The 57,671-nt window shown below is 39.1% G+C and carries 54 protein-coding genes and 6 pseudogenes (1 of these 60 cut by a window edge); 15 read left to right on the top strand and 45 right to left on the bottom strand.

Going from position 1 to position 57,671, the window contains the following annotated elements; translation table 11 throughout:
• Together NE257_RS09950 and NE257_RS09945 are read right to left on the bottom strand one after the other, a co-directional pair.
• Positions 1-1,128, bottom strand: partial view of an ABC transporter ATP-binding protein gene (locus NE257_RS09950; protein WP_251886470.1) — the 5' portion only. It extends 594 nt beyond the left edge of the window; 1,128 of the gene's 1,722 nt are visible here — the first part of the coding sequence; it begins with the start codon at positions 1,126-1,128; its stop codon lies beyond the left edge, outside the window.
• A 205-nt stretch (positions 1,129-1,333) separates the two neighbouring features.
• The gene (locus tag NE257_RS09945) at positions 1,334-4,501 is read right to left on the bottom strand and encodes a DEAD/DEAH box helicase (RefSeq protein WP_251886369.1); all 3,168 of its coding nucleotides are present in this window, start codon (positions 4,499-4,501) and stop codon (positions 1,334-1,336) included.
• Between the two features lie 221 nt (positions 4,502-4,722).
• Here NE257_RS09945 and NE257_RS09940 point away from each other — a divergent pair.
• From NE257_RS09940 to NE257_RS09930, 3 genes and pseudogenes are all read left to right on the top strand, one after another.
• A pseudogene (locus NE257_RS09940) lies at positions 4,723-5,649 on the top strand (ISL3 family transposase); the annotation flags it as partial.
• A gap of 387 nt (positions 5,650-6,036) precedes the next feature.
• Positions 6,037-7,284, top strand: coding sequence for an IS110 family RNA-guided transposase (locus tag NE257_RS09935; protein ID WP_251886367.1), 1,248 nt, complete (start codon positions 6,037-6,039; stop codon positions 7,282-7,284).
• Between the two features lie 137 nt (positions 7,285-7,421).
• Positions 7,422-7,811, top strand: a pseudogene (locus NE257_RS09930) (transposase); the annotation flags it as partial.
• Positions 7,812-7,934: 123 nt separating this feature from the next.
• On the opposite strand, the gene NE257_RS09925 reads toward NE257_RS09930, so the two are convergent.
• The gene (locus NE257_RS09925; protein ID WP_007207216.1) at positions 7,935-8,558 is read right to left on the bottom strand and encodes a lysophospholipid acyltransferase family protein; all 624 of its coding nucleotides are present in this window, start codon (positions 8,556-8,558) and stop codon (positions 7,935-7,937) included.
• Positions 8,559-8,685: 127 nt separating this feature from the next.
• Here NE257_RS09925 and NE257_RS09920 point away from each other — a divergent pair, with 127 nt between their 5' ends.
• Both NE257_RS09920 and NE257_RS09915 read left to right on the top strand, forming a co-directional pair.
• Positions 8,686-9,426 (top strand): tRNA1(Val) (adenine(37)-N6)-methyltransferase, encoded by a 741-nt coding sequence (locus NE257_RS09920; protein WP_251886366.1) that lies wholly within the window; start codon positions 8,686-8,688, stop codon positions 9,424-9,426.
• On the top strand, positions 9,416-9,688 hold the full coding sequence (locus tag NE257_RS09915) for a GIY-YIG nuclease family protein (protein WP_007207218.1): 273 nt from the start codon (positions 9,416-9,418) through the stop codon (positions 9,686-9,688). The genes NE257_RS09920 and NE257_RS09915 overlap by 11 nt, the downstream gene beginning before the upstream one ends.
• Before the next feature lie 13 nt (positions 9,689-9,701).
• On the opposite strand, the gene NE257_RS09910 is transcribed toward NE257_RS09915, so the two are convergent.
• From NE257_RS09910 to NE257_RS09835, 16 genes are all read right to left on the bottom strand, one after another.
• Positions 9,702-10,367 carry an ABC transporter ATP-binding protein gene (locus NE257_RS09910; protein WP_251854957.1) on the bottom strand — a complete coding sequence of 222 codons (666 nt, stop codon included), beginning with the start codon at positions 10,365-10,367 and terminating at the stop codon, positions 9,702-9,704.
• Between the two features lie 10 nt (positions 10,368-10,377).
• Positions 10,378-11,442: an ABC transporter permease gene (locus tag NE257_RS09905; RefSeq protein WP_251886365.1), complete on the bottom strand. Its 1,065-nt coding sequence runs from the start codon at positions 11,440-11,442 to the stop codon at positions 10,378-10,380.
• A 141-nt stretch (positions 11,443-11,583) separates the two neighbouring features.
• Positions 11,584-12,273: a hypothetical protein gene (locus NE257_RS09900; protein ID WP_251869656.1), complete on the bottom strand. Its 690-nt coding sequence runs from the start codon at positions 12,271-12,273 to the stop codon at positions 11,584-11,586.
• 17 nt (positions 12,274-12,290) lie between these two features.
• Positions 12,291-12,641: a fluoride efflux transporter FluC gene (locus NE257_RS09895; RefSeq protein WP_251886364.1), complete on the bottom strand. Its 351-nt coding sequence runs from the start codon at positions 12,639-12,641 to the stop codon at positions 12,291-12,293.
• The gene (crcB, locus tag NE257_RS09890; RefSeq protein ID WP_251852298.1) at positions 12,638-13,012 is read right to left on the bottom strand and encodes a fluoride efflux transporter CrcB; all 375 of its coding nucleotides are present in this window, start codon (positions 13,010-13,012) and stop codon (positions 12,638-12,640) included. Before crcB ends, NE257_RS09895 begins: the two co-directional genes overlap by 4 nt.
• A 57-nt stretch (positions 13,013-13,069) precedes the next feature.
• Complete coding sequence (gene efp / locus NE257_RS09885; RefSeq protein ID WP_007207224.1) at positions 13,070-13,633, bottom strand: elongation factor P; 564 nt, start codon at positions 13,631-13,633, stop codon at positions 13,070-13,072.
• Between the two features lie 450 nt (positions 13,634-14,083).
• Positions 14,084-14,908 carry a MetQ/NlpA family ABC transporter substrate-binding protein gene (locus NE257_RS09880; protein WP_251886363.1) on the bottom strand — a complete coding sequence of 275 codons (825 nt, stop codon included), beginning with the start codon at positions 14,906-14,908 and terminating at the stop codon, positions 14,084-14,086.
• Positions 14,909-14,916: 8 nt separating this feature from the next.
• Positions 14,917-15,588 (bottom strand): metal ABC transporter permease EmtB, encoded by a 672-nt coding sequence (emtB, locus tag NE257_RS09875; RefSeq protein WP_251886362.1) that lies wholly within the window; start codon positions 15,586-15,588, stop codon positions 14,917-14,919.
• Positions 15,585-16,307: an ATP-binding cassette domain-containing protein gene (locus NE257_RS09870; RefSeq protein WP_251886361.1), complete on the bottom strand. Its 723-nt coding sequence runs from the start codon at positions 16,305-16,307 to the stop codon at positions 15,585-15,587. Before NE257_RS09870 ends, emtB begins: the two co-directional genes overlap by 4 nt.
• 9 nt (positions 16,308-16,316) lie before the next feature.
• Positions 16,317-17,333: a lipoate--protein ligase gene (locus NE257_RS09865; RefSeq protein ID WP_251886360.1), complete on the bottom strand. Its 1,017-nt coding sequence runs from the start codon at positions 17,331-17,333 to the stop codon at positions 16,317-16,319.
• Between the two features lie 175 nt (positions 17,334-17,508).
• The gene (locus tag NE257_RS09860) at positions 17,509-18,168 is read right to left on the bottom strand and encodes a SpaA isopeptide-forming pilin-related protein (RefSeq protein ID WP_251886359.1); all 660 of its coding nucleotides are present in this window, start codon (positions 18,166-18,168) and stop codon (positions 17,509-17,511) included.
• A 116-nt stretch (positions 18,169-18,284) separates the two neighbouring features.
• Positions 18,285-19,598, bottom strand: coding sequence for a helix-turn-helix domain-containing protein (locus NE257_RS09855; RefSeq protein WP_251886358.1), 1,314 nt, complete (start codon positions 19,596-19,598; stop codon positions 18,285-18,287).
• Positions 19,599-19,801: 203 nt separating this feature from the next.
• Positions 19,802-20,650: a GH25 family lysozyme gene (locus NE257_RS09850; protein WP_251886357.1), complete on the bottom strand. Its 849-nt coding sequence runs from the start codon at positions 20,648-20,650 to the stop codon at positions 19,802-19,804.
• A gap of 64 nt (positions 20,651-20,714) precedes the next feature.
• Positions 20,715-20,927 carry a DUF2922 domain-containing protein gene (locus NE257_RS09845; RefSeq protein WP_251852285.1) on the bottom strand — a complete coding sequence of 71 codons (213 nt, stop codon included), beginning with the start codon at positions 20,925-20,927 and terminating at the stop codon, positions 20,715-20,717.
• Positions 20,928-20,951: 24 nt separating this feature from the next.
• Positions 20,952-21,161: a hypothetical protein gene (locus NE257_RS09840; protein WP_040366015.1), complete on the bottom strand. Its 210-nt coding sequence runs from the start codon at positions 21,159-21,161 to the stop codon at positions 20,952-20,954.
• Between the two features lie 77 nt (positions 21,162-21,238).
• Positions 21,239-21,721 (bottom strand): sigma-70 RNA polymerase sigma factor region 4 domain-containing protein, encoded by a 483-nt coding sequence (locus NE257_RS09835; protein ID WP_251886356.1) that lies wholly within the window; start codon positions 21,719-21,721, stop codon positions 21,239-21,241.
• Between the two features lie 190 nt (positions 21,722-21,911).
• On the opposite strand from NE257_RS09835, the gene NE257_RS09830 reads away from it, so the two are divergent.
• Together NE257_RS09830 and NE257_RS09825 are read left to right on the top strand one after the other, a co-directional pair.
• Positions 21,912-22,652 (top strand): hypothetical protein, encoded by a 741-nt coding sequence (locus tag NE257_RS09830; RefSeq protein WP_251886355.1) that lies wholly within the window; start codon positions 21,912-21,914, stop codon positions 22,650-22,652.
• Between the two features lie 200 nt (positions 22,653-22,852).
• Positions 22,853-24,490: a LysM peptidoglycan-binding domain-containing protein gene (locus NE257_RS09825; protein ID WP_251886354.1), complete on the top strand. Its 1,638-nt coding sequence runs from the start codon at positions 22,853-22,855 to the stop codon at positions 24,488-24,490.
• Positions 24,491-24,823: 333 nt separating this feature from the next.
• On the opposite strand, the gene NE257_RS09820 is transcribed toward NE257_RS09825, so the two are convergent.
• From NE257_RS09820 to NE257_RS09805, 4 genes and pseudogenes are all read right to left on the bottom strand, one after another.
• Positions 24,824-25,750, bottom strand: a complete 927-nt coding sequence (locus NE257_RS09820) for a metal ABC transporter substrate-binding protein (protein ID WP_251886353.1) — start codon at positions 25,748-25,750, stop codon at positions 24,824-24,826.
• Positions 25,747-26,583, bottom strand: a complete 837-nt coding sequence (locus NE257_RS09815) for a metal ABC transporter permease (RefSeq protein WP_251886352.1) — start codon at positions 26,581-26,583, stop codon at positions 25,747-25,749. The genes NE257_RS09820 and NE257_RS09815 overlap by 4 nt, the downstream gene beginning before the upstream one ends.
• Positions 26,580-27,305 (bottom strand): metal ABC transporter ATP-binding protein, encoded by a 726-nt coding sequence (locus NE257_RS09810; RefSeq protein ID WP_251886351.1) that lies wholly within the window; start codon positions 27,303-27,305, stop codon positions 26,580-26,582. The genes NE257_RS09815 and NE257_RS09810 overlap by 4 nt, the downstream gene beginning before the upstream one ends.
• A 136-nt stretch (positions 27,306-27,441) precedes the next feature.
• Positions 27,442-27,624 (bottom strand): annotated as a pseudogene (locus NE257_RS09805) (UDP-N-acetylglucosamine 2-epimerase); the annotation flags it as partial.
• Between the two features lie 263 nt (positions 27,625-27,887).
• Here NE257_RS09805 and NE257_RS09800 point away from each other — a divergent pair.
• Positions 27,888-28,736: a MurR/RpiR family transcriptional regulator gene (locus NE257_RS09800; RefSeq protein WP_251886350.1), complete on the top strand. Its 849-nt coding sequence runs from the start codon at positions 27,888-27,890 to the stop codon at positions 28,734-28,736.
• A gap of 90 nt (positions 28,737-28,826) precedes the next feature.
• Here the strand turns inward: NE257_RS09800 and NE257_RS09795 are convergent, their stop codons facing one another.
• The 7 genes from NE257_RS09795 to galU form a co-directional block, all read right to left on the bottom strand.
• Entirely contained in the window at positions 28,827-30,776 is a 1,950-nt protein-coding gene (locus NE257_RS09795; protein ID WP_251886349.1) for a glucose PTS transporter subunit IIA, read from the bottom strand.
• 17 nt (positions 30,777-30,793) lie between these two features.
• Positions 30,794-31,693: an N-acetylmuramic acid 6-phosphate etherase gene (murQ, locus tag NE257_RS09790; protein WP_251886348.1), complete on the bottom strand. Its 900-nt coding sequence runs from the start codon at positions 31,691-31,693 to the stop codon at positions 30,794-30,796.
• Complete coding sequence (locus NE257_RS09785; protein ID WP_276532321.1) at positions 31,690-32,754, bottom strand: DUF871 domain-containing protein; 1,065 nt, start codon at positions 32,752-32,754, stop codon at positions 31,690-31,692. Before NE257_RS09785 ends, murQ begins: the two co-directional genes overlap by 4 nt.
• 203 nt (positions 32,755-32,957) lie before the next feature.
• Complete coding sequence (locus NE257_RS09780) at positions 32,958-33,551, bottom strand: VanZ family protein (protein ID WP_040366020.1); 594 nt, start codon at positions 33,549-33,551, stop codon at positions 32,958-32,960.
• A gap of 494 nt (positions 33,552-34,045) precedes the next feature.
• Positions 34,046-34,318, bottom strand: coding sequence for a GNAT family N-acetyltransferase (locus NE257_RS09775; RefSeq protein WP_251886346.1), 273 nt, complete (start codon positions 34,316-34,318; stop codon positions 34,046-34,048).
• Positions 34,319-34,398: 80 nt separating this feature from the next.
• Positions 34,399-35,445, bottom strand: coding sequence for a hypothetical protein (locus NE257_RS09770; RefSeq protein ID WP_251886345.1), 1,047 nt, complete (start codon positions 35,443-35,445; stop codon positions 34,399-34,401).
• Between the two features lie 95 nt (positions 35,446-35,540).
• A complete protein-coding gene (galU, locus tag NE257_RS09765; RefSeq protein WP_251886344.1) occupies positions 35,541-36,416 on the bottom strand; it encodes a UTP--glucose-1-phosphate uridylyltransferase GalU in 876 nt (291 codons plus the stop codon).
• Between the two features lie 67 nt (positions 36,417-36,483).
• Here galU and NE257_RS09760 point away from each other — a divergent pair, with 67 nt between their 5' ends.
• Positions 36,484-37,932 carry a nucleotide sugar dehydrogenase gene (locus NE257_RS09760; RefSeq protein ID WP_251886343.1) on the top strand — a complete coding sequence of 483 codons (1,449 nt, stop codon included), beginning with the start codon at positions 36,484-36,486 and terminating at the stop codon, positions 37,930-37,932.
• Positions 37,933-38,088: 156 nt separating this feature from the next.
• Here the strand turns inward: NE257_RS09760 and NE257_RS09755 are convergent, their stop codons facing one another.
• A complete protein-coding gene (locus tag NE257_RS09755; protein WP_251886342.1) occupies positions 38,089-39,459 on the bottom strand; it encodes an FAD-dependent oxidoreductase in 1,371 nt (456 codons plus the stop codon).
• 376 nt (positions 39,460-39,835) lie between these two features.
• Between NE257_RS09755 and NE257_RS09750 the strand changes: the two genes are divergently transcribed.
• Complete coding sequence (locus tag NE257_RS09750; RefSeq protein ID WP_251886341.1) at positions 39,836-40,195, top strand: YxeA family protein; 360 nt, start codon at positions 39,836-39,838, stop codon at positions 40,193-40,195.
• 48 nt (positions 40,196-40,243) lie between these two features.
• Here NE257_RS09750 and pepT read toward each other — a convergent pair whose 3' ends face one another.
• From pepT to NE257_RS11630, 3 genes and pseudogenes are all read right to left on the bottom strand, one after another.
• A complete protein-coding gene (gene pepT, locus NE257_RS09745; protein ID WP_251886340.1) occupies positions 40,244-41,464 on the bottom strand; it encodes a peptidase T in 1,221 nt (406 codons plus the stop codon).
• A gap of 32 nt (positions 41,465-41,496) precedes the next feature.
• Positions 41,497-41,967 (bottom strand): annotated as a pseudogene (locus NE257_RS09740) (peptide ABC transporter substrate-binding protein); the annotation flags it as partial.
• Positions 41,968-41,991: 24 nt separating this feature from the next.
• Positions 41,992-42,438, bottom strand: a pseudogene (locus tag NE257_RS11630) (divalent metal cation transporter); the annotation flags it as partial.
• A gap of 472 nt (positions 42,439-42,910) precedes the next feature.
• On the opposite strand from NE257_RS11630, the pseudogene NE257_RS09730 reads away from it, so the two are divergent.
• A pseudogene (locus NE257_RS09730) lies at positions 42,911-43,459 on the top strand (IS30 family transposase); the annotation flags it as partial.
• A 146-nt stretch (positions 43,460-43,605) separates the two neighbouring features.
• Here the strand turns inward: NE257_RS09730 and NE257_RS09725 are convergent.
• From NE257_RS09725 to NE257_RS09680, 10 genes are read right to left on the bottom strand one after another with little or no spacing between them, the layout of a single operon-like run.
• On the bottom strand, positions 43,606-45,000 hold the full coding sequence (locus tag NE257_RS09725) for an oxaloacetate decarboxylase subunit alpha (RefSeq protein ID WP_251886339.1): 1,395 nt from the start codon (positions 44,998-45,000) through the stop codon (positions 43,606-43,608).
• Positions 44,960-45,541: a citrate lyase holo-[acyl-carrier protein] synthase gene (citX, locus tag NE257_RS09720; RefSeq protein WP_251886338.1), complete on the bottom strand. Its 582-nt coding sequence runs from the start codon at positions 45,539-45,541 to the stop codon at positions 44,960-44,962. Before citX ends, NE257_RS09725 begins: the two co-directional genes overlap by 41 nt.
• Positions 45,534-47,066 carry a citrate lyase subunit alpha gene (citF, locus tag NE257_RS09715; protein WP_251855283.1) on the bottom strand — a complete coding sequence of 511 codons (1,533 nt, stop codon included), beginning with the start codon at positions 47,064-47,066 and terminating at the stop codon, positions 45,534-45,536. Before citF ends, citX begins: the two co-directional genes overlap by 8 nt.
• Before the next feature lie 2 nt (positions 47,067-47,068).
• Entirely contained in the window at positions 47,069-47,956 is an 888-nt protein-coding gene (citE, locus tag NE257_RS09710) for a citrate (pro-3S)-lyase subunit beta (protein ID WP_007207275.1), read from the bottom strand.
• Positions 47,944-48,252 carry a citrate lyase acyl carrier protein gene (gene citD, locus NE257_RS09705; protein WP_040367106.1) on the bottom strand — a complete coding sequence of 103 codons (309 nt, stop codon included), beginning with the start codon at positions 48,250-48,252 and terminating at the stop codon, positions 47,944-47,946. The genes citE and citD overlap by 13 nt, the downstream gene beginning before the upstream one ends.
• 2 nt (positions 48,253-48,254) lie before the next feature.
• The gene (citC, locus tag NE257_RS09700) at positions 48,255-49,262 is read right to left on the bottom strand and encodes a [citrate (pro-3S)-lyase] ligase (RefSeq protein WP_420871130.1); all 1,008 of its coding nucleotides are present in this window, start codon (positions 49,260-49,262) and stop codon (positions 48,255-48,257) included.
• A 3-nt stretch (positions 49,263-49,265) separates the two neighbouring features.
• On the bottom strand, positions 49,266-49,400 hold the full coding sequence (locus NE257_RS09695; protein ID WP_007207278.1) for an OadG-related small transporter subunit: 135 nt from the start codon (positions 49,398-49,400) through the stop codon (positions 49,266-49,268).
• Positions 49,401-49,419: 19 nt separating this feature from the next.
• On the bottom strand, positions 49,420-50,535 hold the full coding sequence (locus tag NE257_RS09690; RefSeq protein WP_251852268.1) for a sodium ion-translocating decarboxylase subunit beta: 1,116 nt from the start codon (positions 50,533-50,535) through the stop codon (positions 49,420-49,422).
• A gap of 21 nt (positions 50,536-50,556) precedes the next feature.
• Complete coding sequence (locus NE257_RS09685) at positions 50,557-50,943, bottom strand: acetyl-CoA carboxylase biotin carboxyl carrier protein subunit (protein WP_251886337.1); 387 nt, start codon at positions 50,941-50,943, stop codon at positions 50,557-50,559.
• A 15-nt stretch (positions 50,944-50,958) separates the two neighbouring features.
• Positions 50,959-51,303, bottom strand: coding sequence for a hypothetical protein (locus NE257_RS09680; RefSeq protein ID WP_251886336.1), 345 nt, complete (start codon positions 51,301-51,303; stop codon positions 50,959-50,961).
• A gap of 386 nt (positions 51,304-51,689) precedes the next feature.
• On the opposite strand from NE257_RS09680, the gene NE257_RS09675 reads away from it, so the two are divergent.
• From NE257_RS09675 to citG, 3 genes are all read left to right on the top strand, one after another.
• A complete protein-coding gene (locus tag NE257_RS09675) occupies positions 51,690-53,084 on the top strand; it encodes a CitMHS family transporter (protein WP_251886335.1) in 1,395 nt (464 codons plus the stop codon).
• Between the two features lie 359 nt (positions 53,085-53,443).
• A complete protein-coding gene (locus tag NE257_RS09670) occupies positions 53,444-54,139 on the top strand; it encodes a GntR family transcriptional regulator (RefSeq protein ID WP_007207283.1) in 696 nt (231 codons plus the stop codon).
• A complete protein-coding gene (gene citG / locus NE257_RS09665; protein WP_251886334.1) occupies positions 54,132-54,992 on the top strand; it encodes a triphosphoribosyl-dephospho-CoA synthase CitG in 861 nt (286 codons plus the stop codon). Before NE257_RS09670 ends, citG begins: the two co-directional genes overlap by 8 nt.
• Here citG and NE257_RS09660 read toward each other — a convergent pair.
• Entirely contained in the window at positions 54,989-55,699 is a 711-nt protein-coding gene (locus NE257_RS09660; protein WP_251852263.1) for a response regulator transcription factor, read from the bottom strand. The two genes, citG and NE257_RS09660, sit on opposite strands and share 4 nt — an antisense overlap.
• 50 nt (positions 55,700-55,749) lie before the next feature.
• Here NE257_RS09660 and NE257_RS09655 point away from each other — a divergent pair, with 50 nt between their 5' ends.
• A complete protein-coding gene (locus tag NE257_RS09655) occupies positions 55,750-57,552 on the top strand; it encodes a sensor histidine kinase (RefSeq protein ID WP_251886333.1) in 1,803 nt (600 codons plus the stop codon).
• Positions 57,553-57,671 lie beyond the last annotated feature (119 nt).

Here is a 57,671-nt window from a genome sequence, read left to right as displayed (position 1 = left end):
ATTACAGACTGTCGTTTTCCCAGAACCACTTTGTCCGACAAAAGCAATCGTTTCTCCTTTTTTGATGGAAAAGGAAACATGGTCTAAGACTGGATGCTGTGGATCATAGGCAAATGATACATTGTCGTAGTGTATATCCCCAGCTAATTTTGTGACAGGTTTCGCGGTTGGTGAGTCTTGAATTGCTGGTTTGCGGTTAATCTCTTCATTTAAACGTTTGAAGCCGGCAATTCCTTTTGGGTAACTCTCAATCATAATATTGACTTTCTCAATCGGTCGCACAAAGACATTAGACAACAAGATAAAACTCACAAATTGCCCACTAGTCAGCTCACCGCGCAAAGTGTAGTATGACCCAAATACCAATGCAAACAAATTCATTAGGCGAATCAGAAAATAATTATACGCTGAACTAATACCCATCACACGATAAAACGTGTGTTTGGACTGGCGATACAACTCACTCAGATGATGAAATCGTTGCTTTTCATGCGCTTCATTGGCAAAAGATTGTGTTACACGGATGCCACTGACTGATGCTTCAATCCCCGCATTAAATTCACCGAGATTTTCATAAATCTCAGTATTGACAGTCGTCATCTTCTTATTAAAGAAATACATGGAAAATGTAATAAAGGGCACCAGTAGAATCATGGCAATCGCCAAGGAAGCATGCATTCGAAACATTAAGTAAAATGAACCAACTAACGTCATAATTGTTATAAAGACATCTTCGGGCCCATGGTGAGCTACTTCGGATATTTCAAACAAATCCGTCGTCAACCGACTCATCAATTTACCAGTCTTCTGGTTGTCGTAGTACTCAAATGATTGCTTTTGTAGATGAGAAAATAACTTCCGTCGCATGTCTGTCTCGATGTTCACACCTAATGCATGACCGAAATAGACGACAATATATTGCAAGAACGTATTCAAAATATAAAACAATAATAAGCCCAAACAGGCTAGTAAAATATAGCGGAAATTATTATGTGGCATAATATCATCGATCACCACATTCACAGCGACAGGAAATGCTAACTCAAGCGCCCCTGCCAATACAGCACAGCCAAAATCTAATAAAAATAAGCCCTTATAAGGCTTGTAGTACGCAAAAAACTGTTTCATGACACGCAATAAACACACTCCTTTTCTTTCTCAATGATTATACCTTAACTGAGAATAATCACCACCTTCACTTGCTTGGCGAAAAAAATAAGGTCGTGGCAAAAGCAGATCCATCGGCTTTAAGTAAAAAATCCTCAAAAATTTTAAAATCAATTTTTGGGATTTTTGTACTTATCGCTCGGATCTATGCGCTTTTGTCACACCTCTATTCGTCGCCCATGCTTAATATCAAACGAATATCTTCTTCAGTCATTTGTTGTAGTTGCGCTTCGTTTCCTTGGATTACTTTTTGAAATAATTCTCGTTTTTCATTTTGCAAATCATCCATTCGTTCTTCAATTGTGCCTTCAGAAATCATGCGCCAAATTTCGACCACTTGCTTTTGACCCATCCGATGCGCACGACCTGCTGCTTGCTCTTCAACAGCAGGATTCCACCAAAGATCATAGAGAATCACGGTGTTGGCTCCTGTAAGATTCAGTCCCGTGCCGCCAGCTTTTAAGGAAATCAAGAACACATCAGCTTCACCTTCATTAAAGGCATCGACCATCTCAATTCGATCTTTCGACGGCGTACTACCACGCAAGTAAAAATGACTTAGTCCCATCTCATCTAACTCATTGGCAATCAAGCTCAACATACTTGTAAATTGAGAAAACAATAAGACTCGACGCTTGTTTTCCTTCGCTGCAAGCAATAAATCTTTAACTTGCTCTAACTTACCTGAACCACCTTGATACTCGTCCACAAAAAGTCGTGGGTCGCAACAAATTTGGCGCAAACGGGTCAATCCAGCCAAGATACTGATACGGTTCTTTTTAAAGGTGCTCGAGTCCATCTGACTAATTTCTTCTTGCATTTGCCGCAAGTAGGCTAAGTAGATCGTCTTTTGGTCGGTCGTCAGTGTGCTGTAATAATTCATCTCAATCTTTTCAGGCAAATCACTCAATACCGTCGCTTTGTCTCGTCGAAGCACAAACGGCTGAATCATTTGTGCAATCTTTTCGGCTGAAAATTGACGGTATGCTGCTTTAGCTGGGAAGAATCCTGGCATAATCAATTGGAATAACGACCACAATTCATCCAAGTTGTTCTCAATCGGTGTCCCACTTAATGCGAAACGCTGACGAACAGATAGCGAGCGCAGTGCTTGAGCTGTCTTCGTGCCACTGTTTTTCACCATTTGCGCTTCATCTAAAATCAAATACTCTAATGCAAGCGCCTGATACTGGTCTATATCTTGACGCAGACTAGCGTAAGAAGTGATGTAAATATCTGCTTTTTGCTGCAACAACGCTTCACGTTCTTCTTTGGTGCCATTCACTACGACTGCATTCAAACTTGGTGCAAACTTACGAATTTCTTGTAACCAATTGTACGTCAAGCTGGCAGGTGCGACAATTAGTGCTTGTAAAGATTCGTTTGCTTGCTTTTCCGATAATAAGTAACAAATCGCCTGCAATGTTTTACCAAGTCCCATTTCATCGGCCAAAATCCCGCCAAATTGATAGGAACTTAACATTTTTAGCCAACGATAGCCGGCCACCTGATAATCGCGCAACTGCGCATTTATGCCTTGAGGTAACTCGACCGCAAATAACTCTGGATGGACCAGATTTTGCGTCATTTGCGTAAAGTCATCACTGTATGAGACGTTCGTGCCCAATACTTGCTGGACATGGATACTTTGATTTTTCGGTAGCTGAACGACCCCATTCTCTAGCTGAAAGCCCGCGCGCAATTGGGCAAGGACTTGTGCCGTTTGTTGGAATGCTTCTGTTTCTAACGATACGACTTGACCACTTTCCAACGTATAAAACTGATCGTGCTTCATCAGACTGCGTAACATCGCATCAATTTCATGATCTTGAATCCCGGTCACATCAAAACGAATCGACAACCACGAAGACTCTTCATCCACCAAGACATCCGGCGCTAAAAACTTGCCATCCAAATACAATTCACGCAACTTTTGACCAATCTTCACTGTCCCCATTTGGCGTAATTTCGGAATATCCACTCGGAAAAAGTGATACAATGCCTCACCTGTCGGAATGGGTCTTTGCCAACTCGTTTCATCTTTTTCAAAGCCTAGTGTAGCCAAAAGTGTTAACACAGCTTGCTCATTTTCTAAGTCACGCAAGACTTGTTGCGTACGTATTGGTTTGACAGATTCTTTGTCATCGGTTGAAAAGATCGAGTCGCCATATTGAAAGTGCACTTTTGTATCGATCATGCCGCGTCGTTTGCGCAAATAAAACGTCACCTGTAATGCTTCTTCCGTCACCAATTCTTGGACTTCTTGAGCCACAGTCACTTGACCAACCGTCCGTAAGACGGGGACAACTTGGCGAAAGAGACTTGAGAAATGCTCACGATCAAATGATACTTCCGGCTCTGGCAATCGTTTGATTAATTGTTCAATCGTAGTATAGGCAGTCAGTTGTTCATCAGATAGCCGATAGAGATGCCCATCTTTAAGCGCCCAGTGATAATAACGATAGACTTTATCAAACGCATCTGCTACATCTAAGACTGCTTTATCCCCTTGCTTTTTGATAAAATACAATAATGGTGCCTCGTGAAACTCAGCCGTCATAGTAGTCCACTCAGACGGTCCGCTAAATTGAAAAGGGACCGTCTGTAACGTAGCAAGGACACTTTCTGCTTGTTCTACCGGTAATAGCAAATACTTTTTGTCTAATTTCCCTTTTACTTGCAAACCTTGTTGGCCAAGTAGTTGTTGAGTTTGCGCAATCGCTTGTAAACAATCAAGTAACGCAACCGTCTTTGAATCAAAGGCTTGCTTAGCTAATAAGAATGTATGTTTTTTATTGGCTACATATTTCTTCTCTTCACTCACCATTTGCAAAAATTTATAAATATTTTTCACAACATATTTGCGCTCTTCTAGTAGCCCTACTTTAATCGAAATCCCCAAAACATCCATATCATCGTGGTAAGGGTTCGTAGGCAATGACTCAAGTAAGACTTCTATCCCTAGTTTCGGTGCCAAGACTGGTTTTGTCCGCTCGTGAAGATTTTTTAACCCATTCGCAAATAAATCGACTGGTGAAAAAACGCGAGGAGCCGTAGTATCGTCCTTTGGCAACTGCCGAGTCTTGCCCTGCTGGCGCAAGTATAGCTCAGCCGCTACCGTATGCTTGCAGTATTTATGTTCTTCCCAGTACGGACACTGGCAAAAATCTTCTTCTTTAGCTGTCGCATCAAGTTCTACTTGATACAATTCACTCCCCAAAACTTCTGCATGCCAGACTTGCTGCGCGGGATCAGGTGTGATAGAAAGAACCCGGCCACTTTCTAAATAGGCCCTTCCTTTACCGATGATGCGTTCTGGAATACTCCATTTCATAAAGATGTAGCTCCTCCCGTAAAAATGATTCTTTCTCTATTATACCACCAAGCAAGACAAATACAGAAAAACTTACTTATAAATGACAAGAAAAAAAGGTTCTATAATATTTGGTGTTGTTACTCAAGCTGAGTAGTGACGCCAAATATTTTTTTATAACAAAAAGACATCTGGTTGTCCTATAATTAAATCGGCAAAAACAATCATAGGAGGATAACCAAATGTCCATAAGTAAGAATATCAAATGTACGGATGAAAAGACAAGTCATTCTATCAAACAAATTTTGAACATCAAAGATTCCCATATTACCTTTTCAAAAGATGCCATTAGTAAAGAGCGCGTTCATGGCCGTATGGCCAATGTATTTACCGGCTTATTAACTGGAGAAGCGCATCGTTGCGAATATTGTGGGTTTGATTCTGTCATCCGTCATGCTTATCATGATAGTTGGATTCAGTTGCTTCCGTATCAAGAAGTACCAACTTATCTACACCTGTACAAACAGCGTTTTCGTTGTACTCTGTGCCATCATACGTTTTCTGCCAAAACCTATTATGTAGCGGAAAATTGTTACATTTCGCAGGCCTTAAAATTTGCGATTGCTGTGGATTTGAAGAAAAAGATCTCAATGAAGGATATTGCACAGCGGTATTTTGTTTCCACAAAAACCGTTGAGCGCGTCTTAGACAGCTTCTTTGAAGAGCCACGTAAAAAAATCAATTCTCTTCCCAAGCATCTTCTAATTGATGAATTCAAAGGAACGCGTGATTGTGAAAGAGCTATGTGCTTTATTATTAGTGATGCTGATACTGGCAAAATCTTTGATATCTTAGATGATCGGCGCAAATTCAAGTTACGAGCATACTTCCAACGGTTTCCCTTAAAAGCCAGGAAACGTGTGACACACATCGTGATGGATATGAATGCCTCTTACGATGCAGTGACGAAAGAAGTCTTTCCCAATGCGCGACTCTCTATCAATTTCTTCCACATCATCCAACAAATGACGCGTGCATTTAATACCCAACGAATTCAGACAATGAAGCAACTAAAGAAAAGTGACCCACAAGCGCAAAAAGATTACCGAAAGCTGAAAAAATATTGGCGAACAATCCTAAAGAAAAATACAAAACTAAACTACACCTCCTCGTAAAATATATTTTAGATACCTTTTAAGGTTCTTATTCTTCTAAATCTAATTTCCTTCAAAAATAACATCTATGGAATCTCATTTCGATATTGTTGGGTTCTTAAGATACAATTGTCAGTGGAAAGGATCCACATGGGAATGTGCTGTCACCTCCTGTAGTTTTATCTACGTTCAGAATCTTGCAACCCAGACCGTTGATGACACTGCCAACACACTATCTGTTTGGACAACTGACGAGCGTTCACATTAGTAGAGTGAATGTTGCGGTTCTCTGATGTTGTCCCTATATTCTCGTATGCGAGGTTGTGGGAAGCAACGTGTATCTTGGGAAGCCCACAGTATCGAAGCATTTTCCAAAATTACTTGAAAGGAGGTCCTTCCAAAATGAAATTATTTGTAGGTATAGATGTTAGTTCTGAAACGTTGGATACTTGTTTCTTAAATGATGAACTTGATGTTCTTCATGAAGAAAGTTATCCAAATGATACTCTTGGTGCGTTTGACCTTAAAACACAGGCCATTAAGCTCCATAAGCGTTTTGATTTCCAGTCCATTGTCATTGGCATGGAATCAACTTCCATGTATAGCTTTCATCCAGCCATGTATTTCCAAATGGATGATGAGCTTAAGGAAATTGGTGTTCACACTACCATTGAAGATCCACACCGTATCAAGCAATACACAAAGATGTATGACATGGATAAGACAGATCCGATTGATGCCTTCATGATTGCCGATTACTTACGTATTCAGCGTTACATGAACTCTCCTGTCAGAGAAGAAAAGTATATGGCTTTACAACGCCTGACAAGAGCGAGGTATCAAATGGTGAAGCAACTAGTGGAAACCAAGCAACACTTCATTGAAAATCTTTCTTATAAGTGCAATACACTCAAGAAAGAGTTGCGTGACTCTGACGGTTCTACAACAATCTTTTCAGCTACGATCATGAGTCTACTTACAGACGACATGAGCTTAGATGATATGCTTCAAATGCCTTTAGAAAATTTTGCTCAGTTACTTCAAGAAAAAGGACGAAACTTTAAAGACCCTGAAGCTTTGGCAAAAACTATTACAAAAGCCATCCGCTCTTCTTATCGACTAGGTGCTGTTATGGATGAGTCAATAGACATCGTCCTTGGAATTCTCGTAAGAGAGATCCGCAGCCTAGAAAGTGCAATTAAAGACTATGAAAAGGCAATTATTGACCTTGTCGAATCAATCCCAGAGTATCAATATTTGACAAGTATTCCAGGTGTAGGCTTAGTTTACGCAGCTGGTATGCTTGCCGAAATTGGGCAAATTGAACGATTTGATGATCAAGCTAAATTAGCGAAATACGCTGGTTTAAACTGGAAACGAAGTCAATCTGGACGTAGAGAATCTGAACACACACCTCTAACCAAGAAAGGCAATAGATATTTCCGATATTACTTAGTTGAAGCCGCCAACTCTGTAAGAAGACATCTGCCTGAATATCGTGCGTTCTACCAAAAGAAATACGCTGAAACACCCAAACACCAACATATAATAGCCATCGTCTTAACTGCAAGAAAATTTGTGCGATTGGTGGATACGCTACTACGTAATCACCAACTTTATACGCCACCAAGGGGGTATGAAGATAAATAACAAAAAGTTATTTACGCATTCACTTGGATTCAGTCTGTGAAAACGCTTCATTTGGCTAGTCTTATTTAAGTGCGCTCAATTTACGATACATAGGGAAGAATTATTTCAACTTTTCTGTTGACTTATTACCACTATGCTTTAAGCAATTTCCCCTCTTCCAAGGGAAATACATGACGGAGTCGGAGGTGCTTGATTACCTACTCTCTATAGATAACCAACTACGACAAAGCTATGAAGTCTATCAAGAGTTATTAGCTGCTTTTGATGCAAAAGATTTTACTGAATTTTTCAATCTCATTGAATCATTGCCACATTCCTTGAATGATGGGCTTAAAAAGACAATTTGTTATCTGAAAAAGTACACAGAAGCCATCACAAACTCCTTAAAATATCCCTATTCAAACGGAAAATTGGAGGGAAAGAATAACCTCATCAAAGTAATCAAAAGAATTGCTTTTGGATTTCGGACTTTTCGTCATCTCCGGATGCGTGTCCTGATTCAACAGAACATCTGTGAAATCATTTAATAACGCAAAAAAGGAAATGCCAAAGCATTTCCTAACATACGATTTGAGCAAAACAACAGCAATTGACAAAGAGCCGAAAAAAACAGGTCGGGCATTTTCGCACCTTCCTGCTTTCTTTGTTACTTATTTTTCTTCAATTTTGTAAACAAAATCGGGATTTGCTGCTTGATCGATTGCTGTGAATGCGGTTTGGATTCGTCGCTCGACTTCAAGCATGCCGGCATCATTCATTTTGGGAATATCACTAATATCAATCGGCTCACCAAAGCGAACAATGACGCGTTTGCGCTTAAACAACTCTTTGAGCGTCAATGGTCCTTGGTAGACACATGGCACCACGCGGACTTTCGCCATCTTTGCAATCAAGGCCATGCCTCCTTTTAGATCCGTCGAGTGCCGGGTCCCACTTGGAAACATAATCAAGCTCAGATCCGTGTTCTTTAAAATTTTGACAGGTGTCTTGATTGCACTTGGCCCAGGATTTTCGCGATCCACAGGAAAGGCATTCGCATGACGCAAAATAAAAGACAATACTGGATTTTTAAAGAGCTCTTTTTTCGCCATAAACGCAAACTTCTTCGGTCGTGCCGCCACAGCTAAGTACAATGGGTCCCACCACGTACGGTGAGGCGCAACCAAAATATAATTTTCATCTTGCGGAAGTGCTTGGCGATTTTGATAGCGGGCGTTGCCGTTAATAACAAACAAAATCACGCGCACCAACCCGCGCATAAACGTAAAAAACATCGTGTCGTTCCTTTCTCTCTTTTAACAGTAGTATGCAAGAAAAGGGCTTGATTGACAAGTCTTTTTCTCAGTTGCTTCTTTGAAAAAACAAGGTATAATGTTGAACGTAGTCTTCGGAGGTGAAAAAATGGTTCAATTATATGCGAATGAACGTATTGATCAACTATATGCAGATGATATTAAAATTATTCAAAGCAAGGAAGTTTTTTCCTTTTCATTAGATGCGGTTTTGCTAGCCAATTTCCCGCGCATTCCTAAAAAAGGACGGATCGTCGACTTATGTGCGGGCAACGGCGCAGTCGGCTTATTTATTAGCCGAAAAACCAATGCCGAAATCATCCAAATCGAATTACAAGAACGCCTAGCTGATATGGCGCAACGTAGCATTCAACTTAACGACTTAGCCAATCAAATGAAGATTTATACAGCCGATTTAAAAGATAGCTTAGCCTTTGTTGCCCCGGACTCGGTCGACTTATTGGTCTGCAATCCGCCTTATTTTCCTCATCAGCCACAGAGCGTCAAAAATCCCAATCCTTACTTGGCGATTGCTCGACATGAAATCCATACAAACTTAGAAGAAATCGTTGCAATGAGTAGCAAATTACTCAAAACTAACGGCCGCTTGGCATTGGTCCATCGTCCAGATCGCTTTTTAACGATACTAGATGCGATGCGTCGCCAACGCCTTGTACCTAAGCGCGTCCAGTTCGTCTATCCCAAAAACGGCAAAGACGCAAACATCTTACTCATCGAAGCCATTAAAGATGGAAAAGAAGAAGGCTTTAAAGTCAATCCGCCGCTCTTTACCTATGATGAAGACCAGGCCTATACGCCAGAGATTCGGCAGATGCTTTATGGCAACTAAGCATTATTTCTATGTACTCCTATGTAAGGATGGATCGTACTATGGCGGCTATACGACAGATCCGGATCGCCGCTTAAAGGAACATAATGATGGCATTGGCGCGAAGTATACACGCCTCCAGTCCCGTCGCCCACTGACGATGATCCACACGGAATGCTTCGCCACTCGCAGTGAAGCCACCAAGGCCGAAGCTGCTTTCAAAAAACTAGCACGTAAGCAAAAAGAACGCTACCTACAAATAAATAAAAAGAGAAAAGAGTAAACGAGCGACTCGTTTACTCTTCTGTTAATTTCCCATCTTGCATACGTAACACGCGATCACATGCTTGAATTAAGCGCGTGTCGTGGGTCACCATTATTGTCGCTTTGTTTTCTTGTTTTGTTGCCTCTGCAAGTAGTTCCACTACTTCAAACGCACGATCAGAGTCCAAGCTAGCAGTCGGTTCATCCGCTAAAATTACAGTCGGCTGATGATACAATGCACGCGCAATCGCGATACGCTGCCGCTCCCCTCCAGACAATTCACTCGGGTATTTGTTTACAAGTCGCTCAACACCTAGTCGCTCCAATAACATCTCTCGTCGCTCGCTTTGTTTTTTCTTAGTAATGTCGTCTACTAATTGAAATTGTTGCTTGACCGTCAAGAATGGTACCAGATTCGACGACTGCAAAATAAAGCCGATTTCATCGAATCGCCGGCGTGCACGTTTCTTTTCTGATTCACTGCTAAAGGACGCACCATTAATCAATACTTCCCCTGTAGATGGCGTCTGCAAGCCACCAATTATTGTTAATAAGGTACTTTTCCCCGATCCAGAAGGGCCGATAATCGCCACAAACTCTCCAGCTTCAACGGCTACGTTCGTTTCTTTTAATGCATCAATGGTCTCATCGCCATCGATGAACTGCTTGGTAATTCCTCGTAATTCAATTGCACTCATCTGCTTCCTCCTAACCGATTGCCTGAATCGGATCAATCGTAACAATCGTCCGCACTGAAAAGGCCGATCCGATTACTGCTGTGACAATCATCAAGATAGCTGATCCTAGTAAAAAATACCAATTATTTTCATAAGGAACCGCCGCTGGTAAAATAAACGACCCACCGACACTAATCACCAAGCCTAAGATAGTACCGACTGTCGCCAAAAGAAACGTCTGGACCATAATGGACTTTGCGATGTATCCATTGGCAATTCCTTGCGCCTTCATAATGCCAAAAATCGTGCGTTTTTGCATCGTCAAGACATAAATAAAAATGCCAATCACGATTGCGGCAATCAGTATCAATGCACCAATCATAAAGCCAAACGTCAAGACTTGCGCACTATATCCTGGTAAATCATTAATAAAATCAGCCACGGACACATTGGTCAATTGGTCGTTATCATAGCTTGTCACCTTCCCGCGATAGACAATAGCATTTATTTTCGCCTCGCCCTCTGGAAAGCTCTGATCATAGCGAATCTTCTCAAAATTGGCCAAAGAAAGATACACTACTGGCGCCACATTAAACTGTGCATTTTTGGTAAAGCCGACGATTTTCACCGTCTGATCACTTCCTGAAAGACTTAACGTATCACCGAGCTTAAAACCATCTTGCTTTAAGGACTCATCGGCCACTACCTCTCCATCTGCAGAAAAAAGCTTTCCTTCTGTAATCTCAGGTCGTAAGAAACTCTCTTTGTCAATCGCAAAAAGACTGACACTCGCCTTCTCATCGCTATCAGCTTTTGAAGCAATAGCGGATAGTTGTGCAAGATAGGTCTTATCCGTTGCTTTGACATTGGCTAACTCTTCTTCAGAAAACGTTGATAGATTCAAGCTATTATCCGAATCTTTCGCCAGCAATAACCCATCTATCCCCCATGTATCGACGGCTGTGCGATTTTGTTGGGCGAGCCCATATGATAGTCCCGTTAAGAAAAATACCAAGAAAGCCACTAAAAAAATGACCCCCGCTACCAATCCATACCGTAATTTCGTATGACGAATCTCATTCCAAGCTAAAAACATGCTTTCACATCCTCACTTTTTTTCTTCCCATAGCATAGCATGCGGCTCCTTTCTTCGCTATTGATTAGCCTAACTGAGAATGATTCTCTAAAAAAAGAACCAGCGACTCCGCTGATTCTCATCTTACCTTATCAAAGCAACCTACTTATTTGCTGCCCATTCATTTTGGTTCACAGTAAAGTCTTTACTCATTTTGCCATCTTTTTGTTCGTATACGACTGACTTTTCCGACATCGGCAAGACAACTTTGGTCAAAAAATTATTCGTTTCCGAAAAAAAGCCCAATTGTTTAAAGCCCGCAGCACTCGCTTTCAAATGATATTGAACCCCTATCAACTTGGCTGTAGCATTCTCCTGAAACTCAGGTGTCGTGCGTAAATAATACTGCTGGGCACCCACTTTAAAATATACTGATCCATAAGCATACCCCAGATACTCGATCTCTCGTTCCACTGGTTTTGCTTCATAGATACCTAGTTTTTCGATGCCTGCTATGTTTTGGATATGCGTATAGGCAGTCATCGTCGCTCCATCGTAATATTTATAGCCAATAAATGCCCGTTCACGATCACGAATATTGGGTTGCACATCTGGCATGTATGTATAATACGCACCATAATAGCTATTTCCCACAAGATACACCACTCCACACATAAGTAGCATGCCACCAAAAATAGCTACCGAACGCCATTTATGCGATTTTACATACAATAAAAAAATACATAAAAATAACAAACAAACGACAGCCAATAATAATAGACTCATCACACCCGTGTGATAAAAGAATTCTGCGTGACGCCACTTTTCAGGTGTAAATACCTTTCCAATCAAACCTTTCCCCCCTTATGCTATACAAATGATCCGCAAATAATCCCCAAAAAGCTTGCCAATAAACCTAGCACATACGTACTAATAAAGTACCAACGAAACAGCCGTTTATTTTCTTTTAACAATAAAAATAGTTCAAAATTCATCGTCGAAAATGTGGTATAGCCGCCCATAAGACCTGTCCCAAAAAACAGATACATCGTATGGTTCATCTGCATCCCGACAAAAAATCCTAAAATAAATGCTCCAGTCAAATTGATAAGCAAGGTCGCCTTTGGAAAAGGGTGCGGACGTTTCTCAAAGAAGCGATTTATTGCATAACGACAAGCAGCACCTAAAGCCGAACCAATCCCAACAAGTAAGAGTGTCATTCGCTCACCCTCCTTCTTACAATCACTTCACCTAACCACACAAAAAAGAGCCCTCCAATAATCGATGCAGCCAGATAAAGAAATGCTAGTCCGTATGCTTGTTGCTGAACAAGCTGAACAGCATCCAAGGCAAAGGAAGAAAAGGTCGTTAACCCTCCACAAAAACCAGTCCCCACGCCTAGTATTAGGCGACCATTTACATCACGATCGACCATGATGTGCTTTACCAACCAACTAAATAAAAAACACCCCAGGTAATTAGCAACCAACGTCCCGATTGGAAAAAGATCAATCTTCGGTAATTCAATCGCTAGCCAATAACGCAAAATGCCACCAAAAAAAGCAAAAAAAGCGACAATAACATAATTCATATCGATTTCTCCTAAAAAAAGACTGAGAAAATCCGCTCTCAGCCTTTTTGATTTTAATTATTTGTTGGCACGTTTTACGTAAGTACCTTCTGTCGTATTGATTTCAAGCGCTTCGCCCGCTTCAACAAAGTCTGGTACGTTCACAACTAAACCAGTTTCCATTGTAGCTGGTTTACCTGAACCAGTAACAGTCGCACCTTTGATTGATGGTTGTGTTTCTTGTACAGTTAGCACAACCGTTGTTGGTAATTGAATACCAATCACTTCGTCACCGAAAAATTGGATTTTTACTTCCATATTTTCCAAAATATATTTCATTTCTTCTGCAACTGTATCGACTGGGATTTCATATTGATCGTATGTTTCTAAGTCCATAAAGTTTGCTGTGTCGTCCATTGTATACAAATATTGTACTGTTTTTGTATCAATGTGTGCTTTTTCAAACTTTTCTTCAGGTCTAAACGTTGTATCATATGTCGCTCCAGAACGTACATCGCGAAGTTTCATACGCATAACTGTATTCCCTTTACCTGGTTTGTGGTGACTTGCTTCCAATACTTTGATTAATTTACCATCTTGAACAAATGTCATACCAGCTCTTAAATCACTTGCTGTAATCATGTTTAAACGTCTCCTTTATATAAAAATAGTCCTTGTCCATTGTAACAAAAAGGAACAAATTAAGCTAGTATTCTCAGCTCTTTACTAAAAGAGGTTGTGGAAAAAGCGTTTTGCTCCGAGCAATAAGACAGAAATCTCGAAAATTGTTCCTCAAATTTTTGAGGATTTTTGTCTTATTGCAACGAGAGCTGCTTTTGACACACCGTTTAAAAGAGGTTGTGGAAAAAGCGTTTTGCTCCAAGCAATAAGACAGAAATTCCGAAAATTGTTCCTTAAATTTTTGAGGATTTTTGTCTTATTGCAACGAGAGCTGCTTTTGACACACCGTTTAAAAGAGGTTGTGGAAAAAGCGTTTTGCTCCAAGCAATAAGACAGAAATTCCGAAAATTGTTCCTTAAATTTTTGAGGATTTTTGTCTTATTGCAACGAGAGCTGCTTTTGACACACCGTTTAAAATGAAGGGATTAACGTATCGCTATGATCTTTTTCTAAAAACTCTTTTACTTCATCGCTTGTCATCGCTTTTTTCAATGCTTTAATTTTAGCAGAGTCTTGGTTGTCTTCACGAGCAACTACTTGAATAGAAAAGCGTGTATCGATTGTTTTTTCTAATAACAAAGCATCACTTGGTTTTAAACCGATTTTGGCGATGTATGTCGGATAGTTGTAGACCATCGATACATTTGGTTCACTATAAGCTTCCGCCAAATTCAGTAAATCGACAGATAAAAAGTCAAAGTTCTTAGGATTTTCCGTAATATCTTTGACTGTCCCATCTGTACCGACACCATCTTTTAAAGTAATCAAGCCATAATCAGCTAAGATTGCTAGCGCACGTCCTTCATTCGATGCATCACTTGGAATCGCTACTTTGGTTCCAGAAGGGATGTCATCGACTGATTGATAATCTTTTGAATAAAAGCCGACTTTTGCATCATAGATTGGTTGGATAGCGACCAAATTCGAGCCTTTTTCTGAGTTGTATTTTTCCATAAAGGGCTTGTGTTCGGCAAAACTCGCATCTGCTTCTTTGCTCGCTACCATATCATTGTATGCGACATTGTCATTAACTTGAATCAATTGAATGTCCCAGCCATCTTTTTTCGCCACTTCTGCCGCTACTTTTACGACATCGGTCATTGGTGTTGTTTGTGATGCTACTTTAATCACTTTGTCTTCACTATCAGAACTACTGGTTGAGCTTGACTTTGACCCACATGCTGCCAAACTAACTGCCATACCTAGTGTTACAAATCCCAAAACTATTTTTTTCATCGATTCTCCTACTTTCGTTTGTCTAATTTTCTTGCTAATAGATTGCCGATTAATTGAATCAAAAATACTGTGACAATCATCCAAATAATTGCGACATACATAATGCCGTACTCATAGCGTTGATAGCCATAACGAATGGCAAAGTCACCAATCCCGCCACCACCGACGATTCCCATCACCGTCGAATAGCTTACCATACTCACTGTCGTAGTCGTAAAAGCCAGTACAAGCCCACTTCGCGCTTCGACTAATAAAAAATGCCACACATATTGCCATCCTTTTACTCCCAGTGAATCAGCCAAAAGTCGAATATCACTCGGGACATCTAGCAATACTTGTTCGACCAAGCGAGCAAAGATGGCCACCGCGACAATACTTAGTGGCACGGCTGCTGGGATTGGGCCAAATGCGAATCCTATCAACCACCGAGTAAATGGAATTAACGTCGCAACGAATAATAAATATGGAAACGACCGAATCAACGTAATCACCAAATTGATCAGCCAATACATACCCGAATGACGCTTACTTAATTGCGGATTAACCAAATATAATCCAATCCCTAATGGCAAACCACCTAGTAAACAGATTGTCAAAGAAATCCCCATCATGACACCTGTTTCTTTTAATGATGTCACAAGCTCTGGCCAATAATATTGAATGGTCTCAACTGTGGTCATTCACTCATCCTCCGTTTCACAAGCGTCAAGTACGATTCTTCGGATTCTCGTAGATTGGTCGGTTGATTCGCAATTTCTCCTAACAGATGACCATCCTCCATCACCAAGACGCGTGTGCAGACTTTCTTGACTGTCTCTAGCTCATGACTGACAAAGACGACGGTCAAATCCCGTTCACGTTGCACGTTTTGCAATAATCGGAGCATTTCTTCGGTATTGGCTTCATCTAGTGAACTGGTCGCTTCATCACATAGTAAGACGCTTGGCTTACGGACGAGTGCTCTAGCGATAGCTACACGCTGCTTTTCTCCACCCGATAAGTCTTTTGGATAGCGTTTGGCTTTGCCAGAAAGTCCCACAAATTGTAACAATTCTTCTACAAGTGTCGGTTGTTTCTCACCGACTAACTTTAAAGGCAACGCGACATTTTGCTCGACGGTCAAATTATGCAATAGATTGTATTGTTGGAAGACCATCGCTACTTCTTGTTTGACTCGTCTCAAGTCCTTATTGTTAAACTGACTGCCCACTTTGCCCATAAAAGAAATCGTTCCATCAGAAGGCTGTTCCATAAAATGCAGCAAACGCAATAAGGTACTCTTGCCCGAGCCGCTTTTGCCAACGATTCCCAAAAACTCCCCTTTCGCTATATGAAACGAAAGATCCTCAAGGGCGACTGTCTGGCCGTACTGCTTCCCCACTTTAGCTACCTTGTACATAGCGCCCTCCTAATCAAATAATAAATCCAAACACGCTTGCTTGGTGAAATGAAGTATATACTCTTCCAATCGTTGAGTAGCTAAAAATGCTTGCACCGTCTCATAGACAAAAGGTAGACCAATCATCGCCTGCTCCAACTGCTCAATTGGCAATACGCCAAAGAAGTCACCTGAAAAATGAATGCTCGTAATTTTCCCTGCTTGCGTGGCCATTTTTACATCGACGATCCCGACATTCGGTATCCGCGTACGCATGTGGCGATCAAAATCTGGTGTCTCTCCATAAATCCATTGATCGTTTGCATACTTTTCATCAAACAAGACCTGAATGGCTTGGCGATCTTCCGCTGTCAATAGCAACTGTTTATCTGAAATATCAGTAAGTTTTGTCACTTGGTACAACTCACATAATAATTGCTCGCGAAATTCTTCAGTAGTGAGTTTTTGCCATTTTGCATCGAGATACGGTCGGACATTGGTGACATTTTTACGGACTGATTGCGTCGCTTTTGACGCTATCTTTTCTTTTGCCACCGTCAGTAATTGATCGAGCACCGACACATCCACATCATACATTAGCGTCCCATGCGAATAGGTACGACCATTTTTGGTATACATCGCATTGCCTGAAAATTTTCGACCTTCGATATACAGATCATTACGCCCACCTGACGTTGCCTGTGTCGCTCCCATGCGATGCAATGCTTCTAAAATCGGCTGCGTCACACCTTGATAGTCACCAAATGTCGTCGCATTTTTTTGCGTTACAAAACTAAAACTCATATTACCTAAATCATCATAGACTGCCCCACCACCAGATGTTCGGCGTGTCAGGACAATTCGATGCTCACGTAAATAGCGAAGATTAATTTCTTCATAGACATTTTGGTTGCGACCAATTATAACACATGGCTCTTGTATATATAACAGAAGAAGAGGTTCATCCACATTGGCATGATCCATTAAATATTCTTCTGTAGCTAAATTCATTCGAATATCTTTACTTTCCATTAGATGATATCGCATACAATTCCTCCTTTCAAAATAATTTCAGGAATGAAACGACAGCTACCTGTTTCTTTTTCCATATAAAACTGTAACATTTCAAGTAATAGGCTGCAACTGTTTTTTCATAAACACATAAAAAAACCAAAAGAAGATTTACTTTACAGAAATCTTCTTTTGGCTTACCTCATGTTACTTAGACATTTGCTGTATCGTGTGACTTTTTATACCAGATAATCGCACCAACCATCAACGCAGCACCGATAGCTAAGAAAGAATAGGTTCCTGTGCCACCAGTTGAAGGAAGGACACCTTTTTTCACGTTCAAGATTTTTGTTTCATTTTCTTTTGTAATTGCGTAGGTCCCATGACCGTCTTCATTCGTGACTACAGAAAAGGCTGTCTCAGGAGTGTCAGGAAGTACATATCTGTCTCCCGTTGCCGTTTCAATTAAAGTATAATTTCCTGTCTTCAATCCTGTCACTGATAATTTACCGTCTGCCTGTGATTCAATCGTTGTTTTAGCCCCATCAGTTGTATCTGACAATACACATTCATTTGAAGCATTTAATTTAAAGGATAATAAGTTATCTGATTCATCTTTCACTTCAAACTTCACTCCTGCCAATCCAGCTTTAGAGTTTGCATCTTGTTTAATAAAGTTGTAGCCACCAGTGAAGACTTCAGGTGTTGGTGTATCAGGCTCATTTCCTTTTTTCGTATCTGTATCTACCGAAACCTTATTCACCATACCTTGATCTATAGGTACTACTGAAGTAACCATCATATTGTATTTAATAACTAATTCCTTCAGCAATGAATCACTATTGTATTTCAAGCTATCTGAAAGAAACATGACAAAAAACCTGACGCACTTCAGATAGATAATGGTTGAAAGTAGCGCTAGAAATAGATCGTTCTAAAAATTGATACAAGTCAGTCTACTCCTTTGACAGATAGTAATGGTATTACTTATTTTTTTCTTAACCATGTCAGAAAAGATAAGTAATCAACGGAAGACACAAAATCACTAATCAAAAATTGCTTTTCTTTTGGAATGTCATCCAATAAATCAGTCGTTGCGATATAGGCATTAACTGGTAATTTGCATTTATTTTCATCGTTAAATATTTTGAGAGTACTGTCTTCATTGAAATACCCAAGTAACGGAATCATTTGTTGATAAATGTAGTTTGTCCTACGGATACCAACGGAAGAATAGACGAATAAATGAACTGTCTTTTTCCTTTGAAATCCCAATAAGTCATCATCTGCTACAAAGTAAAAAACCATCTCATAACGTTTCATTAAGTCGACTCTCACAAATTTTGACGCGCGATAAATAAAATTATTAATACTGTCTGTCCTTTCTGGATAAGCAATTCGGTATTTTAGGTCAAAAAACTTCATTCTTAGTGGTAAAGTATTAACATTATAAGGGAAAAACTTAATTTGAAACCCGACACAAGTCGCTAATTTAATAATTGCCTCTCTGGTCGTATTAGACAACTGTTCTTCTGGAAAACATGCTTCTAAAACAATTCCGATTCTTTCTTTTACTTGCTCACTAACTTGACTCATTACCCTGGTGAATTGCTCAAACAACTCTGAAAGAGGTCGATAGCGATGTCCGTTCTCATCTAATTTTTGATCATAGCAATGATATAAACAATTAGTCAGGCAAACTGTTTGAAAAAAATATACTTCAAATGGGTCATTAGCATATGTATATGATGAAAAATCATAGTTCATAATTTCCTTTATCTCACGTTCCTTACCAAATGAATACAGTAATTCTTCTAGTTCATGTCTTGACCAAAAATAAGATAGCCCTATGTAAGAAAATAAAAAGCTAAACTGAAACTCGTCTTCTGCCTTTATTCGATAGCCATTTCTTACAATAATCGTCACATGAAACCTTTCTAAATCCTCTTTTAAATTAGCAATCAAGCGTGCAAAAGAGGCATCGCTTGTGTTGAGTTTTTTCTTATAAAAATACGCTGCATTACCCGGATATAAAAATAACAAACGTAGTGCTTCTATTTTTTTTGATCTTGAAATAATCTCTTCAGCTACTTTTGTGAGTGAATATGAATTATACCTATCTCCTGATTCATAGTATTCATTGTATAATTCAGTAATCTCTGCTAAATATTGGGATAGTGTGGAGTTTGAAATATTTAGTTTTTTTGTGACTACCTCTCTTGGAAATTCATCCCCGTATACATGCAAGCGCTCTGCCACTTGTAACTTTTTTCTCAAATAGCCTTCTAAAAAAAGCAACATCCTTCTGTCACCTCTATTTTAATGGTTTTTAAGATTTTTTCAGTAATATTTTCTTTTGTATATAAAATGATAACACAACGTTATCTGGACAACAATAATACTTTATATAAATAATGAAAACCAACATTAAATAACAAAATGTATAAAAAAGATTCAAAGCTAGTTCGTGAAATCTAGCTTTGAATCGTGTTTAAATCTCTTTGTTATGTGAGTAATTTCCCAAACCCTTTAAAGTCTCCTAGTGCAAGATAGCCTTTTGTGCCATCCGCTCGTGGTTGCTCGCCCCATACGTAGCCATCTGCAAAATGAATATTTTGAATCACTACTTTGGACTTCTTAGGTAAGAGCGCGATGGTATTACTAGCCACACTTGGTTTTGCTCGTAAATATATAGGATAGTCTAATTGAAATGTACGCACGGTTAATGCCCCCTTTTGCTCTGATTGTATAGGTATCGAACTTCCAAATAATCGTTCAAATGGTACACCGTTTAGACGATTGAGATCGAGTGGACCGTCATAGCCTTTCAGACGACCGTTGGATGTGTATTGATGCAACTGATAATATTTCGTGGCGGTCGGAAGTGTTCCTTCGAATGTACCGGTATTTCTTCCATACGTTGGTATCCAGATTGCATCGAAAGGATCTGTATCTAGTTGAAATTGTTGGTACAGGTGATTGGCAATATAGGCTCCTACTTTTTGGACCCCACATGCTTTAAGTGTCTGTCGATAGACTTCGCAACCTTGGCGCATATTAGCCATTGATTGTTCTTCGACATCTAGCCACCAAAAGACCGGCTGATAGGCATGTGCTCTTTGGTAAAAAGTACGTGCTTCTTCTTTCATTTCTTGAATGGAATGGCCGCGCACCCAAGCATAGACAGCACACGGAATACCCAATGCTTGAAATTGTGCTAAATGCTTTTTGTAGGCGAAATCCTCATAGTTTTTCCCGTATTGGACTCGGACAATGACCCCTTTGACTTGCTTGGCTAGTAGCGGATAGTCAATTTTGACAGGCTCTTGCCACTCTGAGATATCGATAATCATGCTTTTCCTCCTAAAAAGACTGACCACACAGTCTTCGAGTATGCTGTGTGGTCAGCCAAGTGTCTTAGAACAATGGTGTTTCGATTGTTTCGACGTATTTCGCTGAGTTGACTTGCTGATAAAGCGCAATGCCATTTCGCTCAAACAAGTTTAATGCGATTAAGTCTTCGGCTGCTTTGCGTACTTCTTCTTTCGTTAAATCTTCGGCGGCTGTTTGTGGCACCCATGAGTGTTTGCCACCTTCACTATTTAAAAAGACAATCGTTAATTTTTTCATGTTGGTTTTCTCCTTTATGGTTTATTAGTCTTGAAGCATTTGGTATTCGATTGTTTGGTATGTGCCAGCTACTTCGGCAGCGCCTTTGGTCAATGATGCCACGATACCGCTTAATGCTAACACCGCTTCATCCGGTTGATCTGCTTTGACATTACTAAATGTTTGTTTGATCGTGCTTTGTGTCTCTAAATCGGTCAATTCTACTCGAATCGTTCCTTTGTTGTGTACTTTCATGTTTTTTCCTCTTTTCATTATTTGATTGGTAAGCCGCGCGCCTTACACCTATATAAACGAAATTTTTTTTGCAAATGTCAAAAGGATTGGAAAAAAAGTTTAAATTTTTCTCGTAGAATTTGACGATAGTACGATTTCATCTGTCTGGAAAGCGGGCGTCCGCCTAATAGAGCAGTCAGCCTTTCTTGATCCTTCTCATCCAATTGTGTATAGAATTCTTGAAACGCCAATTGAATTTCTAGTTCATTCAGCGCTTCGAGCTTTGCTGGTACTTCTAGCCCTTCTTTTGCAAGATCCACTAGATTTTCGCGTTCTTTTTGTTTCCGCTGAAAATCAATGAGCGACCAATAAAGCTTCTTATAGAGATACGAAAGTGGAAAAGCCTCTTCAAATGATTGAATATCCGTATAATCGACCGCTAATAATACGAGTTGCCAGCGTGCTTCTTGCAAATAATCTTCAAAGTTGGGATGGTGACTGTGTACGCCACACCGATACGTGACTTTACGAATCAGCCCTTCATATTTTTCTACTATTACTGGTGCAATTGTCTCCTTCATCTTTTGACTCCTGTATTCGTATTCCTCGAGGTAAGACCAGTATAGAAAAATAGGAGTTTTCTTTTAGGCGTCAATTTTTATTTATTTGGATAAATTTTATGATTACGCTTTCATTTTGGCGTAAATTATGCTAAAAATGGAAATAGAATATTAAATATGTATTGTGATTTTATCAAAGGAGTGTGTGTCATTGAACCCAGCTTACCCATCATCCGAACTAACGATAGAATGCTTGATTGCGTTTGCTCACTCGTTTATCAATCATTCTGACCTTTCTTCCAGCGAACCAATACGTTCTTTACCCTTTCGGAACAATCCTTTCCTATTATCTGAAGAAATACTTGCATTGTACCCAGTTGAAATAACCTCGCAAATGTATACAATCGTGGTCTATTTTGACAAGTGGCAACTCATGTGTCGCTCACCCCTTGACGTTGTTAACGACTGGTTGCGCCAGTTTCAATTTGATTATTCGCGCTTTTGCTTATTATTTGAGGGCTTTGAAAGAATGCAAAAATATTACACCCCAGCTTCTGATTCGAATTACAGCTTAATGCCGATTGGTACCGCTAAAGACAAAAGAACAACATGGATCAATGCCCATCAAATACAAAAAATCCAAGAGTCTAAATACATCACGCGGGTACAGCTACTCAATGGTCTAAGTCTACCCACAATCAAGAAAGAACATTCCTTAAAAAAGAATATTCGTAGCGCCGTCATTACTGCCCATTTTTTAAAAGAGGCAGACTCCTTGTGGTATGGTTTTAAAAACCAACATAAATACTTGCAACCTGAAAAGCTGAATCTCTCCTGTAAATCACTTGCGAGTATCCTCGTCAATCAAGAAGACTTTCTCTTTTCATCAGAAGAAATTACGACATTGCAACAAAAAATTGTAGAACAACGACAGCAACTCTTACTAAAATGAAAGTTAATTTGCTTTTTCTTCATCTATTATTCAAAATAAAGAAACAAACAGCAAATTTAGAATAAATAACCAAAATTACATTTCAAATAGATTACAATCATAAGTCAAATGGAAAAAAAATGTTCACACTTTCTTTAATCAGTTTATAATAAGCTCAGGCTTAAGTTTATCTTAAGAAAAAAAGGGAGTGAACAATGTAAATGAATAAAAAAATTATTGCAACAGTAGCCGCGACGACTTTAGGAGGCGTTTCACTTCTTATTGAAGATCAAGTCGTAAAAGCTGACGATACAACATCAAGTAATCAGACTGCGACAACCAATACAGTGACGCACACTGTCAAAGTGGGGGATACCCTAAATAAAATCGCAGCTACTTACCAAACGACAGTCGCGAACCTTGTAAAAACAAATGGCATTTCAAATCCGAATTTAATTATTGTCGGCCAGACATTGACAGTGAGAGGCACTAGTTCTACGACAGCTACCTCTACTTCAGATTCAACTTCTACGACAGATACCACGACAACAGGTACATATACAGTAAAATCCGGTGATACAGTAGCAAAAATTGCGGCAGCATATGGTGTTTCCGTAAGTGATATTAAAAGCTGGAATAGCTTAAGTAACGTCAACTTAATTCTTGTCGGCCAAACTTTATCAGTCAAAGGTGCTACAAGTACTGCTACGACGCAACAAACAACGAAAACAACTCAAACAGCAGCAAACTCTACCACGACCGCTACTGCAACTGGTACGTACACAGTAAAATCTGGTGATACGCTATCTAAAATTGCGGCAGCATATGGTGTATCCGTAAGTGATATTAAAAGCTGGAATAGCTTAAGTAACGTCAACTTAATTCTTGTCGGCCAAACTTTATCAGTCAAAGGTGCTACAAGTACTGCTACGACGCAACAAACAACGAAAACAACTCAAACAGCAGCAAACTCTACCACGACTGCTACTGCAACTGGTACGTACACAGTAAAATCTGGTGATACACTATCTAAGATTGCGAGTCAGTTAGGGACAACTGTTGCGAACATTCAATCGTTAAATAACTTGAGCAATGTGAATGTCCTTTATGTGAATCAAACATTAAAAGTATCTGGCACTGCGTCAACTGCTACCACATCAACAAGCACCACAACGACAAGTACGGCTACTTCGACAACAACGAAAACAAGCACAACCGCTGCAACATCGACTGCCGCTGCAAAAATAACGACCTCAACAAATGGTCAAACCGTCTATACAGTTCAGTCAGGTGACACGATTGCCAAAATTGCAAACTCGTTTGGCGTATCTGTTTCACAATTGACACAATGGAATAGCTTAGCAAATAGCAATGTCATCTATGTCAATCAAAAATTAGTTGTTGCAAGTACTTCAGCTGCTACGACAACAAGCACAGCAAAAACGATCACTGCCACTGCAAGTAGTACGAATACAACCGCTTCGAACACAACAGCAAAAAGTTCAAGTTCGACAGCAACGACTTCAGCAGATAGCACGTTAAATGCACTAAATGCTTTACGCGCCTCAAAAGGCCTAAATCCAGTAAGTTGGGACGCAAGCTTAGCTGCTGCCGCAACGCAACGTGCCCAACAAATTCTAGCAAGCAATTATACGATTCCAAATGACCACTGGAGTACAGCCGGTGAAGTCTTAGCCTTTTACTATAGCACTGGAACAGATGTCATTAATGCTTGGTACACTGAGCGCAATATGATTAGTGCTACTGGTACTGGTCACCGTGATTGGGAATTGGATCCATCTACGACCAAAGTTGGTTTTGGTTATGCTGGCCAAGTCATCGTCGGTCGCTCAAATTAACTCATTCTGTCATTCCGTCCGATAGGCTCGCCTATCGGATTTTTTTGTATACAATAGGTTATGACAAGCGCGGTTAGCTCCGAGCAATAAGCTCAGAAATTCCGAAAATTACTCCTCAAATTTTTGAGAATTTTTGACTTATTGACGAGAGAGCTGCGTTTGGCATACCGTTTATCGAGGTTATAACAAACGCGCTTAGCTCTAAGCAAAAAAACCAGAAAATCCAGAAGGTTGAGAAACGCCTTCTGGATTTTCTGGTTTTTTTATAACTCTTCCTGTCTCACGGTTTTCTTCGGATAGAGCTACACAAAACTATTAGGCTCTTTTTCACCATTATTGCATCAAACCTTCTGCAATCTTTCTAAGATTCCATTCCATCATCGCATAATAGCTGTCGCCTTCTTCTCCTTTTTTCGCAATCGAATCCGTAAATAATTCAGCATAGATTGGTAATTCGGTATCTCTAGCTACCGTCTGCATTGGACGTGCATTGACACTGCTTTCGACAAATAATACAGGTACCTCACTTTGGCGTAGGGTTCGAATTAAGTCAATCAGTTGACCAGGTGTGCCTTCTTCTTCCGTATTGATTTGCCAGATTGAGGCAGAAGGAACGCCATATGCTTTTGAAAAATAGTTGAAGCTCCCTTCGCTTGTGACGATGAGTTTTTTTGACTCGGGAATGCTTGCAAACATCGACTTCGCCTGTTCATCTAATTCTTGTAACTTAGCGACATAGGTACCTAGCCTTTGTTGGTAGTAGCCCGCATTGCCTGCATCCTTATTCTGTAACTGTCTGGCAATGACTTGTGCGTAATTGATGCCATTCTCTAAATTTAACCAAGCATGCGGGTCTTCTTTTCCTTCTATCTTTTCGCCAGATAAGTAAATCACTTCAATGCCGTCACTGGCCGCAAAATAATCTCGATTTTTCACTTTATTGGCATTCGTCATTAATTTGGTGAACCATCCGTTGCCACCAGTCTCTAAGTTGATCCCGTTGTAAAAAATGACATCTGCTTTGGCCACTTTCTGCACGTCATCTGCGAGCGGCTCGTATTCATGCGGATCCTTGCCGACAGGAACTATGCTATGTAGCGCAATTTTGTCTCCACCTATCGTTGCAGTGATATCGGCCAAGATTGAATTCGTGGCGACTACTTGTAGCTTATCAGCTGACTCTTCACTTTGCTTTTGCGTACAGCCACTAATGACTAGCAAGAAAAAGACACCTATGATTCGCAGCCAATTTTTTCTCATCCTTGGACACTCCTTTTCCGCTGACGTTGCTTAGGTGAAATAAAAAAACTAATGACAAAAAAGGCAGCAGCTGTTAACACAATACTCGATCCGGCTGCGACATTAAAGCTATAGCCGATAAATAGCCCAATGACAGAAGAACAAGCTCCGATTGTCGCCGATAGCATTAGCATGATTTTCAAGCTAGTCGCATACAAATATGCCGTGGCAGCAGGCGTGATTAGCATTGCCACAATCAATATCGTACCGACACTTTGCATCGCTGTCACGGATACTAACGTGAGTAGAACCATCAGTAAATAATGGAAAAACGACACATTGATCCCCATCGCCTGCGCCATAACTGGATCAAAAGAGGTAAGCAATAATTCTTTAAAAAAGAGCACCACGAACGCCAACACAACAGCCGAGACAGCGATTGTCACCCACTTGTCGCTATCTTGAACTGCCAAAATATTACCAAATAAAATGTGGAACAAATCAGTCGAACTATTCGCCACCCCAATCAAGATGACACCGAGTGCTAAAAAAGAACTAAACGTGATACCAATCGCCGTGTCACCTTTGATGATACTATTCCCCTTAATATAGGTAATCATGATGGATGCGATGACCCCAAAGACTATCGCACCGACAAAAAAATTGATTCCAAATATATATGAAAGGGCCACTCCTGGTAAGACTGCATGCGAAATGGCATCTCCCATTAACGACATACCTCGCAAAATAATAAAACAACCGACCACACCTGAGACGACCCCGATGACAATCGCTGTAATGAGCGCATTTTGCAAGAAGTGAAATTCTAGTAAGCCTTGAAAAAAATTAGTCATACGTCCTCTCCTCCGATCATTACCATTTCGCCATATGCCCGTCTGAGATTAGCGGTCGTAAATGTCTCTGCCGTTGGACCGAATGCGACGATTTTTTTATTCATCAGTAAGACATGGTCAAAATAATCAGGTACTTTACTTAAATCATGATGGACAATCAAAATAATTTTCCCCTGCTGCTTTAGCTCATGGAGTAAATCTATAATAATTTTCTCACTGACTGAGTCAATGCCAACAAATGGTTCATCTAAAAAAATGTACTCTGCATGCTGTACGAGACAGCGCGCAATGAGCACGCGCTGAAACTGTCCACCTGACAATTCACTGATTTGCCGTTTAGCAAACTCTGCCAACCCGACCTTTGCCAATGCTTCATCGACTTGCTGCCAATGCTGTTTTTTGACTTTACGAAATAGACCGACTTTATTATATGTACCTAATGAGACACACTCTCTCACAGTAATCGGGAAGGTCGCATCGATTTGGCTTTTTTGTTCCACGTATGCCACATGCTTCCGCCCTTTTTTCGCTTCTTCTCCAGCAATCGTGACTGTCCCCTTGGAAGGTAATAGAGCTAAGGTAGCCTTCAATAGTGTGGACTTGCCCGCACCATTCGGACCAATAATTCCCATAATCATCGGCTCAGCGATTGTTAATGATACGTTTTCAATAGCTGTAGATTGCGCATCATATGCGACGGATAGATTAGTTACTTGAATCAATTTCTTCACTCCTAACTGATAAATATTCTCAATTGAGTATTTTTAGGATAACCTAAAAATACTTTCAGGTCAATAAAAAAAAGAGAAACTCATTCCTACTTTGAGTTTCTCTCTTTATTTGATTGGATAGTTACTCATCTAAGTCCTCGTAAGGTACAATCTGAAACAAAGACAATACTTGATCCAGCATCTCGTGATGCTGCGCTGTGACTACTACTTGCGCCTCAAAGCGCTCATCTTCTTCCAATACTTTGATAATTGGTGCCATTTTAATTGCCTCAGGACGTGTGCCAAATATTAACATTACTTTCTTCTTCATCGTTATAGTCCCTTTCTGCTAGTACTTCTCACTGAGTAATTACTTATCCAAAGTTAGTGTAACACAAATTTTTGACAATCTCCTATAACTAACGTTTTCGTTCGTTTCTCTTTATAAAAAGTTACATGATTGATTCATCTGTCACTTATTGACTTATACTTGTCATTATAGTGCTTTAGGCTGATTTGTGTTATAACTATAAGAACAAGAAAACGTTTATATGACAACAGAACTTATGAAAATGATAGATAAGGAGAATAGCCATGAGTGTCCTTTTACGTATGAATAGCTTCAAGCATTCTTTTTCTCCGGCTGAGTTAAAGATCTTTCAATACGTCGAAAAAAATCCAGAACAAGCCTCTCACATGACTGCAAAGCAATTGGCACAAGCAGCTAACGTCAGCGCCCCGTCCGTTGTTCGTTTTACAAAAAAAATTGGCTACACAAGTCTGACGGATTTTAAAATCCAACTCTCTTCTGAATTACAATCGAGTAAGGAGGTTCCAAGTAGCTATGCAGATGTCCAGCCTAATGAATCCTTCCAATCAATTAAAGAAAAAATTACCACCAATGCTCAAATCAGCTTAAATGAGACGGCCTCGATTTTAAATGAAGATACCTTCGAGAAGGCAATTGCACTATTAAAGCAAGCTCCTGCTATTTTGACATTTGGAGTAGGGGCTTCGGCTCTGACAGCTCAAGATATTGTGCACAAATGGTCTCGTATCGGTCAATTTGTCTTTCATGAACGAGACATTCATTTGTTTTTACCGCAAGTGATTAACGCACCAGCTCATAGCTTACTCTGGCTAATTTCAAATTCAGGAAAAACGCCCGAATTGCTTTATCTAGCTGAGATTGCTCAAAAAAGACAGCTACCTATTCTCACCTTGACCCAACTGGGAAATAATCCCTTGCATGAGCTAGCCACTGTCGGCCTACAAACAGCCCGTCCCATGGAAGCCGAAAATAGAAGCGCTGCTACCAATTCTATTTTGTCCCAGTTTTTGACAGTGGATACTTTATTTTATTTATATATCAGTCAAAATCAGCAATACACCAAGCAAATCAGCGAAAGCAAACAGACAATGGAAGACTACAAAAAACATTAAAAAGGGGGTATGACGAACTGGCGTCATACTCCCTTTTAATGAATACGTTGTAGTTCACAAGCCGATTTATCCGCTTGTGAACTACAGTTATTACAAACTAATTTTCAATAATTCTTCGTTTGGCGATACTTCTTTTGAATGAACTGAACTGATTGTTTTTATTGATTCCATATTGGTTACAATCACTAACATTTCATTTGCTTTATTTGCTTCTTTAAGAGCTGTCAAATTAACAGTAGCGACCAATGTCTCAGGCGTCACCTTGTCGCCTTCCTTCACTCGAATCGTAAATGGTTCACCATTAAGTTTTACAGTATCGACACCCATATGAAGCATTACCTCTACGCCTTTATCGGATAGAAATCCAATCGCATGTTTCGTTGGGAAGATCGACGCAACTGTACCAAATACAGGGGCATAAATGTCACCTGATGTCGCTACGATAAAGTAGCCGTCGCCCATCATTTTTTGTGAGAATACTGGATCAATCGACTCAGTTAAATCCTTTGCTTGACCGGATGTAACAGCATATAACGATTCTTCAGCATTCGTCTTTAGTGGTGTCGCAGGTACAGGGCTTTCAGATGCAGCTGCATTTGTATTTTGAATCGCAGCTAGTCGATCTTTAGGAATACCAAAGAAATAGGTAAAGATAAATCCTCCTAGATAAGCAGCAAGTAGCCCTAGGACATAGCCCCACCATTTGTGATTAGCAATTAGAAAAATTAACGGTACGCCAGAAGGTCCGATTGCAATCGCTCCAACACCACCAATTAACCCAATAACCGCACCGCCAATTCCGCCACCGATACAAGCAGTGATAAATGGTTTTCCTAAAGGCAGCGTTACCCCGTATATTAACGGCTCACCAATACCCAATATCCCAACCGGTAAAGCTCCTTTAATCATATCGCTTAATTCTTTGTCCTTGCGCAAGCGAACCCATAAAGCAATTGCAGCACCGACTTGTCCGCCACCAGCCATCGCTAGGATAGGTAATAATAGCGTACTTCCTGTTTCCGTAATCATTTGTACATGAATTGGCGTTAGTATTTGGTGCAATCCAAGCATGACCATTGGCAAGAATAGTGCTCCTAAAACAAAGCCAGAAAATGCCCCACCGACATTTAATACCCAGTTAATACCACCGACCATATTATCAGAAATAAATCCTGCTAATGGCATAATAAAGTAGATTTCCGCTAATCCAATAAGCAATATACTGATCGTCGGTGTCACAATAATATCAATCGAATCCGGCACCACGTGATGAAGTCGTTTTTCAAGCTGAGCCAAAAACCATACAGCGAAGATAACACCTAAAATTCCACCTTGGTTAGCTGACAATGCTTCGCCCGTAAACAAATTCTTGATTGGCTGATCTGGATTCATACCTGTCAGTAGTATGACAGCTCCAATAATTCCGCCAACTGTTGGCGTAGCTCCAAATACTTGAGCAGCATTTACACCTGTATAGATTGCTAAATATGAAAACATCCCATTTTTGATAATACTTAAAACCATTATTAACTGATTCCAAGTATCACCATCTAAGTAACCAGCCGTCACCATATTGGTCATTACTGCCACAACGCCAGCAATTAACCCTGACCCAACAAAGGCTGGAATCATTGGAACAAAGATATTCGAAATATCCTTTAAGAATCGTTTCATTGGTGTTGATTTTTGTTTTGCTTTTTGGGCGGCTTTATTTTGTGCAGCTAAAGCTTCGACTTTTTCTTTACCATGCTGCTCATGAACAGGTATCGTATCTCCTAAATTCACACCAGCCATCGACACCATCTCTTGTGCAACTTTGTTGACCTTTCCTGGTCCGACAATCACTTGCAATTGCTCATCATCCACGACACCTAAAACCCCAGGAATCGCTTTTAGCTTCTCTTTGTTTACTTTGGTATCATCACGTACCGACATGCGGACACGTGTCATACAGTGGACCACACTTTCTACATTATCCATGCCACCTGCACCATCAAAAATCTCTGCCGCAATCTTTTTTATATCTGTCTTTTCAGTCATTTTATTTCCTCCTAACTTTAGTTGGTTTTTCGTATAAAGCCATCTGCTGTCTGCAGTTTTTCAAGTGCTTTTTTTCTACTGGAACCAGTCAAAATCATAACAATGGCTACTTTTACATTATGATCAGCTCTTTCGTAGAATTCTTCGGCTATCTCGTATGATGCTTCAGTGGCTGACATAATGATGCGCTTCGCTCTCTCTACAAGTTTTTGGTTCGTTGGTTGAACATCTACCATCAAATTCCCATATACCTTACCAATACCAATCATACTAATCGTTGAAATCATATTCAAAATCAATTTTTGAGCGGTTCCTGCTTTTAGTCTTGTCGACCCTGTCAAAAACTCTGGACCACAATCAACTTCAATCGCCAACTGCGCTTCTTTTGAAATCAATGCTTCCTTATTACAAGATAAAGAACAAGTTACTGCCCCCACGTCTTGCGCATACCGCAACCCACCAATCACATATGGCGTACGGCCACTAGCCGCAATGCCAATTACAACATCATTTTTGGTCAATTTAATTTGTCGTAACTCTTCCTCTGCTAAATCCAATGAATCTTCTGCACCTTCCACAGCTGTCAACATCGCTTTTTGCCCGCCAGCGATAAGTCCTACAACCATGGTTGGTTCGACACCAAAAGTCGGCACACATTCCGCTGCATCAAGTACCCCTAGTCGTCCACTAGTTCCTGCACCTATATAAATCAACCGACCACCTTTACGAAATGCTTCAATCACTTTCTCGATTACTTTTTCAATTGATGGTAACTCTTCTCCTACTGCTTTAGCTACTTGCGCATCTTCTTCATTCATTAGTCGACACGCTTCACGAATAGATAATTCATCTAAATGCAAAGTCTGAGGATTTTGACGTTCAGTCGTCAAATTTTCAATAGATACTTTTTGACTCATTGTTTCACTTCCTCTTCTATAAGTTCAAATTCTATATTAGCACCAATAAAAGGTAGTAATGATAAATCTTTTTGCACAATATTTCCTATAACATTGACACGAGAATCCATTGGTAAATCAACCTTGCATAATTGTAGTTCTCCCATGTATCTGCCATAAAAATAATTATCAATTGTAATACTACCTAGTTTTCTTTCAAGAGATTGCAATGGGAGCACACGATTCGTCACACGGCCCCGAGCTTCTCTACTACGAACCACATCCCGGGCTACATCTGGTCGATTATGATGAACGTTTAAAACAATATCTCGATATATTTCCTTGATATTTTCACAAAATACAAGAAGTCGCTTGTTTTTCACCCAAGCTTGAAATTGACTTTGGCTTCTCTTAGATAAGGACGGGTCTCCTATATAGACAAAATCTACTCCAAGTTGTTGCAAATCTAATGCAGCTGCTAATGGTAATCGATGACGATGTTCCTCTAATGTCGGTAAACCTACTTTCAAAGGGCCTCTTTTCTCATCATCACCGGAAATAAATGCTTGAACTTTTAAGCCGTTATCTTTAAGCCATTGGTTTTTTCGTGCAAACCATTCACGCTCTAGTCCGGTTTCGGGTCGTGGATAATAGTTATGCCATGCTGAAAGATTAGAAAAATTTGCGGCAAACTCATGTAGCTGCTTGATTTCTTCTTCAGTAATTGTACTCGCATTCAACCCTATTTGAAGTTGGTGGGAAAATTCAGCGACCATTTCCATAGAGAAGCCGTCGTCCATCCGCAAGCCAGTAATTCCCATTGCCAACAATTCCATGATTGGATTCTTATTAAAACCAGCTTTTGCTAAGACTCCTGATGAAACGTCTACCATCAAAGTGAAGTGATATTTACGAGCAAGTACGCCTAGATCAGCCAATCTTTGCCGATATTTTGAAGCATCCTCTTCTGGAATATGTAAAGATGTAAAAATACCGGAAAATCCTACTTCTCTCATACTACTTAAGTACGAATCACAAAATTGGTCTACATCATCATTTAGATAAAAAGAAAAACCATACAATGAATTCTCGACTCCTTTCTCTATTTGGTATACATTAAATCTTATACCTATACTATAGCACCACCTATTTCCGTAAACAACAAAATTTCACTAACAAAATTACAAAAGAGAAACGAAATTTCATTATTTCTTCGTTTATTTTGTAATCGCTTCTATCAAATGGTAAATTTTCCAACAAAAAAAGCTTTCCTAGAGCAAAAACTCTAAGAAAGCTTATTTTTTGTTTTTGGTAGCGTAAAGATTCTCCACACAAATAAATACCCAATCGTACAGCCGATAAAATTAAGGAGAATGTCACTAATGGCAAATGTCCCGACATAAAAAACATATTGAATGGTTTCAATTCCTAAAATCGTCAGTAAAGATAAGACAATAAATTCCCACGGCTTGGCCTTCATTCCATAAAGCCCTCCTAATGGCAAAAAGTAAATGACATTTAAGAATGCTTCCATTAAAATTCGCTTGTTCCATATTAGAAAGTCAAACGGATCAAAAGAATACGAATGGTAACGTTGTGCCTTAGCAAAGAGAACAATAAATAATAAAAATAAGTAGACCGTATAAACCAAGTATACATAGATTGTCGAAAACTTCCCGTATTGCCATTGGAGAAAGAAAAACCAAATACTAAAGAACAAAAAGACCATTAATGTTACTTCCGTATAGGCAAATCGTTCAATCATCCGAGCCAAGCGCGAATAGTTCATTAGCGTAGGTAAAGCTAAATAGTGAATCAATCCCACCGCTATTATAAGTGAGAAGAGAAAAAAGAAGAGCTGCTTGATCAATTGTTTCATATAGATCACCTTCATTAAGAGTATATTTATTCTACCTTACACTAATCGCCGTGCGAAGAACAACCTTCACGTTTTACCTATTCTTAAAAAAGGTTGTGACAAAAGCGTTTAGATCCGAGCAATACGCTCGGAAATCCCTAAAATTGTTCCTCAAAATTTTGGGGACTTTTCGACGTATTGACGAGAGATCTGCTTTTGAACACCGTTTATGAGGTCGTGACAAAAGCGTTCTGACCCGAGCAATACGCTCGGAAATTCCTAAAATTGTTTTTCAAATTTTTGGGACTTTTCGACGTATTGACGAGAGATCTGCTTTTGAACACCGTTTATGAGGTCGTGACAAAAGCGTTTAGATCCGAGCAATACGCTCGGAAATCCCTAAAAATTGTTTTTCAAATTTTTGGGACTTTTCGACGTATTGACGAGAGATCTGCTTTTGAACACCGTTTAGTCACGTTTAAGGGAGTGTGACTTTCTGTCACACTCCCCTCTACTTATTTTTTCCAAACATCCTCGTAATCAGGTGTACGTTCAAATTCTTTTTTGGCGTAGGAACAAACTGGAATAATTTTTTTATCATTGCGGCGCGCATAGGCAACTACTTCTGCGACTAATTTCCCTGCTAATCCTTGACCTCGATAAGTGCCATCGACACCCGTATGCTCAACGATCAATCCGTCACCACCGTCTGTACTCCAAGTAATTTCGCCAATTTCTTTGCCTTCATCCAAAAGGACAATGCGACTTTTTTCTTCTTTAAATTCCATTTAAATTTCCTCCTTTTAAGTAATTAGAACGACTAACTATCAAAATAATAATAAATCAAAGATCCATTTTTGTCCGCTATTTATTCTCGCTCTTCAAGAGTGAAATTTTCGCTCAATTCTTGAATGATTGGTTGCCAGGATCGTACATAGTGGTATGCCTTTTTTTGAATCCCGTTTTTTGAATGACTATCACTAGGCAAGTGATTTAATTGTTTCAATAATTGCAGGCGACTTTTTAAATCATCCTCATCTAACTTACTAAATGTTTGAAATAAAGCCACTTGTTTTTCTAGCAGTGGCGTATAGGCCAAATCCATCAAACACTGACGTAAAAATTGATTCAACGTAGGATTTTCTTCATAATTAAATGAGTTGCGCTTTAATAAAGTATACCACCAGGACAAATGACTTGCCTGAATAGCTGGCTCTAGCAGTGGCTTTACTCGAATTTGACTGTTATTTGTTAGTAGAATGCGCTGTGGAAGGTAGACAATTTGAGGTAAGGATCCCAAGTTCTTCACTCGTTGCCACTGATCAATCGTTACTACAACAGCAATATTAGCGTGTAAGATAGCTAATTCATTGATACATTTCCACCAGACAACTTGATCTGGTAGCGACAAATGATCAAAATCATCAAGGAGGATAACATACTTATTCATAGGATTGGCACCACTGACTTGCGCTAAATACGTGCTCACCCATTCATCAAGATTGGTATGGTTCATTCCAGAGTTCACCAATTGATTATCCTCCAAAAGAGCCTTCCCCATAGTAAGTCCTTGGATACTAGCCGCAAGTATTGCGCTCACATCTTTTTTATTACTTATTCCATCTAACTCACTAAATGAAACAATCGCCGAAAATGCAAGGTCTGGTGCAAGTATTGGACCAGTCTTTCGAATCGAGGCCAAAAATGAACTTCTCCCCGAACCTGTCTTTCCTTCAATGAATAAGATCGTCGGACAATCTTTTACTTCTTTTTTCCCAAAACGTTTTAACCAACTTTTCCATGCGTATGCTTGCTGACTATAGATGCCTTTTGACTCCAAATTCGTTTGAAGTATCTGGTCATATGGCTGTTCACATATTGACCAATCGACAGCAATATCTCCAAACAATTTCACCCTAACAAACCTCCTTCATTTTAATTATATTAGTTATTTATTCCCCAAAAAAATTATACTAAAAAAACAACTGCCTGCAAAGAGGCAGCTGTTCCTTAATCCAGTGTTTTGGCCAGGTTTTTCAGATACGCCTTTAAGCCATTTTTGGTATCTGGATGTCGCAAACCAAATTCGATATTGGCCTCTAACATCCCCAATTTGTCCCCCACATCATAACGTTTACCTTTAAACTCATGAGCGAACACCCGTTGAATTTTGTTTAGCTGATCGATTGCATCAGTTAATTGGATTTCTCCACCAGCGCCAGGTTGTTGATTTTCTAAGATTTCAAAAATTTCTGGCCGTAACAAATAGCGACCGATAATTGCTAAATCACTAGGCGCTTGGGCAGGTTTTGGCTTCTCTACAAAGCGTTTTACACTATATAGACCGTTACGGACTTCAGCCTCAGGATCGATAATGCCGTATTTGCCTGTTTCTTTATGCGGTACTTTCATCACTGCTAAAGTCGAGGCCGTTGTTTGATCATAGCTATCTATTAATTGCTTGGTTAAAGGGACCTTGTCTTCCATAATATCATCGCCTAACATAACGACAAAAGGTTCCTCACCTACAAAGGCTTTGGCTTGCAAGACCGCATGTCCCAGTCCCAGCGGATGTTTTTGACGGATAAAATGCAAATTAATTCCGGTCGTTTCTTCTACTACCTTTAATAACTCAGTTTTGCCTTTTGATGCTAAGTTTTGTTCCAATTCGAAATTTGAATCAAAGTGGTCTTCGATTGGTCGTTTGCCCTTTCCTGTGACAATCAAAATATCTTCAATACCAGATGCTAATGCTTCTTCTACAATAAATTGAATCGTTGGCTTGTCCACAATGGGCAACATTTCTTTCGCAATTGCTTTGGTTGCAGGCAAAAATCGAGTTCCTAAGCCTGCCGCAGGAATCACTGCTTTTCTTACGACTGTCATATACTCTCTCCTCTATTAAAAAGTTATTTTAAATAACAAAACAAACGTTACACATATAGATTATACCATGATTTTTGAATTGCGGAAAAAATTACAATTAACCCAACAAGACCTTGCAGATCAGACTGAGATCAATCGTGCCCTTATTTCGAGAATTGAAAAAGAAACCTTTGTCCCCTCAATTCCACAGTTAGAAAAACTAGGTCAAGTCCTCTCCTTTAAACCAGAGAGCGTCTTTCTAGCCTACAGCGATGATGTTATCAAAAGCCCCGCTCCGCTAAATATCGCTGTTGCCGGTACTGGTTACGTTGGCCTTTCTGTCGCAGTCCTATTGGCTCAACACAACCATGTCACAGCGGTCGATATCATCCAAGAAAAAGTCGATTTGATTAACCAAAAAAAATCACCTATTCAAGATGATTACTTGGAAGAATATTTAGCAGACAAAGAGTTAGACTTAACTGCGACACTCGATGCTGAATCAGCCTATAAAAACGCAGACTACGTAGTGAATGCAGCCCCTACCAATTACGATAGCCAACGCAACTTTTTCGATACTTCAGCGGTCGAAACGGTGATTGAGCTAGTTCTAAAAACAAACCCAGATGCCTTTATGGTCATTAAATCAACGATTCCTGTTGGCTACACGGAGTCTGTTCGTCAAAAATACCAAACGAATCGAATTCTATTTAGCCCAGAATTTTTACGTGAATCTAAAGCACTATATGACAATCTTTACCCAAGTCGCATCATCGTCTCGACTGACCCAAGCAATCATGACATCCAAGTTGCAGCAGAAAATTTTGCCGCGCTCTTGCAACAAGGTGCGATTAAGCAAGCCATTCCGACACTACTCATCGGTTGTACGGAAGCCGAGGCTGTGAAATTATTTGCCAACACTTATTTGGCTTTACGCGTATCTTACTTCAACGAACTAGATACCTATGCCGAAATGAAAGACTTAAATACGCAAGATATTATTGATGGAGTTTGCCTAGACCCACGTATCGGAACACACTACAACAATCCATCCTTTGGCTATGGCGGTTATTGCTTACCAAAAGATACGAAGCAATTATTGGCAAACTATGACGATGTGCCACAAACAATGATTACTGCGATTGTTGAAAGCAATCGCACCCGTAAAGACTTTATTGCCGACCGTGTCTTGAATCAAGCAAACTACTATCGCTACGACGAAGAAAACACCTACGATACAAACGTCGAAAAACACGTGGTAATCGGTGTCTATCGCCTAACCATGAAGTCCAACTCTGATAACTTCCGTCAAAGCAGCATCCAAGGAATCATGAAACGAATCAAAGCCAAAGGTGCGACGGTGATTATCTATGAACCAACATTACCAGACGGCTCTACTTTCTTTGGTAGCCTTGTTGTAAATGACCTAGCTAAATTCAAAGAGCAAACCCAATGCATCATCGCCAATCGTTTTGACCAAGCACTAAATGATGTGAAAGACAAAGTCTACACCCGTGACTTGTTCCAAAGAGATTAAAAAAGAGACTGATACAGAATAATTCAGCAAAAAGCCAGAAAATCCGTAAGTTATTCTCAAACTTTTGGATTTTCTGGCTTTTAGTAGCTAATTTTAAATCACTAATTTCTTGAGCACATAATTAGTCATAGTCAAAGACTCGTTTGACCCAACCTTTTACGCGTTCACTGGTCCTTCTTTTGCAATTTGTTGTTCTTGCGCCATCGCAGCTTGTCCTAAAATATTCAAGTAATTCCATGGACGATCGTATACTGGTTGGAAGAAGAAGTCTGTCAAAGCTAAGTCTTCAATCGTCATTTTCGCTTGAATAAAGACAGACAATGTATTCGCTGAAGCGGTACAGTCATATTTAGACATAATTTGTCCACCAACGATGCGATGTGTCCCCACTTCATAAACGAGCTTCATGTATAGTTTTTCATTCGTAGGCATAAACTCTGGACGGTAGAAATCTTCTACGTAAACGGAACGTGTCTCTAATCCGAAGAATCCCGCTGATGCATCATTGACACCTGTCGAACCAATATTGTAGCCAAACAAATGCAAGCCTGATGTCGATTGGGTTCCACGGTAGCTTAATGTTTCACCGGCAATATTTTTTCCGACAAGCATGCCCATCCGTACTGCATTTGTCGCTAATGGGATATAGGCATGTCCACCATTTGGATTGTAATTCACCGCACAGCTATCACCAGCAGCAAAGACATCTGGCGCACTTGTTCGCATATAATTATCCACTAAAATAGCACCATTTGGCAGCATGTCGACTTGATCTTTCACCAATTCAGTATTTGGTCGGAAGCCAACACACATAATTACCATGTCCGCTTCATATTCACCAGCTGAAGTGACTACTTTCGATACTTTGCCGTCTTCACCATAGAAGCCTTTTACCATTTCATTCAAATGAACATTGACGCCATGACTGACAAGTTCATCTGTCAAAATATCAGTAAACTCTGGATCAAGATACTTATTCAAGATGCGATCTAAGCCATCTAATAAGGTCACTTCACGACCTTCATTAGCAAATGCTTCGACTAGCTCAATCCCGATGTAGCCGCCACCCACGACAACAATTCTCTTTTTGTCATCTTTCTTTTTAAAAATTTCTTGGGCTTGATTGTAGTTTTTACATAATTGAACATTCTCTAAATCCAACCCATCAATCGGCGGAATAATTGGCCATGAGCCAGTAGTTATTACTAATTTATCATAAGATTCTGTATGACTTTCATCCGTCTTTAAATTACGAACGGTGATTTCTTTCTTGGCAATATTGACATCTGTCACATCATGCTCCATATGAACATCCGCACCCATTGCTGTCAATTCTTGTGGATTCGAATAAAATAGCCCTTCTGGATCCTTCACAACACCGCCGACATATAATGCAATCCCACAAGAAAGGAACGACACATTGTCATTTCTTTCGTATACTTTTACTTCTGCTTCCGGATGGTCACTCAAGATAGTCTTGACTGCCGAAGTCCCAGCATGTGTGCATCCAATCACGATAACTTTCATAAAATCCTCCTCAATCATCTTTATGGTTTTGGGGTATTTCCTAACAGATTACCCATCTGTTGTATTCAGTATAACATTAATATATCAACGTTTGCAAAGGTTTACAATTCGTGTAATACTACACGATAAAAGTGAATTTCATCACAAAAAAGAATCCTATAACCACCTTGTTATCACCTGATTATTAAGAGATACGTGAGTCTTTCACAATCGTTGTTTCATATTTCACAAATGAAATAGCCAATTATTACCTGTTTACCTGTTTAAACATTTGTTGGATATAACAATTTTGTTCGTCTTTTTTTAGCTAAATGCATCAAAAAAAAAATTCCTACACGCTATACTGAATTTAGAAAATAAATGGAGTGTGAATGAGATGTTTAAAAAAATCATGGTTGCTTTTTTCGCAGTAATCTTACTTGCCTTTGGTGGCTATAAATTAATAGAAGCATACTTTTTCAGTGGCGAAGACTATTATGTTCAAGTAACGACGGATGGAAAAAAAGAAGTCTTTTCAGCATCAGGAACCTCATTAGTCGATTACCAGTACTCGTTTACTGGCTATAATGATGAAGGATCAGCTAAGAAATTGTCCTTTTCAACAGTCCAAGAGCAACCACTACGTAAGATGGCCTATTTAAAAGTAACCTATAATGATAAAAAAGGGGTGACGTCCTATCAAGAAGTCAAAGCCAGCGCCCTACCTGAAAAAGCAAAAGAAAAATTAGTGGATTAGCAAACTACGAAAAAATAGAGTGTGACAGATTTTTGTCACACTCTATTTTTATCTCCCACTCAATTCAACAATTTTCACCAGTGTTTCACTGACTTTTAGCATTGCTTCTTCGGTGACGAACTCATATTGTCCATGGAAGTTTTCGCCACCTGTAAAAATATTTGGTGTCGGAATTCCCATATACGATATCTTAGATCCATCTGTTCCCCCACGAAATGGAGAGACAATCGGTTCTAAGCCTACCGCTCGAATCGCTTCTAGAGCGACGTCGACTGCTCGTGGGTCTTTATCGATAATGTCGCGCATATTGTAATATTGGTCATGCATGGTTATCGCAATCCTTGGGCGATCTAGGGTGGCATTGATTTCTTCTACTATTGTATACAAGGCTTGCTTGCGCGCTTCGAACAACTCATGGTCATGATCACGAATAATATAAGTCATTTCTGCTTGACCAATTGACCCATTCAAGTGATTAAGTAAGTAAAATCCTTCTCGTTCTCTCGTGCGTTCAGGTACATCTTCAGCTGGTAATTTTTGCTCAATTGCATTAGCAATCTTCAATGCATTTACTAAACGACCGTACGCAGTCCCTGGATGAACACTCGTGCCTTCGATTGTAAGCTTGGCTTCAGCTGCATTGAATGTCTCATATTCAAAATGCCCCAAGCGACCACTATCAATCGTATAGGCATAGGCGACCGGAAAATTAGCCGCATCAAACAAATCTGCCCCACGGCCAATCTCTTCATCCGGACCAAATGCGACCCAGACATCCCCTCGTTGTTCTTTTGGCCATTGCTTGATTTGTTCCAACATATGAAATATTTCAACAATGCCTGCTTTATCGTCCACACCCAATAGCGTTGTACCGTCTGTCGTAATGAGTGTCTGACCGACATAGTCTGTTAAATTAGGAAATTCAGCGACGGTCATCACGATGTCTTTCTCTTTGTTTAGTACAACATCTTGGCCGTCGTAATTTTCGTGTACTTGTGGTTGGATGTGCTCACTGGCAAAGTCTGCCGTATCCAGATGAGTGATAAATCCGACTGCAGTTTTTTCAGGATTTCCTTTTAAAACTGCGGTCACAAAGCCATTTTCCCGATTGTGCGTAATCGATTCAACACCAAATTCGGGCAATTCCTCCGCTAATAGTTCTGCAAAGGAAATTTGACCTCTCGTCGTTGGTACGGTATGTGAAGATGCATCAGAGCGTGTATTTAATTTGGCATACCGGATAAATCGTTTCGTTATTGAATGAACCATTGTTTCGCTTCCTTTCACCTGTTCGGATATCCTTATTCTATATAAGCTCCACGCAAATTGAAATAGTCTCCATACAAATGGTAGGCAATTCCTTTAATTTTCGGATTGATTAAATAATTAGAGGCGCTTTGGTATAGAGGTACTTGCGCGGCATCTTGCGTTAAGAGAATTTCTTCAGCTTGTTTGTAATCTGCAAACTGTTGGTTCGGGTCATTGGCATCTCTGGTCCGTGCTTTTTCAACTAGAGTCGTATACTCAGCATTATCATAGGCGCCATAATTATATGCTGATCCTGTTTTATATAAATTAAAATACGAATCCAAATCGCTGCTACCAGCAATCCCACCAGAAAGGGACAACTCATAGTTCTTATCTCGACGTGATTGGTTCAAATTATTTTTGGGTTGTGGCGTAATGGTAATGGTTAGACCTGATAAATGTTCTTGCAATTGCGCTTGGATGAATTCAGAAATTTTCTTGCCATTATCATCATCAGATACCAAAAAATCATTTGAAAAATAGCAATACAACATGGCAACAATCATAATCATGGCTCCAAGACGCCAGTCGATACCAAATACTAAACTCATACCTGCACCCGTACCTGAAATATTTCCAATTGTAAAGAAAATACATGATAAGAATGTGGTGATACCCACTATCCGTGCCGCCCATTTTCCATAATAGTGGCGTATTGCTGCAATAGTTGGCATATTCGTCATTACTGAAATACGATACGTTGTCATCATAAAAGCAATTCCCATAAATCCAATTGGAATTAATAACCAGAGCATTTTATATCCATAATCTGAACCTAACATTGCAGCTGTAGTAATCGATCCAGGACCCAAGACAATCCCTGTCAAAATAATACTAGGGCCGATTTTTTTTAATAAATCCTTTAAAGGTACTTTTTCAACCGTGTGTTTTGTAACAACACATGGCTCAACTTGTTCAATTTTTTGACTTTCCATGATTAATTGGCACCTCTGTTCTTTTATTTTCAAATCATTTTTGCCGATTAGAATCGGCAATCCCCTAATACAATCGTATATTTTTCAATTTTCGATACTTTTTTACAGCAAAATTGAAAGAACCTAGACGAGAAATACATTCTTTTTTTTAAAAAAAAAGAAAGCGTTTTCCATCCCTGATTTAGTTATATCATTGTTCCATCTGCTTCTCAACAAAACAACCAATTCCTGCAATAATTTGCGGATAATCAGAAATAAACAGTTTATCTGCAATTTTAGGTAGTATTTTCCTTCTGCTGATTTTTTGTCTCTATCGATTCCTAAAACAATGCGGCAAAAAAAGAGTACTTAACGCAATAGTTCTAACATGGTAAGAGATCGCCGATTGTAAAATTAAGTTAGACAAATAAAAAAGTCATCTGTGCTACACTCAAGATAGTTCCGCCTAAAGAATTATAAGGAGTGAGTACAAATGACCTACACCCATCTTACACCAGATGAACTTGTTATGATAGAGGCTTATGCGAAAGCCCATCAATCAGTTACGAAAACAGCTCAGATGTTGAAACGTTCAAGACAAACAATCTATACTGTTTACGCTTATTTGAAGGATGGACATACTGCATTGGAATACTACCAAAATTACAAGAAAAACAAGGCAAAATGTGGGAGGCGTTCCATCGTTTTACCAGCAGAACAGGTAGGATACATTCGAAAAAAAGTTGTTCAAGGGTGGACTCCGGATGTGATTATTGGTCGAGGGGAGTTTCCTATTGGGTGTTCTGTCCGTACCCTTTATAGAATGTTTAAAATGGGTATATTTGATTGTTCTGATTTACCGATGAAAGGGAAGCGAAAACCCAATGGACATCAAGAAAAGCGCGGTAAACACGCATTTAGACGCTCCATTCATGAACGTTCGAATGACTATACTTCTTTTGAAGAAGAGTTTGGTCACCTTGAAGGTGACACTATCGTAGGACAAAAACATAAAAGTGCCGTTATTACCTTAGTTGAACAAAGGAAATGCCGAAGCATTTCCTAAAGTGTGATTTGATCAAAACAACACCATTTGACAAAGAGCCTAAGAGATCAAGCTACCATGTTAGAGTCATTGCGAAGTACTCTTATATAGTTCTATTATTTGCAGATTCTATACAAAGAATCTTAAGAAAAATCTATTTTGACACTAACTTCTTGGACGGGCACATCGTAAAATGGATCTTCACGTCGACCCAAGAAATCTCGACCTTGTTTAGGAAACATGGCATAAAGTAAAACATCTTCCTCTGATTTAGCATAATCTTTGATTTCTTCTCTTAATACGTTAAGTTCAGGCTTCAAGAGATCAGCCGGACGACAAGTAATGACTTCATCATTGCCAATTATTTTTTCTCGAATCTCATCAGAAATCGGTGCTGGTGACTGCCCATATTGACCTCTGACATAGTCTTTGATTTCATTTGGGATTAGTTTGTAGCGCTCACCCGATATAACGTTCATTAACGCTTGTGTCCCTACCATTTGTGATAAAGGTGTCACTAATGGAGGATAGCCTAAATCGGCACGAACTTTAGGTACTTCAGCTAATACTTCGTCATATTTGTCTTGCATTCCTTGTTCTGTCAATTGACTAAGTAAATTGGACAACATACCACCAGGAACTTGATAAATTAATGTTTTTGGTTCGATATCTTTTACTTTAGGATTCAAGATTCCTTCATTACGGAACCGATCACGAATTGGATTAAAGTATTCAGCAATTTGACTAAGTTTTGATAAATCCAAACCTGTATCAAATCCTAATCCTTCAAGTGCAATCGAGACTGATTCAGTCGCAGGTTGACTTGTTCCACCAGCAAAGGAAGAAATGGCGGTATCGATAATATCTGCTCCAGCTTCAGCCACCTTCAAATAAGTCATTTCAGAAATGCCACTAGTCGCATGGGTGTGTACTTCTAGAGGTAGTGAAATGGCGTCTTTGATCCGACTTACTAGCTCAAAGCCTGTTTCTGGAGTCAATACGCCAGCCATATCCTTAATACAAATCGAATCCGCACCAGTCTGTTCCATTTCTTTCGCTAAATGAACAAAATAGTCTACGGTATGAATCGAACTTGTTGTGTAAGAGATTGCTGTTTGACAATGACCTCCAGCTTCTTTAGCTGTTGTAATAGCTGTTTGTAAGTTACGAGTATCATTTAAGGCATCGAAAACGCGAATAATGTCAATCCCGTTCTGAATGGATTTTTCGACGAATTCTTTGACCACATCATCTGCATAATGACGATAACCCAATAAATTTTGACCACGCAACAACATTTGTAGCTTCGTATTCTTTACTTCTTTGCGAATGCTTCGAAGTCTTTCCCAAGGGTCCTCATCTAAAAATCGTACGCAAGAATCAAATGTGGCGCCTCCCCACATTTCCAGCGAATAAAAACCTGCTTCATCCAGTGTTCGAATGATAGGTAACATATCAGAGGTTGGCATACGTGTTGCAATTAAGCTTTGTTGTCCATCACGTAGCACAGTTTCCATAAAGCGAATTTTTTTGTTCATCCTTGCACTCCCCTCCATTTTGAATAATTTGACTAATTTTTTCTTGCATTTCAACAATAGAATGAACTCTTGCACGTCCGCATTCTTTCGCATCTTTCCGACAAACTAAGCATCGCCGTTTACGCAAGTCTAAGTCAGCTCTACTAATTGCCGCAATGGTTCCACCTTGAAGCCAATGAACATCTAAATCCACCAAGCGACCGTACGGATGTGTCTCTTCTATCGACACCATTCGCTTCTTCAATTCGACCGAATCGAGTGAGCAAGTAAAATAATACTCTGGACCGGTTTTTTTCGAATAAAAAGAGAGCTCTTTCCCTTTACTATTACTGACTTGTTGTTTCACTTGTTCAATAATTTTAGAGAAAACATCTACCAAAATTGGTGAACTTTTTATTGGACCAGGAATATTCATCGTCGCGCAAATCAAGCGTTCATCCTTGTTTGAAAGCATCTTTTTTTGTGTAGCCAGGCGCTCTTCACGAGCATCTAGCATCTCGATTAGAGTGACTGGCTCGCCATCAAAAATGGTATTATACATTTCTAACTACATCAATCAAGCTACCATCACGGTATTCAATTAACGCAACGACTTTATCACCATATTGAATTGGATCTGGCGTACCAACAATGCTATAAGCTTTTTCTTGTAGTTCTTTAATTGTAAACTGTGGAATATCAATCGCTTTAAAGTGTTCAACCAAATCTTCTCTTAAAGGATTGATTGCAATACCAATTTCAGTAACGACAATATCCACACTGCTTCCTGGTGTAACGACTGTGTTTACCTGTTCAACGAATGTAGGAATTCTTCCTCTCACTAGTGGTGAAATGACCAAACTCATTTTACATGCCATACTTGTATCAGAGTGACCACCTGAAGCACCGCGAATCACACCATCGGAACCAGTCATAACATTGACGTTAAAATCAGTATCGACTTCCAACGCTGATAAAATAGCAGTATCTAATTGATTAATTACTGCACCTTTGCTAAATGGTGAAGCATACATATTGGCATCAATCTCATAATGATCTGCATGTTCACCTAGGGAAACAGCAGACGGATGATCAAAGTCTTGAACGTCAATGATTTTTTCAACTAGACCTTCTTGTAATAGTTCAACCATCGCATTGGTAATCCCACCTAATGCAAAACGAGCTTTGATATTGTCTTTAATCATTTGCTCTCTCATGAAGCGAGTAACCGCTAATGCAGCACCACCTGTCCCAGTTTGGAAAGAGAAACCTTCTTTATAATAAGGAGAATTTGTGATTACTTTTGATGCGTATTCTGCAATGATCAATTCTTTAGGATTTTTGGTAAAGCGAGTAGCACCTTTTGCGATTCCTTTTGGATCTCCGATGGCGTCGACTACGACGACATAGTCTACATCAGTTTGAGGAATACTGATTGGTGTATTTGGATATGGCACCAATGTATCTGTAATAATGACTACTTGATCAGCATACTTGGCATCAATCATGGCATAACCTAGTGAACCACAAGTAGCTTTTCCTTTTGTTCCGTTGGCATTGCCATATTCATCCGAGCTTGGTGCTCCTAAAAAAGCAACATCAATATGGACATCGCCGGCAGCAATCGCCCGTGCGCGACCACCATGAGAACGAATGACAACTGGATTTTCCATGATTCCTTCAGAGATAGCGGCACCCACTTTATCACGTAAACCAGAAGAAGTGATGTTCGTCACAACGCCATTTTTGATATGATCAATTAAAGGTTCATGAACATTGGCAATTGAACTTGGTGCAATCGAGATATTTTTAATCCCCATTTTTGCTATTTCTTCTAAAACCATATTCATAACGAAGTCACCTTCACGAAAATGATGGTGGAAAGAAATCGTCATGCCATCTGTTAATCCTGTCTTTTCAATTGCTTCACGAATCGAACCAACTAATTTTTCATCACGGGGTTTTACCGGTTTAATGGTCCGACTTGCCTCTTGGTAATCCGAAATATGCGCAAGTTCCCCTTCATAAATACCAAATTGGTCTGCATATTCTTTTGGGATATCGCGACCTGCTTTATTCATCACCATGATTAAATTTCCTCCTCCGTAATCATTTTCGCAGCAATTGCCAAGGCAATTACGCGTTGTGCTCGTTCGACAATTGGTTTATCAACCATCTTACCATTAACAGAAATAACACCTGAACCTTTTGCTTCTGCTTCACGAATTCCCCAGATAACTTCTTTCGCATTTTGGATTTCTTTATCTGTTGGACGATAGATTTCATTGACTAGTGGTATTTGGCGAGGATTGATGACTGATTTACCGTCAAATCCTAATTGTTTAATTTTCTTCACTTCATTTTGGAAACCTTCAACATTATCGACATCAGAGTAAACAGTATCAATCGCAGCGATGCCAGCTGCTCTAGCTGAATGGATAATCATGCTACGAGCAAAAAATAACTCTTGTCCATCTGGAAAGCGACGAGTCTTCATGTTTGTCACATAATCTTCTGCCCCTAAAGCAATCCCAATCAAGCGATCAGAAGAAGTCGCAATATCACGTGCATTTAGCACACCTTCAGCAGATTCAATGGCAGCCATCATTTTGGTTGTACCTAATTCAATGCCATTTTCTTTTTCGACTTTTGTAATGACTTGGTCAACGTCAATAATATCTTGAGCTGTTTCCGTCTTTGGTAACCGAATGACGTTTGCACCTGCAAGCACCATCGCTTCAACATCTTGAGCCCCACCAGCATCCAAAGCATTAATTCGGACCACTGTTTCCACTGCTCCATAATCAAATGTGCGTAAAGCAAAGTGAACAAGCATACGAGCTGAGTCTTTTTCCTTTAAAGATACTGCATCCTCAAGGTCAAACATAATCGAATCTGCTCCATACAATGCAGCATCTCTCAACATCGCAGCATTCGCACCAGGTACAAACATCATTGTTCTTCTTAAGCGTTCCATGAGTCTATCTCCTTCCAATCAAAGTTCTCTTGTTCCGCAGCACGATACACAGCAGTAATTGTACGAGCTTGAATCGCACAATCTAAGGCGCCTTTATCCACTGCGGTAACTTTTGCTGAATTTACTTTGAGATTGGCTAAAGTCGTTTCAATCATTTGACGAATTTGGCGACCAAATTGCTTTTCTACACTACTTTCAAGATCAATTTCGATTGTGTTGGATTGTGTTGGTTCAATAGTTATCATGATGTCACTAGATTCAACAGTTCCAGCAACAGCTGTTTTGATTATTTCCACATTCATTCACCTCTAAATTTCTTTTTTAAATAGTCATAACTTGATTCTGGTAAAAATTGTTTCAATAATGCTTGATTTTTTTGTTTTAGTGCTTCACGAACTTTTGTAGCACTGACAATATTGCCTTCAATTGCCAATCTTGGTAGAACAATCAAGTCTATCTCATTGTTGAACACTTCCTTCATCGCTTGATTGTACACTTCTGTTACTTCAGAATACGGCTCTTCACCTACAAAACGTTTAGTAATACTTAAACGTGGGGCAATTTTTTCTTTAAATAGTAGAGCATCAACTTTCGCCTGTATTCTAGCTAATTCGAGTGGTGCCTGATCTTTTAAAAAGTACGTTGGAAACGTTAAGGAGGAAACAATATAGTTTTCGGTCGGCACCACTGTTACATTTGCTATCTGACTGACACCCGCTTTAACCATGGCTAGCCGATCAGTAAAAGAAAATTCTGACCGATTTTCTGATAAAACAAAAACATACACATGCGAGCTCACCTTAGCTGCTTGTTGAACTAAAAATAAGTGTCCCTTTGTAAAAGGATTCGCATTCATAACAATAGCACTTGCATTTTCTGAATGGTTTAACTCTGATAACATACTCAAATAAGAAGAAAGATTTGGTGTTCCTTGTTCCATAAAAAGCACCGTCTCAGTCGAAAGTATTTCCCTAAAACCTAAAGAATAAAAGATTGCTTTATTTTCAGGCTTTGTATAGACAAAAGTATGCGTTATTCCTTTCATCTGTAGCTCGCCAAGTAAGTGAACCACTAGTTTAGTGAGAAAATTTTCAGATTGATATTCTTTACAGACGACTAGGCATTTAAGGATATTCTCTTGATATGACCCTGTCGCCACCAATTTTTCTCCAATAAAAACACCCACAGTATAATCGACCTCTTCATCTGGAGAGAGACCCGCTTTTTGAATTAGGTCTTTCCACAAGGTATACATGTGCTTATCTTGATTGATCCAGATTCTTCTTACTTCGTACAAAGGAAACACTCCTTACTTTTTCGGTGGAAATAGCTTTGCTAATCCTTTTGAAGCTAAATAGATTAGAAAGAGAACAAAAAATACGCCGCCCCATCCCATAAGCAATAGTTCAAATGATTGTTTTAAATCTTCTAAATTAATATTCATACTAACTTCCTTTCCTTACTCAGACTAGAAATGCTAGTAATAAACCACCAGCAATAACTGAAGCAATTTGACCAGACACATTCGCACCTGCAGCATGCATTAAAATAAAGTTTTGAGGATCTTCTTCGGTTGCCATTTTTTGAATAACACGACTTGACATTGGGAATGCTGAAATTCCTGCAGCACCAATCATAGGATTGATTTTTTCTTTTCTAAATAGATTTAGGAATTTGGCAAATAATACTCCACCGATAGAGTCCATTACGAAAGCAACTAGTCCTAGTCCGATGACGATTAATGTATCAAATTTCAAGAACTCTGCATATTGCATCTTAACGGATACGGTTAAACCTAAAAGAATACTAATCACATTTACTAACTCGTTTTGAGCAGATAATGACAAGCGATCCAACACACCACATTCACGTAGCAAGTTACCAAACATTAAGAAACCAACTAACGGTAAAGAAACTGGAGCAATCAATCCTGCAACAATCGTAATAACAATTGGGAATAGGATTTTTGCCGTTTGAGACACTTCACCAGCACGGTAGTTCATACGAATTTGGCGTTCCTTTTTCGTTGTGACTGCTTTGATTGCTACTGGTTGGATAATTGGCACAAGTGCCATGTAGGAATAAGCAGCAACCATGATAGCTCCCATATACTTAGAATTCAGTGTATTGGCTACGAAAATAGAAGTTGGTCCATCTGCGGCACCAATAATACCGATTGAAGCAGCGTCATTCATATCAAAGCCTAAAACAATTGCTAGAATAACGGTAAAGAAAATACCAAACTGCGCCGCTGCACCAAACATCAACAAGAATGGATTTTGTAGCAATGGACCAAAATCAATCATTGCACCAATTCCTATAAATAATAATAACGGAAATAATTCTGTTGAAATCCCTGCATCAAATAATACTTGGAATGGTCCAGCTTCGCCTCCAGCACTTAATACACCTGTATCTGGAAAGTTCACCAATATTGTTCCTAATCCCATTGGTACTAATAGCGTTGGTTCATACTCTTTTTTGATACCGAGGTACATCAAAACGCCCCCGATGACCATCATAACGATTCGACCTGGTTCTTGACCTAGTCCAATCACTCCTTGGATTAATGTATCCACTCAATTCACTTCCTTCTCAAATTAATTAATTGTAATCAATGCATCACCAGGATTAACAACTTGACCTTGGTTTACATGAATACCTGTAATTTTTCCTGCTTTATTTGCTACTACTTCATTTTCCATTTTCATAGCTTCTAAAATCATTAATGGTTGGTTTTCTGTCACTGAATCGCCAATGTTAACCATAATTTTTAAAATAGTTCCTGGCATTGGTGCAGTTAGCGCATCTGCTCCAGCCGGTTCTGACACAGCTTGTACAGGAGCGGCTTCTTCAACCTTAGGAGTTTCTACGGCTGCCGGTGTTGCAACTGGTTGTGGAGCAGCTGGTTGTGGTACGCCACCAATTTCTTCCATTTCTACTAAATATTCTTTTCCATCAATTGCAATTTTGAACTTTCTTAACATAATAATCCTCCATCCTTACTTTCCTTTTTTTCTTGCAATGCTCCGAACAACTAATTGGTTATTTGTCGGATCAGTTGCGGCAATACTTGCCGCAATAATCGAAACAGTTTTAACTTCCTCATTACGTTGCAAAATGCGTTTGATAACAAACTGACTCTTAGGTCGGTCATTTGCTGCAATACTAGTGGCAATAGCAGACACTAAAGGATAATCCGCTGAATCAACTTCAACAAACTCTGGCAATACTTCCCAGTCATCTTCAATCTGTACTATTGAATTAGTAGAATTTGACTGTTCGTTATTGAAATCGATTTTCTCAGTTGTATCTTTCTTCTTAAAGAGCGACTCAAACCATCCCATATTGACTCTCCTTTCTTCTTGTTCATTACCATTCTATTATAATTTTTCGCAGAAGAAAATTATAGTCAAAACGTTGATATTAATTGGTTTTTTAATGTTTTTTTATTTTTGTCAACCTGAAAATATTTCTCTGAGTACCTTAAAACCAACATTTTCCATTCGTTAATATTTTATTAATATTTATTTAAGTATCCGCTAAGAAACAGATTTATTATTGTTCTTTTTTTGTTTTTTTATCCGCTTTCATATTCATATTTTCTTTTTTTTTATTTATTCTAAGGGTGTAAAAAAGAGACAGGATTCATTTGTTATAGAACAATGGGTGCATCCAAAAAGTTCCTGTCGTCAGTTACAAAAATTATGGGTTTTAAGAAAGGATGGAAAAAATGTTATTAACGATTCTTGCTTACGCAATGATTATCGTCTTCATGTACGTCATCATGAAGAAAAAGCTATCTCCATTTACAGCATTAGTAGTCATTCCACTATTTTTCACATTGATTGCAATATTTACAGGTGTTGCTAGTCCTCCTGCCGGCACAGACGGCACGGTTCCAGAAGTTAATCTAGGGAACTTTATTTTAGATGGTATTGCTACCACATCAAAAACAGGTATCATGTTGCTTTTTGCTATTCTTTATTTCTCTATTATGCTCGACGCAGGGTTGTTCGATCCTATCACTCGTAAAATGATTCACTTCGCTAAAGGTGACCCAATGAAGGTCTTAATGGCGACGGCTGTTGTTGCAGCTGCTGTATCTTTAAATGGTGATGGCACAACCACAACATTAATTTGTATTTCTGCTTTCTTACCTATCTACAAAAAATTAAACATGAACGTCATGAACTTAGGTGTCTTGATTATTTTACAAAACACAATTATGAACCTATTGCCTTGGGGTGGGCCTACTGCGCGTGCCATGGCAGTATTAAATATCGGTGCTGATATTCTTTCATATCTATTACCAGGTATGATTCTATCTGTTCTTTATGTAATATTCTTTGTTGCTTACCGTATGGGTAAAAAAGAAAGAGAACGCCTAGGGATTACTCATCTAACAGATGAAGAAATCGATGCGATGACTACTGTTACCGATCCAGAATTAATCGAAATTCGTCGTCCGAAAAATTTTGCATTTAATGGAATCTTAACTTTAGTCTTAATTGGTTGGTTAGTCTTAAGCTCATTTGTTGAACAATTAGGCTTACCTGCTTGGGTAGCAATGCCACCTTTATTCTTATTCTTAATCGGTACATGTATTGCATTGATGGTCAACTATCCAAAACTAAAAGATCAATCATCTCGGATTGGTGCCAACGGCGGAGATGCCGTTCAAGTAGTTATTTTAGTATTTGCTGCTGGGGTATTTATGGGCTTATTCCAAGGTTCAGGAATGGCAGAAGCATTAGCAAATAGCTTTGTTGACATCATTCCAAAACAATTAGCTGGTGCATGGGGGCTTGTTATTGCTTTAATCTCAGCTCCAGGAACGTTCTTTATTTCAAATGATGGCTTCTACTTCGGTGTATTGCCAGTCTTAGCTGAAGCAGGTCGTTCGTATGGATTTGATAATATGTCTATGGCCCTTGCTTCTCTAATGGGACAAGCATTCCATTTACTAAGCCCACTAGTAGCCTTTATCTATCTTCTATTAAGATTAACTGGATTAGATATGGGGCAATGGCAAAAAGAATCTGCTAAATATGCGTTAGGAATTTTCGTTATCTTTGTGGTAACAATTGTACTATTAGGTCATATGCCTCTATACATCCCACAATAAAAATATAACTGATAGGCGTCGGAAATATTGAAATACTTTTCAAAAGTTCGCACGATACGTTACCTTTTGAAAATCACTTCATATTTTCGGTGCTTTTTTTATACAAAAAACGAACATAGTTACTATGCATTGAGCCGTCTTTAAACACTTTCCTCTTAAAATACATAAATCATTCTGATATTCTTCTTTCTTTCAATCAAATCACAAAAATAATTTTGAACCTGTAACCTATTCAGTGTAAAATAAAACTAACTCATTTAGTTTTGCATATGCTAGGATTTTATTTTGTGAATGAATAATCATAAATTTGTTTCGAAAAGTTTTATTACCTTTATCAAAAATTGAAAGGATGGATAAAGATGAATCCCATCATAACAGCAGTTAAGAAAAATTTAGATTTAACGGAAAATAAACCACTAAAAATTGCCGTTTATGAGGCATTTAGAAAGACAATCATTCTTGGCGAGATTCCAGCTGGCGAACGAATCAATGAAAAAGAATTTTCAGATGAATTAAATATTAGTCGAACTCCCATCCGAATTGCGATGAAAGCTCTTGTTGAAGAGCAATTGGTTCAGCATGTCCCTAGAATTGGCATGGTCGTAAAAGGAATTGGAATCAAAGATGCTTATGAAATCTATGAAATCCGCAAATCACTAGATACTCTAGCTACTATCAAAGCGATGAAATTGATGACCGAAGAAGATTTTAAAGAGTTACGAGAATTGCTTGAGCGAGGCGAAGTATACAATAAAACAGATCAAGTCGACTTATTGCTAAAGAATTTTTCTGATTTTAATGCCTTTATCTACGAAAAAAGTCAAATGCCTAGACTAAAATCGATTGTCTTAGATTTGCAAACATATTTGGTTTATTTTCGTGATATTGCGATACGCGCATCTGCTCGTAGAAGTATCGCTTTAGAAGAGCATTGGCTTATTTATCGAGGCATGTGTACAAACAATATCGAGCAAATCACACTCATTACCCATGAGCACTTAACACGCTCCTTAGAATTTATCTTAAAAGAAATGGAGAAACGAAAAATTGATTAGCCAACTTCAGCACATCGCCACCCTAGCCCAGACTGCTCTAATTTATGAAGTCGCTATTTCTCCGAAACCTGGACTGGTTGATCGTTATACAAATGGGGCGCATGATGATATGGACTTTTTCACTTTCATTAAAAGCATCCAAGCTTTAAGCCCCTACTTCTATCGCTATCTTGAAGAAGGCTATCTGCATAATGACTCATTAAAAGCGCTATTTGAAAAAGAACGAATAATTGGCTCGGTAGCAGAAAAAGCCATGCTTACTGCCACTGATCAAATTAATACCCATAAAGGAGCCAATTTTTCATTTGCAGTATTACTCGGTGCGATTGGCTATCACCTAAAAACTAACGCCTCTTTCCCTTTTACTATGCAAGATACAGATGCTGTTTTAACAATCGCATCCGAAATGACTAGCCATTTAATCGACCAAGACTTAACGAATCTCTCAGAAAAAAACGTGCTTTCAAACGGCGAGAAACTGTTTATAAAAAAAGGGATTACTGGTGTACGAGGCGAGGCTGCTAATGGCTACCCCGCCTTAAAGAATGTATTACTTCCTTACATGCGAAAAAAAGCCCATTCAATTGATGAGCTTTTTTTATTACGTAGTTTAATTTTTTTAATGACGCAGCTAGAAGATACAAATATCATTCATCGTGGTGGCATATCCGCCCTAGAAAAAATTCAAGAAGAAACAAGACAAATTCACGAACAACACTTGTCATCTGACCAATTCATTCATAAATTAAAAGAGTATGATTTATTGTTGACAGAACGTTATCTAAGTCCTGGCGGAGCAGCTGACTTACTTTCGTTAGGTATCTTTTTTGCCATGCTTGAAGGAATTTTTTAGCTTCCTTCAGGGTAAAAGGCATAGCCGATACCCCAGACATTTTTTAAATATTTCACATCTTTAGGTGTATCTTCAATCTTATTTCTGAGATGATTGATGAATACCATAATTGTATTTGCATCAGTATCTCCATCGTCCCACACATTGGCGTAAATCTGGTCTTTCGTAAAGACTTGATTTGGATTTTCCATAAAAAATTGCAACAATTGTGTTTCTTTAGATGACAGTGCGACCAATTGATCATCTTTAAAAAATTGATACTGATTTAAATTTAAGCGGAATCTTCCAAGTAAGATTTCATTTTGTTTCACTTGCTGATTGGCTTGATGGATCACCTTCGAACGTCTTAGCGAGGACAAGACCTGAGCACGAATAATGGCAGGCTTAAAAGGTTTCGTCAAATACATATCCGCGCCCATTTCCAGGCCAGTGATAATATCTGATTCTGATGTTTTGCCACTCAAAATCAAGATAGGGACACTGGGAAATTGTTCGCGGATGAGCTGAGCCAAATGATAGCCATCATTTTCATACTCCAAACTAATATCCAATAAAAACAAATCAAACTTTACTCGTGAGATGATATCTACAGTGGCTTCTACGGACTCACTTTGATAAATAAGCAGACCGGTCGATTGCAGTGATTTCCATATCAAGCGTCGGATTGCAGGATCATCATCAACAACTAATACTTTTTGATCTTTCATTTTTGTACCTCCATTATTGTTCGATTCTATCTTCGGAAAGAGAGAATTTTATGAAAAAAAAATCATTAAAATGGCTAAATATCGGACTGATAGTAATTATTACTATCACGATACTAGGATTCTTTGGGATATACTACAGCTACAAACAAAGCAAAGAATACGCTTTAGATTTTGGTCAATCTCAACTCATGAAAATTAATAAAGCAGCCACCCTTTTGATTCAATCATCAATAGATGACCAAAAAGAAATTTTACAACAAGTAGGACTTGTCTATAATTCTAAAGGACAACAAGCAATCATTCAAGAACAATTAGAGAATTTGCTCACAAAGGATACAAAATTTCAGTCATTATTCTTGATTCCACTAAAGGACACGAGCGCATCTTTAGAAGTAAGTTCTAGTAAAGCAATCATTGATTCCCTTGATTTGGTACAAAAAGATACGCTGTTAAACAAAGAATTAACAACTGCATCTTATGAGAATGGTACAGTTTATTTTTATAAAAATAAAGCCTTTTTAAACCTCTATCAACCCATCTATGATGAAAACGGACAATTGACCGCCGTTTTAGTAGCTCCGATCAACCTCGATGCTATCTACCGAACCATTGAAGATGCGACACTTAATAATGAGTACAACGGGTACACAATGGTTAAAAACAAAGAAATGAAAGTCATTATGCATCCCTCTGCTGAGCAAATCGGACTAAACATTATTACCGGGCGTAAGCAGTTGTATCCTGATTTGAATTATAATGACTTAGAGAGGCTCGAGCAACAGCAACTGACCCATCAGTCTGGCACATTAACGTATTATTCTTACTGGTGGACAAGTAAAAAATTAAATCGCGTCTTAAAAATTGCCGCATACCAATGGATTACAATTGGCAACCAAAAATGGGTCGTCGCAAGCAGCACCGAATTCAATCGCCATAATGCAGTCTTAAAGCAAGAATTTATTATAGGGATTGGTGTGCTAAGTATTTTTACTATCGTTGTCTTCTTATTGTATCTTAATATGAAAAATATTATAAGACGAGAAAAATTTTCGCTTGAAAACCAAAAACTCTTGTCCCAGAAATCGCACCAAGAGTCCAAATATGAATTAGAAAAAAATTTACTGCAAGAATCTAAATTAGAAATCATTGGTTTGTTGACTACTTCCATCGTCCATGATCTTAATAACTTTTTAACACCGTTATTGGGTAATATTGAATTATTGCTAGAAGATTATAAAGACAATCCTGAATTGTATGAAGAATTAATGGAAATCTATATAGCTGCCCAAAAAGGACACGACTTATCAAAGCGGGTACTGAATTTTTCTAAAGTGAGCTTGACTGAGCGAGATGCATTTTACTTGTCCGCTATTGTCCAAGATTCCGTCAACACGATGGCAATCTTGATGCCACGAACGATGAAATTAACAATGATTCGTAATTTTGATGCAGAAATTCTCGCTGATGCCGATGAAATCCAAATGATTATTTATAATCTTATCATCAATTCCATGCAGGCTTCTAAACAAGGTGGCACAATTCAAGTCACGATTGACCTAGCAAATCCGAAAAAAATAAAAACGTATACGAACTATTCACACCAACATATCAATAAAGAACACATTCAATTTACAATTAGTGATAATGGGCCAGGAATTAGTAAAGACATTCAAGCAAAAATCTTCACTCCCTTTTTTACAACAAAATCGACAGAAGACGGTACTGGTCTGGGACTCTTTATTGTCCAATCAATTATCAAAAAAAACGACTGGCTACTTAAGCTGGAGTCTTCACCCGAAGGAACTTCATTTAGTATTGCCATTCCGATTGAAACAAATCACACAATGCATTAAGCTAAAGCTTGAGGCTGAGACAGAATTGTTCAGCTACAAAAAAAGACCAGTAAATCCGGAAGTTGCTTCTCAAGCTTTTGGGCTTACTGGTCTTTTTTGTAGCGAATTCTGTTTCAGCC

The organism is Enterococcus italicus (genome assembly GCF_023743875.1).
In the GTDB taxonomy this organism is placed as follows: Bacteria; Bacillota; Bacilli; order Lactobacillales; family Enterococcaceae; genus Enterococcus_G; species Enterococcus_G italicus.
This window is presented reverse-complemented; position numbering and strand designations above follow the sequence as displayed.

Excerpts from the sequence above, each read along its gene's own strand:
- NE257_RS09925 (WP_007207216.1), bottom strand. The coding sequence starts at position 8,558 with ATGTTTTTTACGTTTATGCGCGGGTTGGTGCGCGTGATTTTGTTTGTT.
- NE257_RS09870 (WP_251886361.1), bottom strand. The coding sequence starts at position 16,307 with ATGTACAAGGTAGCTAAAGTGGGGAAGCAGTACGGCCAGACAGTCGCC.
- citF (WP_251855283.1), bottom strand. The coding sequence starts at position 47,066 with ATGGTGATGAATAAAGCAGGTCGCGATATCCCAAAAGAATATGCAGAC.
- NE257_RS09895 (WP_251886364.1), bottom strand. The coding sequence starts at position 12,641 with ATGACACTCTTACTTGTTGGGATTGGTTCGGCTTTAGGTGCTGCTTGT.
- efp (WP_007207224.1), bottom strand. The coding sequence starts at position 13,633 with ATGATTACAGCAAGTGATTTAAGAGCTGGTATGACATTTGTTCAAGAT.
- NE257_RS09795 (WP_251886349.1), bottom strand. The coding sequence starts at position 30,776 with ATGACTGAAAAGACAGATATAAAAAAGATTGCGGCAGAGATTTTTGAT.
- NE257_RS09760 (WP_251886343.1), top strand. The coding sequence starts at position 36,484 with ATGATTTTTGAATTGCGGAAAAAATTACAATTAACCCAACAAGACCTT.
- NE257_RS09820 (WP_251886353.1), bottom strand. The coding sequence starts at position 25,750 with ATGAGAAAAAATTGGCTGCGAATCATAGGTGTCTTTTTCTTGCTAGTC.
- murQ (WP_251886348.1), bottom strand. The coding sequence starts at position 31,693 with ATGAGTCAAAAAGTATCTATTGAAAATTTGACGACTGAACGTCAAAAT.
- NE257_RS09920 (WP_251886366.1), top strand. The coding sequence starts at position 8,686 with ATGGTTCAATTATATGCGAATGAACGTATTGATCAACTATATGCAGAT.
- emtB (WP_251886362.1), bottom strand. The coding sequence starts at position 15,588 with ATGACCACAGTTGAGACCATTCAATATTATTGGCCAGAGCTTGTGACA.
- NE257_RS09800 (WP_251886350.1), top strand. The coding sequence starts at position 27,888 with ATGAGTGTCCTTTTACGTATGAATAGCTTCAAGCATTCTTTTTCTCCG.
- NE257_RS09680 (WP_251886336.1), bottom strand. The coding sequence starts at position 51,303 with ATGGGATGGTTTGAGTCGCTCTTTAAGAAGAAAGATACAACTGAGAAA.
- citX (WP_251886338.1), bottom strand. The coding sequence starts at position 45,541 with ATGTATAATACCATTTTTGATGGCGAGCCAGTCACTCTAATCGAGATG.
- NE257_RS09695 (WP_007207278.1), bottom strand. The coding sequence starts at position 49,400 with ATGAATATTAATTTAGAAGATTTAAAACAATCATTTGAACTATTGCTT.
- NE257_RS09835 (WP_251886356.1), bottom strand. The coding sequence starts at position 21,721 with ATGAAGGAGACAATTGCACCAGTAATAGTAGAAAAATATGAAGGGCTG.
- NE257_RS09860 (WP_251886359.1), bottom strand. The coding sequence starts at position 18,168 with ATGTTTCTTTCAGATAGCTTGAAATACAATAGTGATTCATTGCTGAAG.
- NE257_RS09675 (WP_251886335.1), top strand. The coding sequence starts at position 51,690 with ATGTTATTAACGATTCTTGCTTACGCAATGATTATCGTCTTCATGTAC.
- NE257_RS09865 (WP_251886360.1), bottom strand. The coding sequence starts at position 17,333 with ATGCGATATCATCTAATGGAAAGTAAAGATATTCGAATGAATTTAGCT.
- NE257_RS09845 (WP_251852285.1), bottom strand. The coding sequence starts at position 20,927 with ATGAAAAAATTAACGATTGTCTTTTTAAATAGTGAAGGTGGCAAACAC.
- NE257_RS09750 (WP_251886341.1), top strand. The coding sequence starts at position 39,836 with ATGTTTAAAAAAATCATGGTTGCTTTTTTCGCAGTAATCTTACTTGCC.
- NE257_RS09910 (WP_251854957.1), bottom strand. The coding sequence starts at position 10,367 with ATGAGTGCAATTGAATTACGAGGAATTACCAAGCAGTTCATCGATGGC.
- NE257_RS09655 (WP_251886333.1), top strand. The coding sequence starts at position 55,750 with ATGAAAAAAAAATCATTAAAATGGCTAAATATCGGACTGATAGTAATT.
- pepT (WP_251886340.1), bottom strand. The coding sequence starts at position 41,464 with ATGGTTCATTCAATAACGAAACGATTTATCCGGTATGCCAAATTAAAT.
- crcB (WP_251852298.1), bottom strand. The coding sequence starts at position 13,012 with ATGAATTATGTTATTGTCGCTTTTTTTGCTTTTTTTGGTGGCATTTTG.
- NE257_RS09815 (WP_251886352.1), bottom strand. The coding sequence starts at position 26,583 with ATGACTAATTTTTTTCAAGGCTTACTAGAATTTCACTTCTTGCAAAAT.
- NE257_RS09945 (WP_251886369.1), bottom strand. The coding sequence starts at position 4,501 with ATGAAATGGAGTATTCCAGAACGCATCATCGGTAAAGGAAGGGCCTAT.
- NE257_RS09935 (WP_251886367.1), top strand. The coding sequence starts at position 6,037 with ATGAAATTATTTGTAGGTATAGATGTTAGTTCTGAAACGTTGGATACT.
- citE (WP_007207275.1), bottom strand. The coding sequence starts at position 47,956 with ATGGAACGCTTAAGAAGAACAATGATGTTTGTACCTGGTGCGAATGCT.
- NE257_RS09780 (WP_040366020.1), bottom strand. The coding sequence starts at position 33,551 with ATGAAACAATTGATCAAGCAGCTCTTCTTTTTTCTCTTCTCACTTATA.
- NE257_RS09825 (WP_251886354.1), top strand. The coding sequence starts at position 22,853 with ATGAATAAAAAAATTATTGCAACAGTAGCCGCGACGACTTTAGGAGGC.
- NE257_RS09685 (WP_251886337.1), bottom strand. The coding sequence starts at position 50,943 with ATGTTAAGAAAGTTCAAAATTGCAATTGATGGAAAAGAATATTTAGTA.
- NE257_RS09660 (WP_251852263.1), bottom strand. The coding sequence starts at position 55,699 with ATGAAAGATCAAAAAGTATTAGTTGTTGATGATGATCCTGCAATCCGA.
- NE257_RS09915 (WP_007207218.1), top strand. The coding sequence starts at position 9,416 with ATGGCAACTAAGCATTATTTCTATGTACTCCTATGTAAGGATGGATCG.
- NE257_RS09880 (WP_251886363.1), bottom strand. The coding sequence starts at position 14,908 with ATGAAAAAAATAGTTTTGGGATTTGTAACACTAGGTATGGCAGTTAGT.
- NE257_RS09725 (WP_251886339.1), bottom strand. The coding sequence starts at position 45,000 with ATGAACAAAAAAATTCGCTTTATGGAAACTGTGCTACGTGATGGACAA.
- NE257_RS09850 (WP_251886357.1), bottom strand. The coding sequence starts at position 20,650 with ATGATTATCGATATCTCAGAGTGGCAAGAGCCTGTCAAAATTGACTAT.
- NE257_RS09840 (WP_040366015.1), bottom strand. The coding sequence starts at position 21,161 with ATGAAAGTACACAACAAAGGAACGATTCGAGTAGAATTGACCGATTTA.
- NE257_RS09755 (WP_251886342.1), bottom strand. The coding sequence starts at position 39,459 with ATGAAAGTTATCGTGATTGGATGCACACATGCTGGGACTTCGGCAGTC.
- NE257_RS09670 (WP_007207283.1), top strand. The coding sequence starts at position 53,444 with ATGAATCCCATCATAACAGCAGTTAAGAAAAATTTAGATTTAACGGAA.
- NE257_RS09775 (WP_251886346.1), bottom strand. The coding sequence starts at position 34,318 with ATGGAATTTAAAGAAGAAAAAAGTCGCATTGTCCTTTTGGATGAAGGC.
- galU (WP_251886344.1), bottom strand. The coding sequence starts at position 36,416 with ATGACAGTCGTAAGAAAAGCAGTGATTCCTGCGGCAGGCTTAGGAACT.
- NE257_RS09855 (WP_251886358.1), bottom strand. The coding sequence starts at position 19,598 with ATGTTGCTTTTTTTAGAAGGCTATTTGAGAAAAAAGTTACAAGTGGCA.
- NE257_RS09905 (WP_251886365.1), bottom strand. The coding sequence starts at position 11,442 with ATGTTTTTAGCTTGGAATGAGATTCGTCATACGAAATTACGGTATGGA.